The following is a 53,747-nucleotide window of genomic DNA, read 5'->3' as shown; positions in this document are numbered from 1 at the left end:
CCCGAGGTCCCGGTAGACCAGTCGGCGCTCGATGCGGACCGGGTCGCCCGCGTCCGTCTCGGTCTCGAACGTGAGGCGGTACTCGTAGACGAACCCACGGTGGTCCACGATAGCCTCGAAGCTCGCGTTCTCGACGGTCCCGTTCGGGCCCTGGGCGAGGAGTTGCGGGCTCTCGACGCTCCCGGACTGGACCCGGTAGAGTGGCTCGTCGAGCCCGGGCGGGACGCGGTCGAGTTCGGTGACGCTGGTCACGTTCATCCCGGCGAAGCCCTGGTAGAGGAAACTGGACATCGCATCACGTCCCCGGAAGACACCCAGGTCGGTCGGGGGAATCGGGTCGCCGCCGTCTGCCTGTCGCGGCACGCTGACCGAGGTGCCGTTCTCTGTCGTCTGGCGGACGAACGCCCGGGTGCCGTCGCCGAAGAGGACGAAGTCGGTCCGGCGAGGGACCGTCGTGCCCGACGTTTCGGCGGCGACGAGGTACCGCGAATCGTTCGCCGCGTACGCCCCGTCCACGTGACGATAGAGGAGGACCGTCCCGTTCTCGTGTGTGGCCCTCACCAGGTAGTCGGCCCGGTAGCTCGTGTTCTGGAGGACTCGCCCCTGCGCGGAGAGCATGTCACGGACGTCGCCGAGGTCGTTCTCGGTCGGGTCGGGGTCGAACTGCGGGGGCCGCGTGGTGGTCGGTCCGTCGGTGACTGTCGGGCGGTCCGTCCCGTCGACGGCGAACGGTTCACGGGTCTCCGTGACGGGACCAAGGCTGCCACAGCCGGCGAGGACGAGGGCGATTGCGAGGACGAGGACGTGGCGGGCGCGCATCGCTCGAAGTTGTCAGGGTCCGCGCATCAAGGTTGTGCTGCCGGGGGCGTTCGTGGTCGAGTTGGTGCCGGCAGTGTACTCGTCCACCCACTCGGGCCGCGGGACGATGGCATCCCCGACGTCCCGGTAGACCAGCCGTCGTTCGACCGTGATCCACATCCCGTCGGCCCTCCGCATCTCGAAGGTCAACCGGTACTCGACGACGAAGCCCTGCGCCGTCACGAGCGCCTCGAAACTCGCGTTCCTCGCCGTCGCGTTCGCCCCGTCCGAGAGGAGCTGTGGGTCCCCGACCGTGGTGGACTCGACCCGGTAGAGCGGCCCCTCGACGCCGGCCGGTTCCCGGTCGAGTTCGGTGACGCTGGTCACGTTCATCCCCGCGAAGGCCTGGAACAGGTCGCCCGAGACCGCGCCTCGGCCACGGAAGACCCCGAGGTCGGTCGGACGGCGCGGTTCGCCCGTGGTGTCGAGCCCGGGAACCGAGACCGAGGTCCCGTTCTCGGTGGTCCGACGCACGAACGCCCTGTCCCCGTCCGCGAAGACGTCCCACTCGCCCGACTCCGGCAGGGCCGCCCCGTTCTCGCTCCGGTGGACGAGGTAGTGCGACCGGTTCTCGGCGTAGGCCCCGCGGATCGTCCGGGCCAAGAGGACGGTGCCGTTCTCGCTCGTCGCCCGGTACGCGTAGCCGACACGGTAGCTCGTGTCGACCAGGGTCTTCCGGTGCGCACCGAGCATGGCCCGCACGCCCCGTACCTCGTCGTCCGCCGGGTCGATGGCGAACTGCGGGCCGTGGTTCGTCGTACCGTCGTCCACTTCGGTCGGTTGTGTTGTCTGCTCGACGGAGAACGGCTGGCGGGTCTCCGTGACGGGGCCAAGGCTGCCACAACCGGCGAGGACGAGTGCGAGAACGAGCGTGATGGCGGGGAGGGCGCGCATCGGTGGGGCGTTCTCGCCCGACGCTTTTCAATCTTGATAGGAGTTCGGTGGGCGCTCGGGCGTCTGCCCCGCGGCCTGCACGGCCCGGGCGACGGTCTCGGGGTCGGTCACGGTCGCTCGCTCGCGCACCTGAGCATACCGTGAGTGCAGGTCGCCCGCGACGGAGGCACGCCACGGCCCGTCCTCGACCACGACGAGGGAATCCGCCTCGGCGACCACGTCGAGGACCGCGCTGTTCCCCGCCGAGAGGTGTGGTTCGGCGAGCACCACCACGTCGGATTCGGCGACGTGCGCCCGCAGCGAGTCGACGCTGGCCTCGTCGAGTGCGGTGTACGGGTCGGAGAGCAACGGGTCGACCCCGAGCAGGCGGGCGGTCTCGACCACCGCGTCGCCCGGCGGGGCCGGGCCGACGGTGACGGCCGCGTCGGCGCTGGCGAGTCGTTCGAGGGTGCGCGCGGCGACCGACCCGTTCCCGAGCACGTGGACCCTGCGGTCGAGGGCGTCGACCGACTGGGCGAGGGGCGTCACGGTGACGCTCTCGGTGACCGGATTCCGGGTGAGGACGGTCTCGGCGTCGAAGCTCTCGCGCAGACGCGGGCGGGTGAGGACGGAATCGGGTTCGCCCGAGGCGACGATATCGCCGCCGGCCAGCAGGGCGAGTTCGTCGCAGTACCGGGCCGCCAGCGAGAGGTCGTGGATGGCCGCGACCGCGGTCTTCCCGTCGGCGACGAGCTCCCGGACGAGTTCCAGCGTCTCTATCTGGTGGTTCACGTCGAGGCTGGCCGTCGGTTCGTCCAGCAGGAGGACGGGCGTCTCCTGGGCCAGCGCCCGGGCGATGGCGACCTTCTGGCGCTCACCCCCACTGAGTTCGTCCACGGGCCGGTCCGCGAGGTCGGCGATGCCGACGCGCTCGATGGCGTCGTCGATGGCCCGGTGGTCCTCGGGTCTGGCGGTCGTGAACCGCGAGCGATGCGGGGTGCGGCCCATGGCGACGAGGTCGCGCACCGGGAACGAGAACGAGACGGTGGTGTCCTGCGGGACGACCGCGACCTGCCGGCTCGCGGCCTTCGCCGAGAGGGCCTGGACGTCCTCGCCACAGACCGTGATGGAGCCGGTCTCGGGGGCCAGCGCCGCGCTCATCGTCCGGAGGAGCGTGGTCTTGCCGGCCCCGTTCGGGCCGACCAGCCCGACGAAGGTGCCCGCGTCGACCGAGAGCGAGACCGAATCGAGGACGGTCGCGTCCCCGTAGGCCACCGTCACGTCCGCGACCGAGATCATAGCGCGTGCACCTCCCGGCGCTTGAGCAGGAACAGGAAGAAGGGTGCGCCCAGTGCGGCCGTGACGATACCCACGGGCAGCACCTCGGCGGTCGAGCGCGCGACCGTGTCGGTCGCGACGAGGAACGACGCGCCGGCCAGCGCGCTCGTCGGGAGCAGGACCCGGTGGTCCGGACCGACGACGAGTCGGAGCATGTGCGGGACCACGAGGCCGACGAAGCCGATGACGCCGGCGACCGCGACCCCGGCGGCGGTGATGATGCTCGCGAGCGTGAGCAAGAGCAGTTTGGTTCGCTCGACCGCGATGCCGAGGTGGTGGGCGTCCTCCTCGCCGAGCAGGAGGACGTTCATGTCGTTCGTGTAGGGGAGCAACAGGAGGAAGCCGGCGAGGCCGATGCCCGCGGCGAAGGTCACGTCGCCCCAGTTCGCGGCACTGAGGTCGCCCATCAGCCAGTACAGGGCCTCGCGCAGGCTCTCGCCGCTGGTGACCAGCAGGAACGAGACGACCGCGCCGAGGAACGTCTGGATGGCGACGCCGGCGAGCAGGAGCGTCGCGACCGGGGTCCGGCCGCGCTCGGTGGCGAGCGCGTAGACGAGGAACGCGGTGAGGATGGCCCCCGTGAAGGCCGCGCCCTCGATGCCGAAGGGGATCGAGAGCGGGAGGACGATGGCGCTGACCGCGCCGACCGCCGCGCCCGAGGAGACGCCGACGATGGAGGGGTCGGCCATCGGATTGCGGAAGAAGCCCTGCATGACCGTCCCCGCGGCCGCGAGCGAGAAGCCGACGGTGGCGGCCAGCGCGATGCGCGGGAGCCGGACGCTCGCGACGATGACGCTCGCGGTCTTCGGCGTCTGGAAGTGGAAGACCGGCGTCGTCTGGAGGGAGAGCCCGCCCGCGAGGGTGACGCCGGTCGGCAGGGCGAGCTGGTTGAGGAGGACCTTCGCGACGGTGAGGTAGTCGATGGAGACGGGCCCGACGGCGGCACAGACCACCGTCGTCAGGGCTAACAGCACCGTGAGCCCGGCGGACCAGGCGACCGTCTTCGTTCGCGTCTCCATGGTGTCGTGTCCGTTTCGCAAATGCACTTGCTTTAGGTAAATACTTATTGCATACGTGGCCAGTTGGGTGTGATGACACGAACCCGAACGCTGCTCGTCGCAGCGCTCCTGGTCGTCGCGTCACTCGGCGTCGTCGCGACGCCGGGGGCCGCGACCCAGGCGAACGAGTCCACCACGGCAGGTTGTTCGTTCCCGTTCACCGCGACCGACGCGACGGGAACCGAAGTCACGGTCGAGGAGGCGCCCGAGCGCGTCGTCACGGCCGGCCCCGCCTCGGCACAGACGATGTGGGAGATCGGCGCCCAGTCGAAGGTCGTCGGGACGACCCAGTACGCGAAGTACCTCGAGGGTGCCGACGCGACCGCGAACATCTCCGGCAGCGGCTACGCCTTCATCTCGGTCGAGAAGGTCATCGCCCAGCAGCCAGACCTCGTGCTCGCGTCGAACATCGTCCCCGACGAGAAGGTCGGGAAGCTACGCGAGGCCGGCATCACGGTCTACAAGTTCGAGTCCGCCAGCTCGCTCGACGACGTCATCGCGAAGACGGAGCTGACCGGGAAGCTAGTCGGCTCGTGTGACGGCGCCAGCGAGACGGTCGACTGGATGCAGACCGAGCGCGAGGTCGTCCAGCAGGCGACCGAGGGCACGGAGCCCAAGAAGGCGCTGTACGTCTTCTACGGCTCGACGCCCGGTCCGAACACCTACATCTCCGACCTCATGACGACGGCCGGCGCGACGAACCTCGCCGCCGAGGCCGACCTCGAGTACTCCCAGGCGGGGTACGCCCGCATCAACCCCGAGGTCGTCGCCAACATGAGCGTCGAGTGGCTGCTGCTCAACAGCGGCCAGCCCGAGCCGCGAATCCCCGACTCGGCGGCCTACCAGAACACCATGGCCGTCCAGCAGAACCAGACCATCGTCATGGACGAGAACCGCGTGAGCCAGCCGGCCCCGCGGAGCTTCCTCGTGATGCGCCAGCTCGCGAAGACCTGGTACCCGGACGCCTACGCAGCGGCGAACGCCAGCGTCCGCGGTGAGGCCGGCACGGGCACCACGGCATCGGCCGGTGGCACCACGACGACTGGAACGGCGGCCACGACGGCCGACCCCGCCACGACCGCGACCACCGACGAGCCGGCTGCTGACGGCTCGCCCGGCTTCACCGCCGTCGGTGCCGTCGCCGCCCTGACCGCACTGGGCGCGCTCGCCCGGCGCGACTGACTCGCTCCTTCTTCCTCTCCCCGCGGATAGTCCGAAAGGCCGATACCGGGTGACCTCGTCCGACCGCACATGGTCGAGAACGTCATCTGGCCCGCGTATTTCGACGCGGAACTCTCCCGGTCCGGTGGCCGGCGGGTCCCCGCGGACCTCGCCGTCGCCGAACCGACCGTCGAAGAGATCGCGAAGGCCGTCCAGCAGGTCGGGTACGACGCCCGCATCGAACGCGACGTGGCGTACCCGCGAGAGGGATACAAAGAGCGCGGGCGCGTCCTCGTGAAGAACCCGACAGACGACTCGAAGAACGACATCGTCCAGGCAGTGGCGGCCTACGTGAACGCCCTCCGCGAATGAAGCGCGTCGGCACCGTCGTCCGGGTCGCCCAGGGCCTCGCCATCGCCCGCACCGACGACGAGGACCACCCGCGCATGGGCGAGACGGTCGTCGACGAGTCGCTGGACGAGGTCGGCCGCGTCGTGGACGTGTTCGGCCCCGTCTCGCGCCCCTACGTCGCCGTCTCCGGCGACGCCGACCCCGCGCTCTTGCTCGGACAGACGCTGTACGCCCGGTAGTCGCGGCGACCCGGAGCGGGCGAGGGAATCGAACGCAAGGCCGAAATAGCACGGGTTAGAACCCCAGAGCATGAACGACCGCTATCGGATTCTCGGGGCCGTCGGCCTCGCCGTCACCATCTTCGTGCTGGTGCAACTCGGCGCGCTCTCGCTCGTCGAGCCGTTCAAGGACGGTGGCCGGCAGGTCGTCGAGAACCCGCAGGACGCGACCAACAGCCTGGTGTACATCGGCGCCATCCTCGTCGCCACCGCCGGGATGCTGGCCGCGTTCAAGTTCGACCTCCAGTGGCTCATCCGTGGGTTCATCATCCTCACGAGCGGGATGCTCTCGTTCTACGTCTTCGAGACGTTCATGCCGACGACGGTCGCCGCGGCCGCCGGTGGCGCGGTCGCCCTCGGCCTGCTCGTCTACCCCGAGTGGTACGTCATCGACACCGCGGGGGTCGTGATGGGCTCTGCGGCGGCCGGCCTGTTCGGCATCAGTTTCGGCCTGTTCCCCGCCATCGTCCTCCTGACCATCCTCGCCGTCTACGACGCCATCTCGGTGTACGGGACCGAGCACATGCTGACGCTCGCGGAGGGCGTCATGGACATGAAGGTGCCCGTCATCCTCGTCATCCCGACCACGCTCTCGTTCTCGTTCCTCGAACTCTCGGCGGCGAGCGACGACGATGCGGAGGACCAGCCGGACGCACGCGACGGTGAGACGGTCGCGGCCGACGGGAACGGGACGGTCGAGGCGGAGCCGGCCGCCGCGGAGGCCGACGACGGGGACGACCCCGAGGGCGCGCTCGACCGGGACGCGCTCTTCATCGGCCTCGGCGACGCCGTGATGCCGACCATCATCGTCGCCAGCGCGGCGTACTTCCACAGCGGCGCGACGGACACCGTAACTCCCCTCGTCACCGACCCGTTCCTGCTGAACCTGCCCGCGCTCACCGCCATGATCGGCACCATCGCCGGCCTGCTCGTCCTCCTCTGGATGGTGCTGAAGGGCAGGGCCCACGCCGGCCTCCCGCTGCTCAACGGCGGTGCCATCGGCGGCTACCTCGTCGGCGCGCTCGCGGCCGGGGTGCCCCTGATGGCGGCGCTCGGGCTCTGAATCGGTTCTGAATCGCCGTCGAGACGCCCCTACTCCTCGACGATGAACTGACTCGCGATCTCCTTGACCTCCGCCATGGACTTCGGCTCGTCGAAGCCGTTCGGGAACGGTGAGGTCCCGTTCACCCAGTTGAACGTCCCGGCGTGGCGCGCCTCGACGCTGTGGATGGACAGCGCGGCCGAGAGGAGCTTGTCGTTCTCGATGGCGGGGGCTGCCCCGGCGTAGGCCGCGACGCCCGTGTTCTCCAGTGCCTTCGCCGTCTTGAGGAATCCCGTCGGGGTGTCGTAGCCGAAGTCGTAGGTCGCGGGCTCGACCGGGTCGCCGCCGAGGTCCTCGATGACGGTCGTGAGCTGGTCGACGTGGGCGGCCTCGTGCTCACCGACGACCGCGACGTACTCCGGAATCTGCTCGCGGGTCTCCATGCAGAGGCGGTCACAGACCGCGTCGGCGGTCATCAGTTCGTCGGCGGCGAACTCCTCGAGCCCCTGCGCGTAGAACGTCGCCTCGAGGTGTTCGAGGGTCAGCGCGTAGTTGAGGATGTCCACGTCGGTCTGCTCGTCCTCCTGCATGGCGGCCTGCCCGGGTGCGGCGCCGGTCGCCTGCGTGCTCGGCTGTGCCGCCGCCGCCCCGGAGAGGCCGATGGCTGCCGCGCCTGCTGCCGCCGCGCCGCCGAGGAAACCTCGCCGGGAGGAGAGCTGGTCCTGGACGGAGTCGGTGAGTCGCTCGATGCTCGTGTCGTCTGCGCTCGGTTGCTCGTCGGACATTGGGGTTCGACCGTGCCTCGCTGGGCACACCGGAAGCGACGGCCGACCACCGAAAGTAAATTTTCCAGAAACGTACCCAAATCTTGCCCAAATAGCGATAGAAATTAACGGTATCGGGAACGTTCGTCTGGTAATTGCGGGTTCCGGTACAATCTCGACTTACCGGCGAGACCGCCTTGCTGGCGTGCTCGCTCCCTATAGTTCGTCCAGCCAGTGGTGGTCCGGTTCGACGGTCGCGATGGCGTCCCGGAGCCAGCGCCGGGGTTCGGGGGCCAGCTGGGGGTGGACCCGGTCGAAGTCGGCCTCGTCGTGGTCGCCGAAGATGGGGAGCTTGTAGCAGAGGACGAGCTCGGGCGCGAGGTACGGGAGGCCCGTCTCGGAGACCCGTATCACCTTCTCGCGCTCGCGGGTCACGCGGTCGTCCCGGCGGAACACCCACGCCTCGCCGTCGTGGTCGTCGAGCAGGCACTCCAGATGGGGCAACTCGAAGGCGTCGTTGTGGGCGTGGAGTTCGTGGTGCGGCAGGGCGAGCCACTCCTCCGCGGGCCAGGGTTCGGTCCGGCCCTCCCCGGGTATCGCCACCTCGAACGCCCAGTCCGACAGGTGCTCGCGGAGTCTCTGCTGGTCCTCGCGGAAGACCGCGACCTCCACGTCGCCGTGGGGGCGTGTCTGCTCGCCGAGGAAGCAATCGAGCGCCCAGCCACCCGCGATGGCCCACGGCTGGTCGAACGTGCGGAACCGGTCCGCGACCGCGTACACGTCGTTCCAGGTGGTCTCGCGGGCCATGCCGTTAGTCAGGTGACCGGTCCGGAATATGAAAGTATCGGCACGACCCACGGTCGGCGTCGCCGTCACTCGCCGGTCAGGGCCTCGCTGGCGGGCGAGATCTCGATCTCCTTGCCGAGGTCGCGGTCGAGCGCCTTCTCGTAGAGCATGTAGGCGGCCGCGGTCGTCTCGATGCCGGTACCACCGGAGTCGAAGACGGTGATGTCCTCCTCGCTCTCGCGTCCCGGTGCCTTCCCGGCGACGACCTCGCCGAGTTCGGCGTGGATGTGGTCCTCGTCGACCACGCCGGCCTCCATCGCGCTGATGAACGAGCCGGCGTCCTGCGGGACGCGGTCGCGCAGGTCGGGGACGTAGGTCGCGCGCTCGATGGTCGTGTGGTCGAGTTCGCGCTTCTCGGGATGGTACTGTCCCATCGCGGTGACGTGGGTGCCGGGTTCGAGCAGGTCACCGTCGAACACCGGCTCCGAGGCGGTCGTCGCCGTGATGACCACGTCGGCGGCCTCGACCGCAGCGGCGGAGGACGCCACGGCCGCCACGGAGGCGTCGTAGCGTTCGTTCATCTCGGCGGCGAAGGACTCGCGGTTCTCCTTCGTCGGCGAGAACACGTCCACCGTCTCGAAGTCTCGCACCGTCATCGTCGCCCGGAGCTGGCCGCGAGCCTGCGCCCCCGAGCCGATGACCGCGAGCTTCGTGGCGTCCTCGCGGGCGAGGGCGTCGACGGCGACCCCACCCGCCGCGCCGGTCTTGAACGGGTTCATACTCGCGCCGTCGATGAGCGCCAGCGGCTCGCCGGAGTCGGCGTCGAACAGCGGCGTCATGAACCACGCGTCGACCGCGCCGAAGCCGGCAGAGTACATGTAGCCGCCCATCGCGCCCGTCTCGGGGAGGACCGCGGAGTAGCTGAACAGCATCCCCGGCGGGTCGTCGTTGCGCAGCGTCGTCCGTGGCTTGGCGGGGGCGCCCTCACCCCGCTGGCGGTACGCGTCGCGAACGGCAGCGACGTACTCGGACGGGTCGGCGAGACCGGCGACGTCGTCACTGGTCAGGAACAGCGCGTTCGTCATACCGTGAAAATCGCGAGCCAGCGACTAAAAGGGCTGTGCTGGGTAGGTTGGTCAGTCTGCGTTCGGGGCAGGGGCGGACGGCGTCTTCGTGGTCTCGGTCGTCGGGGCGACCCGGTCGACGGGGCCGCGGACGAACATGGCGTGGCCGATCAGGAGGGCGGCGGTGAGCGCCGCGATGGGAACCGCAGCCTCGAGCTGCAGGTTGGTGAGCGTGGTCAGCATGCCGGTGCCACCGAGGAGCGAGAGCGGAATCAGCCCCAGAACGATGTCGTAATACCCAGTCATAATGTATTAGAAAATATGGGGATAGATGATATAAAACTTTCGGTCATAGGAGCCAGATACTCAATCTGTGGCTGATTCGTAAATGCTGCGTAGGTTATCCATAACTTATGAGCCTGCTACGAATCAGATAACTCGCCGCTGTCTTGCGGTTTTCGAGAACTTACCTTTGGTGCAGAAAGCTCAATATATGTTTTCTGCTTTCGCTCGGTGCCGGAACCGATGCGTTTTACCGCCGGACTCACCACCACAAACCCGTGAATCGGAACGACCGCGCCATCGTCGCGCTCGTGATGGTCGGGCACGGGATGGTCCACACGTACGAACTCTCCATCCCCATCTTCGTCAGCGTCTGGCTCGCACCGGAGAGCTTCGGGGCGACGGAGGCGACCCTCGGCCTCGTCACCGCGGTCGGGTACGGCCTGTTCGGCGTGGGGGCGCTCCCCGGCGGCGTCCTCGCCGACGTGGTCGGGTCGAAACGGCTCATCGTCGCCTGTCTGGTGGGGATGAGCGGCGCCTTCGCCCTGCTCTCGGTCGCCCCGAGCATCCTGGTGGTGGCACTGGCACTGCTGCTCTGGGGCGCGGCGGCCAGCGTCTACCACCCCTCCGGCCTCTCGCTCATCTCCCGCGGAACCGAAGCCCGTGGCTCCGCCTTCGCCTATCACGGCATGGCCGGGAACCTCGGCATCGCCCTCGGGCCCCTCCTGACGGCGACGCTGTTGCTCGTCCTCGACTGGCGCCAGGTCGCGCTCGCGCTGGCGGTCCCGGCCCTGCTCGCGGCCGCGGTCGCGGTCCGCATCGACGTCGACGAACGTGCCGCGGTCGCCGACGGCGGCGACTCGAAGGCCGACACCGTCTCGTCGTTCTCGGAGTTCCTCGCGGGCAGCCGGGCACTGTTCGCCAGCGGCTTCCTCGTCATCTTCGCCATCGTCATGGCCTCGGGGCTGTACTACCGCGGCGTCCTGACGTTCCTGCCGGAGATCCTGGGTGGCTTCCCCTCCTTCGACCCGATACAGTTCGCCGGGCAGGAACTCCAGCCCGCCAGGTACGTCTACGCCGGCCTGCTGATGGTCGGCATCGCTGGCCAGTACGTCGGCGGCCACCTCACCGACCGGATGCGGCCCGCGAAGGCGCTCCGGGTCGCCTTCCCGGCGCTGGCGGTCGTCGCGCTGGTCTTCCTCCCCGTGGCCGACCTCGGTGTGGTCGCCTTCCTCGCCATCTGCGCCGTCCTCGGCTTCTTCCTGTTCCTCGTCCAGCCGCTGTACCAGGCGGCCGTCGCCGAGCACACGCCCGCGGGCACGCGGGGTCTCTCCTACGGCTACACCTACCTCGGCGTGTTCGGGGTCGGTGCGCTCGGCGGCGTCCTCGCCGGGGCGCTCCTGACCTTCGCAACGACCGGCACGCTGTTCCTCGCACTGGCCGGTATCGGGCTGTTCGGCGGCCTCGCCAGTCTCGTGTTGAGTCGGCGTGACCGAACCGCGAGCTAGAGGATCAGTCGAGCAGTTTGCCGACGACCACCGGGCGCGCGACCGCCATCGCGAGGGTGCCGAGGCCGGTCATCACGAGCATGAACGTCCACGGCGAGTTGCCCGAGAAGTACGGCGACGCCCGGAGCATCAGGCCGATGTTCGCGCCGCCGATCCAGGCACCGGCGGCGAGGCGGGCCGACGCCATCCCACCGGCGAAGGCGCGGTCGCCGTAGGCGCCCACGAGCGTCGCCACGAGGAACCAGCCGACGAGGAACGGGAGCATCGTCTCCGCGACTGCCAGGGGCGTGGCGATGGGGTTGACGTCGTGGCGGAGTTCCCCGGCCGTGATGAGCGCGACGATGACCACGAGGTCCGCCCCCGCGAGCTTCCAGACGGCGGATAGTGGTCTGGCCTCCAGACCGAACAGACGCTGGGCAGTGCTCATGGCCGACCCTGTGGGCCGGAGGACCATCCCTCTCCCGGTTTCCCGCGCCGTCGGCGGTGCCGGGGCAGGCAATACTTTTGTCGTGGCGACGACAGTAGCGAGCATGAACCGGACGTTCGCGGCCGGGACGGCGCTCACGCTGCTGGGACTCATGGGCTACGGTATCGGCCTCGCGGAACCGTACCCCGGTCGGGCGTTCTCCGTGACCGGCGTCATGATCGGGCTCACGCTCGCCGCCGTCGGCAGCGACTTCGGGCGGGGTGACGGCGAGTGACGGTCGAGTCGCACGTGTTCACGAGCGAGGGCGTGAACGACCACGACGACCCCGCCGCGGCCAAGGCGGCGACCGGGACGACGTGGATCCGCGTCTCCGACGCCACCGACGAGGAGATGCGCGAGGTCGCGAGCATCTTCGGCATCCACGAACTCGAACTCGACGACGTCCGCGACGACGTGCGCCCGAAGACCGAGATATTCCCCGACCACGTGTTCACGCTGGTCAAGACCGCGGTCCTGCGGGCCGGCGACACCACCTTCGAGGAGGAGGTCAAGTCCGAGACCGTCGGCGTCTTCATCGGGACCGACTGGCTGGTGACGCTCTCGATGACCTCGCTGCGGGCGGTCGGGAAGGTGTGGAACGCGGTCACCCGCGAGGACCCCCGCATCCTCTCGCGCGGGCCGGACTTCACCGCCTACCGCATCCTCGACAACGTCGTCAACGACTACTTCGGTCTCGTCGACGAGGTCGAAGACGACATCGAGGCCGTCGAGGAGGAGGTCGTCGGCGCGACCGGCATCGACACCCTGGAGGACATCAACAGCCTCCGTCGCGAACTCCTCTCCATCCGGCGGGTCCTGTGGCCGAGCCGGGACGCCGTCGCCTCGCTCGCCCGCGGCGAGGACGACCTCATCGAAGAGCGCCACGAGAAGTACTTCCGGGACGTGTACGACCAGCTCGTCCAGCTGGTCGAACTCATCGAGACCTACCGCGACCTGGTCACGGGGGCGCGGGACATCTACCTCAACTCCATCTCGATGAACATGAACGAGGTGATGAAGACGCTGACCGTCGTCGCCACCATCATCCTGCCCCTGACCTTCGTCGTCGGCATCTACGGGATGAACTTCTCGGTCATGCCCGAACTCGCGTGGGACTACGCCTACCACGCCGTGATGCTCGGGATGGTCGGCATCGCGGCCATCATGATACTGTACTTCCGGCAGGAGGCCTGGCTCTGAGAGCGCGTGGCCGGGGACCGGTGCCGGTCAGCCGAGCCACCAGCGCAACCCGTTCACCCGCAACTGCTGGCGCTCGGGCAGCTCGCGGACCGCCTCGTGGTCGGGGAACAGCCGGGCCGCGATGTCGTTCTCCTCGTACACCGTCTGGCGGTCGGGCCACGCCGGTTCGAACTCCTCGACGAAGGGCACGACGAGGCGGACGAACCGCTCGGCGAGGTTGAGGTACGCCGACCGGTGGGGACGACTCGGCGCGCGATGGCGGAACAGGTCGCCGTCGATGCGTTTCAGTGCGCGTCTGCAGGTCTTGCGGTTCCGGTACGCCGGCGGGGTCCGGCGGTGCCACTCCAGCAGTTCCGCGTCCATCGCCACGAACGGCTCGACGAAGTTGTCGGCGAGGTGGGTCCGGAACGGGAGGACCGGCTGGTTCCGTAGCATCAGGAGGTCGGTCGCGTTGTGCAGCGAGTCGACCCGGTCCCGGCAGGCGTCGAGTTCGGCCGAGAGGCTCTGGGCGAGGAACTCGCGGGGCGAGTCGACGTGTGGGTCGACCGGGAGGTCGTGGTCCTCGAACAGCCCCGCGACGGCCTCGCCCATCCCGGCGCTCGCCTCCGGCATGAACCCGAGCGTGTCCAGCAGCGAGTCGACCGGCGCGGGGTCGTCCACGAGCCGGTTCGAGGGGAGCGTCGCGCCGAAGGCGTCGGTGTCGTCCCACTCGAGGAAGAACCCCTTGAACAGCGTGTCGAACAGCAGCCCGTGGTACATCACGTCCACGTCGAACTCGTGGGCGTACCCGGCCTGGTGGATGTGCAGGCCCTCCTTGATGCTCTGGGCGTAGAGCGGCTTCTCCTCGGTCGGGTAGAGGTACCGGGCGCCCGGTTCGAGGACCTCGTGGTCGGCGCCGTACTGGTCGGCGAGCTTCTGGGCGACGCGGACCTCGCGGGAGTCCTCACTGCCGACGGTGTAGCTGCGCTCGATGTCTGGCACCTGCGAGAGCAGGACCCGCGAGTCGTCGCCGGCCGAGAGCAGGATGCCCTTCCGGCCGGGGTAGTGGCTCCGGCGGCGGATGGCGCGCTCCAGCCGCCTCGCCAGTTCCTCGGCGTAGTCGAACGAACCGGGGTCGTAGACGAACCGCGAGAGGGGCCGCGTCCCGGCGGCGGTCAGGGTCGCGTCGGCCGGCACCCGGCGGATGGGTTCGAACAGGGTCTTCTCGCCGATGACGGTGCCGAGGTGGAGCAGTTCGAGGACGGCGTCCCGGTCCGGTCCCGGGTCGTCCAGCACCCCCTCGACACCGGTGATGTCGGTGCCGAAGATGCGGGTGCCACCGACCACGGCGTGGAAGCACTCCCAGGTGCGCAGGGGGTCGGTCGCGACGACCGCCTCGCCGTCGACCGCGACGAACGCGAGGTAGGAGCCGTTCAGCGCGTCGAAGGCGGCCCGGCCCTCCTCGCGGTAGCGCCGGAACAGCCACGCCGCCGGGTTGGTCGTGTCGGGGGTGCCGACGACCTCGCCGAACAGCGCACAGCCGCCGCGGTCGCAGCTGTAGGTCGTGGTCCGCCCGGGGACGGTCAACTCGTGCGACCGGATACCGACGGTCCCGGCGTCGCTCTCGACGAGCACGTCGAAATCGCCGGGCTGGCGGTACCGGGCGAACGTCTCGCGGTCGCCGAAGACGCCGAACAGCTCCTGGTTCATCGTCGCGTCGGCGTCGGTGTCGGTCGCGTCCGTCGCCGGGTCGGCGGTCGTCATCGTCACTGGTCACCTCCGCCGGGACCTGCCGGGTCCGGCACGAGGCGACCGCTGTCATCCGCCGCGACCGCCGCCACGTCCTCGTCGGCGTCGACGACCAGGGCCGTCGCCGGGGTCTCGAGGACGGTGAGGAGCGAGTAGAGCGCCTGGTGGAACGAGGCGCCGTCGCGGTGGGCCTCGTGGGTCTCGACCGCGGCGTCGTAGTCGAACCCGGGGAGCGCATCGAGCAGGTCCTCGTTCGCCCGGATGGTGTCGATGGCGAAGGGGTCCACCCGGAGGAGTTCGCGCCGGTTCGGCCACGGCTTGTGGTCGAGGTGCTCGGCGGGCGTCGGCGCCTCGTCGATGTGCTTCCGGTAGAACCCGGTGAGGTTCGCGCCGAGGAACTCCGCAGGGAACGACCGCTTCATCGAGACGCCGGTCCGGGCGTGCGGAATCGCGGCGAGTTCCGGCGAGAGACGGTCGAGCGCGGCGTTGACCACGTTCCGCCGGAGGAAGTACCGCCGGGGAATCCGGCTGTGCAGGTCGACGACGCGGTTGTCGAGGAACGGCAGCCGGTAGGGCCGTATCTGCTGCAGGCTGCGCGGGAAGATGGCCTCGGTGTCGGCCCCGAAGGGGTGGTAGTCGCTGTACATCACGAAGTCGGTGAACGAGGCGTACTCGACGCCGTGACTGACGACGGTCCCGTCGGGCCGGCGGTCGATGTTGTCCCGGAGGACCTCGCGGAGCGACCGGTCGGCCGAGAAGTACGGCACCGGCTGGGCCTCCGCGAGTTGCTCGTCGAGGTAGTCGTCGACCGTCTCCATCGGGGTCTGGACCGGCAGGTCGACCGTCCCGATGTCGCCGAGCGACAGGGTCCGGGTGGCGAGCGGGCTGCCGTCGAACAGCAGGTCCGCGAACAGGCCGGGCACGAGCACGTCGACCGCGTCGCGCATCTCCGCCTCGAACTCGGTGAAGTACGCCTGGTCGAACCAGCCACTGTACGGCGACAGGGGCTTGAAGCTCTCGAGGGTGCGCGTCTCGTGGTCGTCGTGACGTTCGAGCAGGCGGAACTCGTCGCCCGCGGCGTGGGCGACCTGCCGGGCGACCTTCGCCTCGCGGCTCAGCCAGTCCGCGTTGTGGAACGAGACGACCTGCTGGTCGATGGCCGCCTGCACGAACCGGGAGTCGCCCCCGCCGCTCAGGAGCGTCCCGTAGGTGCGGTCTGGCGTCGTCCACTCCTCGAAGATACCCTCGAACAGGGCGGCGAGCCGGTCGACGAACCACGAGAACGGTCGGTCCTCGGGCCGGTACGTCGGCCGCCAGTACGTCTCCGACGACACCGACCCGTCGGCGAGGTCGACCGTGGTGACCGCGGCCGGGGGGAACTCCCGGACCCCCTCGAGCGGGTTCTCGACGCCGAAGACCCGCCGGAGCGCGAGGTACTCGTGGAGGTAGTCCTCCTCGAAGGCGGCGGGCACGTCGGGGTGGGTGACCAGCGCCTGCGGGTTCGAGGCGACGGCGACCCCGTCCTCGACGGTCGTGTGGTAGACCGGGCGCGTGCTCCAGCGGTCGGTGACGAACGAGACGGTCTCCGCCTCGCGGTCGTAGAGCACGATGGCGAAGTGACCGTTCAACCCGGCGGCGAAGTCCAGCCCGTGACGCTCGTACAGGTCGGCGCAGTAGGCGGCGCTGTCACCCGGCTCCCCGGGGCGCGGCTCGTAGTCGTCGGGCGGGCCGTGTCCGAACACCTCGCCCCAGACCCAGAGCAGACCGCCGCCGTCGTCGACGACCGCCGGCTGGTCGCCGGCCAGCAGGGGATGCGAGCGAAGCGTGAGGTCGACCAGGTCGTCCTCGTGGCGGAAGGTCGCCTCTGCGTCCCGGTAGGCGGGCCAGGCGGCCATCGCCTCCGGCAGCCGGCCGCCGCCCACGACGCCAGCGAGTCCGACCATCGGTTCAGAGGTACCCGAGCTGTTTGAGGTGGTCCTCGACCTCGTCGTCGAAGTCCGTGTCCTGCGTCGTCTCCGAGACCGAGCGCTTGTACTCGGCCAGTTCGACGTCGAACCACTCGCGGTCGGCCTCGGGGATGTCCACGTCCTCCGCGACGAGGCCCTGCCAGGAGGGCCGGTCCGGGTCGAGCCGGTACCGGAACGACTCGCCCAGCGAGTTCCACTGGCGCTTGGTCCCGTCCTCGTAGACGACCCGCATCATGCGGTTCCACCAGGCGTACTCCTCGTCGTCGAACTCCCGGCCCCAGGTGGCGTTGTCGCCGCCGAGCAGCCCGACGGTCTCGGCCGGAATGCGGTCGTGGAAGTAGTCCTCGTCCAGGGGGCGCTCGTGGGCGAGGTCGACGAGCAGGTCGCCGAGGTGGAGGTGCGAGAACAGACGGTCCTCGACGGCGGGGTAGCCCTCGGGCGGGTTGATGATCTCGAGTGGCGTGTGCATCACGCCCTCGCTCATGCTCCCGGTGTGGTGGAACAGGTCGTCGTCGGCCTCGTAGCCGAGGTTGTGGCCGTGGTCGGCGGTGACGACGACCGTGGTCTCGCGGTCGGTCGCGGCCTGGAGCCGGTCGACGAGGTCGCTGACGGTCCGGTCGAGGTAGTCGACCGCGGCGGCGTACACCTCGCGGTAGTTCTCGGTGTACTCCTCTGTCGCGAGCCCGTCCTTGTTCAGTTCCCACTTGTCGATCTCGGTCGAACTCCACGAGTTCGGCACCGAGTGGAGGCTCCGGTCGTGCTGGAGCAGGTTGCGAAGCGGCGTGTGGGCGTCCATGTAGTTCGCGAAGACGAACGTCGGCTCGGTGCCGTCCTCGACGGTCTCCGCCATCGTGTCGCTGATGACGCCCGCGCCGTCGTCGACGGGTTCGGGGATGGGGACGTCCATGCGCTTGAGCTTCGGCCCGGCGAGCGCCCAGACGCCGTTCGCGAGGCTCTTCGCCGGCCGGTCGTGTTCGAGACACTCCTTGAGGAAGCCGACGTATCGCTTCGCGGCGCTCGGTTCGTCCGTGCGCTTCATGTACTCCTGGACGGTCTTGCCCTCGGTGAACAGCGACTCGGCGGTGTGCGAGCCGATGGAGAAGTCGTAGAACTCGTCGAACAGCGCGTCGAACCCGAAGTGCGGGTTGATGTAGGAGTTCGCACTGAGGCCGACGGTCCGGTGGTCGGGGAGGTCCCCGAGGAACGTGTCGGCGATGGCGAACTGCGAGAAGTCGAAGGTGGAGTCGAAGTGCTCGGCGTGGACCCCGTGTTCGTGGGGCAACTCGCCGGTGAACATGCTCGTGTGGCTCGGCGTGCTCCACGAACTCGCCGCGCGACACTGCTCGAAGGAGCTGCCGGCGCGGTTGCGCAGCCGCGGTGCGTACTCGTCGAAGGTGTCCTTCCGGACCGTATCGAGGACGACGAGGACGACGTTCCGCGTCACTGCCGTCCCCTCCCCGGTCGCGGCTGCCCGGCGGTCGCTGCTGTCGGACGGGCGACGGTCGCGTCGGTGGCGTGGCGACGACGTGGCGCCCGCCCTGTCGGAGCGCACGCCCGTCGCTCGTCGGTCGTTCGATTCGCGGAGGCCCAGTTCATGCTACCGTCACGAACGACAGCTAGCACATTACTTATGGAGGGGTTAAGCCCCTCCAACCGGGAGACGTGGCGGTCTTCGGGAGCGGCTAAATCCACGACGGGAACCGGTCATGTCCGTGGACTGTCACCGGGAGGAGGGCGAGTGGAGCCGGCTATTCGGCGTTCTCGCGCTTGAGCGAGAGCACGGTGCGCTCGAACTCGCAGACGAGTGTCTCGTCGTCGTCCGGGTCCTCGGGGAGCGCGAACACCTCGACGTGCATGGTGACGATGCCGCGGTCGCCGTCGCTGGTCTCGCGCTTGTCCGTGACGGTGGACTGCACCCGGATGGTGTCGCCGTGGAACACCGGGTTCGGGTGCGAGACCTCGTCGTAGGAGAGGTTCGCGACGATGGTGCCGTCGGTCGTCTCGGGGATGGAGATGCCGACCGCCAGCGCCATCGTGTAGATGCCGTTGACCAGTCGCTCGCCGAACTGGGTGTCGGCGGCGAACGCCTCGTCCAGGTGCAGCGGCTGCTGGTTCATCGTCATGTCACAGAAGCGCTGGTTGTCGCTCTCGGAGATGGTCCGGCGGCGCTCGTGTTCGATGGTCTCGCCGACCTCGAACTCCTCGTAGTAGAGCCCTGGCATGCGCGAGTCGTCTCGGGCCGTGGTCTTAGTCGGTTCCCTTCCACCTGTCCCAACACTGTTAGGTGTGCCGTACACACGCCGGGGGCTGCATTGTAGTGATAATATGTTCGAAACCGTGACGATACGTCACGTCCTCGTCCTGTTCGCAATCCTCGCAATGGTGGTCGCCGCGGGTATCGCCGTCGCCGCGAGCGACGGCAACGACGCGACGGCCGGCGGCGGAGACGGCACGCAGTCCGTCGGCAGCCCGACCGACAGCGGAGATTCAGGCGGTGGGTCGGGCACCGGTCCCGGCGTGGCTGGGACCCTGGCGATCGCCGGGGCGGCGTCCCTCGGGCTGTTCACACTTAACCGGAGTCTCTGACAGGGGACGCGCCAGCCAGAACCGCCCTGTTCCGTTTTTTCGCGGCCAGCTACCGCCGTAACTTCTGCACGAACCCAAACCGTTTTATTTATCAATACGTCCACGGAAGGTCTGGCAAATGCCCCGGCAGCCCGCCAGTGCGTGGGAACAGCGTCTGCCGGTCGCGTTTCGTCCGTCGTCGTGTCACTGTGACCCACAGCCACGGCTCGCACGCCCACGGTGGCAGATGACGGCGAGAACCTAGAACCATGGCAACAGCAACAGCCACAGAGGAAGACGAGGAAGCACAGCACGAAGAGAGCGCCCTGGAGACCGCCCGCCGCCAGCTGGCCCGGGCGGCCGAGTACCTCGACGTCGACGAGGGTACCATCGAGCGCCTGAACCACCCCGACCGCGTCCAGCGCGTCTCCATCCCGCTCCAGCGCGACGACGGTTCGACCGAGGTCTTCACCGGCTACCGCGCCCAGCACGACAGCGTCCGCGGCCCGTTCAAGGGCGGCCTGCGCTTCCACCCCGGCGTCACCGAGGAGGAGTGCATCGGCCTGTCGATGTGGATGACCTGGAAGTGCGCCGTCATGGACCTGCCCTTCGGCGGCGGCAAGGGCGGCATCGTCGTCGACCCCAAAGAGCTCTCCGAGGGCGAGAAGGAACGGCTCACCCGCCGGTTCGCCGAGGAACTGCGCGACCTCATCGGCCCGAAGCACGACATCCCCGCACCCGACATGGGCACCGGCCCGCAGGAGATGGCGTGGTTCATGGACGCCTACTCGATGCAGGAGGGCGAGACCATCCCCGGCGTCGTCACCGGGAAGCCGCCGGTCATCGGCGGCTCCTACGGCCGCGAGGAGTCCCCCGGCCGCTCGGTCGGTATCATCGCCGAGCAGGCCATCGAGTACTACGACTGGGACATCGCGGACACCACGGTCGCGGTGCAGGGCTTCGGTTCCGTGGGTGCGTACGCCGCCCGCTACCTCGACGAGAAGGGCGCGAAGGTCGTCGCCGTCTCCGACGTGGACGGCGCCATCTTCGACCCCGACGGGCTGGACACGCAGGACGTCGAGGACCACGACGCCCGCCCCGGCATGGTCTCGGGCTACGACGCGCCCGAGTCCCTCTCGAACGAGGAACTCCTCGAACTCGACGTGGACGTGCTCATCCCGGCTGCCATCGGGAACGTCCTGACCGCCGACAACGCCCACGACGTACAGGCCGACCTCATCGTCGAGGGCGCGAACGGGCCGACGACCACGACCGCGGACGAGATCTTCGCCGAGCGCGGCATCCCGGTCGTCCCGGACATCCTCGCGAACGCGGGTGGCGTGACCGTCTCGTACTTCGAGTGGCTGCAGGACATCAACCGTCGCCAGTGGTCGCTCGAACGCGTCAACGAGGAGCTCCACCAGGAGATGCTGAAGGCCTGGACCGCGGTCAAGGCCGAGGTCGAGGCCCGCGACGTGACCTGGCGTGAGGCGACCTACATCGTCGCCCTCTCGCGGGTCGCCGAGGCCCACGAGGCCCGCGGGCTCTGGCCCTAGTTCGGTTCGCCGGCCGATTCGTCTTCGGTCTCGTTCTGCGTGCTGTAGAACCCGGCCCCGAACGCCGTCCCCAGCGCGATACCGGTCCCGAGCCACAGCCCCATGTCGCCCGTCGCGGCGCCGATGCCGGCGCCGAGTGCAGTCCCCATGGCGATTCCCAGCCCCATCGCCACGCCGATGTTCTCGGTCATAGTCGAGAGAGGTGAGTAGAAGTTATAGCTGTTCGTGACGCTCAGTGGTCGGACACCCGGTGTGGCGGAACCATGAGTGCCTCCATCGTCTCGAACTGTACCTCCCCGTTTTGGTCGAGATGGGTGATGTGGTACTCGTTCGGGACGGTGTCGGAGAACTCTACCAGAAGACGATAGGCGTGCACAGCCGGGCCCGTCGTGACGAGTTCGGCATCCGTTCGCTCGATGCGGAGCGTCACGTGGAGGTGTCGGTCCGCTCCCGCCCGTTCGACTCGGACGTCCTCGGCGACGAGGTCGTGGCGAGAGTCGCCGTTCCGAACGTGGCCGAGGACGACCACCTGGCGGGGGCCCGCGAAGAGATCCACGGTCGCGGAGTCGGCTGTCGGTGCCGGGTGGATGTGCTTCGGGAGCCGGTCGAACTCGGTTCGAACGACGCCCTCGCTGTCGGTCATGCCCTATCCGACGCCGCCGAGACACTAAGACGAACCGCCGACCGAACTCAGTCCGACGCCTTCGGGTCGGCCTGCCCGGCCGATATCTGTTCGGCCGTGTTCGGCTCGGTCACCCGGGCCTCGGGCAGGTCGTAGCCACGGCTGGTGTCGAACTGCTGGAGCCTGGCGAGCAGCTGCCGGGACTGGGTCGTCAGCCGGCCGGCGCTGTCGGAGACGTGCCCGAGCGCGTTCGCGTTGGCCGCGGCGCGGAAGGAGGCAGCCTCGGACTCCTCGGTCGCGCCGGTCGCGGACTCGGTGACGCGCTCGACCAGCGTGACGACCTCCTGGGTGGAGTCGGCCTGCTGCTCGGTCGCGGTGGTTATCTCCTGGACGCCCTCGTTGGTGCGCTGGGCGTAGTCGGCCACGTCGTCCAGCGCCTCGATGGCGCGCTCGACGTCGGCCACGTCCTCGGAGACGACGGCCTGTGTCTGTTCGATCTGCTCGACCGAGCGGCCGGTCTCCGCGGCGATGCGGTCGAGGCGTTCCTCGGCGTTCGCCGCGGCCTCCTGGGTCGTCTCGGAGAGGTCCTTGATCTCGCTCGCGACCGCGCCGAAGCCCTCAGAGTCCCCGTTTCTGGACGCCTCGATGTTGGCGTTGAGTGCGAGGACGTTGGTGCGCTGGGCCACCTCGGCGATGGTGTCGACGAGGTCGTCGACCGCGGCCACCTCCGATTCGAGCGACGCCATCGCGGCGACGGTCTCCTCGGTCTCGGCCTCGATGTTACGCATGCTCTCGGTGGCGGCGGCCGCCGCGGCCCGACCCTCGTTCCCGGTCTCGGCGGTCCGTTCGGCCGTCTCGGCGACCTCGTTCGCCGTCGCGGTTATCTCCTCGATGGTCGTCGAGAGGCTGTTCATCTCCGCCGCCACCGACTGGAGGCTGGCGCTCTGTGCCTCGGTGGCGCCGGCGATGTCCGAGAGGGAGTCGCTGACGTGCTCGCCGCCGGTCTGCACCGTGTCGGTGCTGGCGCTGACCTCGCGGCTGTACGTCGCCACCTCGCCGGCGAACTTCTTGAGCGAGATTACGGCGGTCTCGAACTCGGCCATCAGGGCGTTGAACTCGGTCGCGAGGTCGCCCAGGCCCTCGTTCTCGACGGTCTCGTCGAGACGTCGGGTGAGGTCGCCGTCGCTCATCGCGGCCATCGTGTCGCCGTACGTTCTGGCCGTGCGTTCGACCGCCTCGCGCTCGCGGGTCGCCTCGGCGGCGTCCGCCCGGGCCTGCTCGAGGTCGGTCGCGAGGCCGTCGAGTTCCCGGTAGAACTCGGTCATGGACTCGGCCTCGTCCGCGGGCTCGCCGGGAATCTCGCCGGCCCGGACGCGCCGGAGCGCCTCGGTCAACTCGTCGATGTGGACCTCGTCGTCGTCGAACACGCCGCCGAAGATGCCGCCCATCTCAGTCACCCCGGGCGAGGCGGTCGTCGCCCTCGCCGGTGACGCCCGGGTCGGTACTCGCGTCGTGGACGTGGGCCGTCACCTGCTGTTCGTCGCGGCTGATGACGAACCGGCAGGCGTCGTCGCCCTCCAGCATGCAGGTCTGCTCCTCGAAGGCCAGCTGGTCGCCGAAGTACCGGGAGACGCCCATGATGGCGCCGCGGGCCACGTCACAGAGGTGCCGGTCGGAGTCGTAGGTGATGCGGACCAGCTCCTCGTCGTCGTCGAGCCACTCCGACCGGACGCGGGGCGTCGTGACCTCGACCATGTCGCGGGTCCGCAGCGAGGTGTGGTACTGCTCGATGTTGGCGATGAGTGCCAGTGCGCCCCAGTCGTCGTCGATGTGGATGTCGTACATCGAGACGAGCGGCTGGACGACGTAGGTCCCGTAGTCACAGAGCACCTGTCGGGCGCCCTTGCCCGTGACCTCGCCGGCGGCGGTCGCCAGCTCGTAGACGTCCTCGTCCGGATACACCGTCACCGGGACGTACACCTTCTCCTCGACGTCGGCGCGGGCCTGGACCTCCTCCCACGCCTCGCGGCCGTACTCCGAGATGACGTAGTCCTGGAGCGCTTTGAGGATGACGCCGTGCATCTCAGCGCCCTCTCCTGCCCGGTCCCGCCCGGTTCTCGTCTCTCCGTGGTCCACCCAGACTGCTGCTGTCTCCCATCATTCCTGTCCCGGCCTCCGCAACCCCCTACAAAGGTCTTTCTCCCCAAATACAGAAGTGGATAGCTTGGTGGCCTAGCTGGTTAGGCATGCGTCGCACCGCGTGTCCTGTCGACGCTTCGAACAGTATCGGAACCGGCAACGTCGCCCGGTTCGTCCGGCCAGACGAGGGGGAGTCGTGCTGGTGCGCGAACCGGATCGGGTCCCACGACTGCCAGCTCTGGTGGCCCGACTGCGGTCACCCCCGAACCGCTACCTTTGAACTACCGTCGGTGCGCAGGACCGATATGGTCAGACGCAGCGTCATGTTCTCGCCGGGCGACCGCCCGGAGCTGATGCGCAAAGCACCCGGCACCGGCGCCGACACCGTCGTCTTCGACCTCGAGGACGCGGTCGCCCCGGGGCGCAAGGCGGAGGCACGCGAGCACGTCCGCGAGCTACTCACCGACGCCGAGTTCGACCCCGACTGCGAGGTCTGCGTCCGGGTGAACCCGCCGGCGTCGGGCATGGCCGACGACGTGGAGGCCCTCGCTGGCGACCTCCGACTCGACGCCCTCATGCTCCCGAAGGTCGCCGGGGCGGCAGACGTGGACCAACTCGACGAGGCGTTCCCGGGCGAGACGCCACCCGTGCTCGCCCTCGTGGAGTCCGCGGCCGGCGTGCTCGCGGCAGGCGACATCGGGAGCGCCGACGCGACCGATGCGCTGGTCTTCGGCGCCGAGGACCTCTCGGCCGACATCGGCGCGACCCGGACCGACGAGGGCACCGAGGTCCTCTACGCCCGGGAGAAGGTGGTCGTCGCGGCGGCCGCCCACGGGCTCGACGCCATCGACACGGTCTACACCGACTTCTCGGACTCCGAGGGGCTCGCCGACGAGACCGACTTCGCCATCCAGCTCGGCTACGACGGGAAGATGGCCATCCACCCCTCGCAGGTCCCGGTCATCAACGACGCCTTCACGCCCGCCGCCGACCGCATCGAGTGGGCCCAGGCCGTCCTCGACGCCCGGGACGAGGCAGACGCCGAGGGCCGCGGCGTCTTCCAGGTCGACGGGGAGATGATCGACGCGCCCCTCATCGCACAGGCCGAGCGAGTCCTCGCGCGGGCGCGGGCTGCCGGCAGAATATAAGGACCTTAGTTTGGATTTAATTGTACTCTATGATTATAATTCCGCCACGCTTAACCCGTGTCCCCGAGTCGGTCTGAACGATGACAGACGAGGCCAATCCCTTCGAGAGTCTCCAGGAGCAGATCGACGACGCCGCCGCCTACCTCGACGTCGGCGACGACGTCCTCGAACGCCTCAAACATCCCGAACGAGTGCTCGAGACGAACCTCACCGTCGACATGGACGACGGGTCCATCGGCCGGTTCAAGGCCTTCCGCTCGCAGTTCAACGGGGACCGCGGTCCCTACAAGGGCGGCATCCGCTACCACCCGGGCGTCACCCGCGACGAGGTCAAGGCGCTCTCGGGCTGGATGGTCTACAAGTGCGCCACCGTCGGCATCCCGTACGGTGGCGGCAAGGGAGGCATCGTCATCGACCCCTCGGAGTACTCCGAGGGCGAACTCGAACGCGTCACCCGCGCGTTCGCGACGGAGCTGCGCCCGCTCATCGGCGAGGACAAGGACATCCCCGCGCCGGACGTGAACACGGGCCAGCGCGAGATGAACTGGATCAAACACACCTACGAGACGCTGGAGGACAAGACCGAACCCGGCGTCGTCACGGGCAAGGCCATCGAGTCCGGCGGGAGCGAGGGCCGCGTCGAGGCGACCGGTCGCTCCACCATGCTCGCCGCCCGCGAGGTCTTCGACTACCTCGACCGCGACATCGGGCAGGCGAAGGTCGCCGTCCAGGGCTACGGGAACGCCGGCTGGATCGCGGCGAAGCTCATCGACGAACTCGGCGCGGACATCGTCGCCGTCTCCGACTCCTCCGGCGCCATCCACAACCCCGACGGCTTCGACCCCGTCGCGGTCAAGGACTTCAAGCGCGAGACCGGCTCCGTCTCGGGCTACGAGGACGCCACCGGGGAGTTCTCGAACGACGACCTGCTGACGATGGACGTCGACCTGCTCGTCCCGGCCGCCCTCGAGAACGCCATCGACGAGGACCTCGCGAAGGAGGTCGAGGCCGACATCATCGTCGAGGCCGCGAACGGCCCCCTCACGCCCGACGCCGACGACGTGCTCACCGAGCGTGACGTCTACGTCGTCCCGGACATCCTCGCGAACGCGGGCGGTGTCACCGTCTCGTACTTCGAGTGGGTCCAGAACCGCCAGCGGTTCTCGTGGTCCGAAGAGCGCGTCAACGACGAACTGGAGACCATCATCGTCGACGCCTTCGACCGCATGACCGAGGCCTACGAGTCCTTCGACACCCCGAACCTCCGGACGGCGTGTTACGTCAACGCCATCCGGCGCGTCGTCGACGCGTACACGGATTCGGGTAACTGGCCATAGGATCGCTGCACTGCACCGTCGACCCCGTCACTTCTTCCCGTCGTTCGACCCCGCCAGGTCACGGAGCGTCGACTCCAGCTCGTCGACGAGTTCGTGACCCTTCTCGGCGGCGGTCTGCGTCGCGCCGCCCTCGCCCTCGTAGGAGTCGAGTTTCGTGCGGATCTTCTCGACCGCCCTGTCGATCGCCTGGTCGCTGATGTCGCTGTCCTCCTGCGTGGAACTGGACTGGTCGCGCGACATAGCTACGTGAGACGTGGCACGCGAGATAGGTGTGTCTCCGGCCCAACTGCGTAGGTCCGGAGGATTGACCTTGCTTCGGTACCAACCCGCACGAAACCATGCGTGGCTCGGACCCGGGGCTCTACCGGCGACTGGTCGACCTCCTCAAGGAGCACAACCGGCTGTTCCTCGTGGCACTGTTCGCCTACGGGCTCATCGTCTTCCCGTACCTGAACGTCAACGGCTACCGGACCCTCGGCTCGGTCATCGGTATCCTCTTCCTCGCGCTGATGTTCGTCGCGACCCGGGCGAACTTCGAGCGCGCGATGGACAAACTGAAAGACGACGACGACGAGCGCCGCGGCTTCTGATATCGAGAACGAGTTCTCCTGCGCTTACAGCCCGAGTTCGCGCCCGATGACGAGGTGCTGGATCTCGCTGGTCCCCTCGCCGATCTCCATGAGCTTGGCGTCGCGGTAGAACCGCTGCGGGGCGAAGTCCTCGGTGTAGCCGTAGCCGCCGAGCACCTGCACGGCGTCCTCGGCGACCTCGCGGCAGGCCTCGGAGGCGTCGAGCTTCGCGAGCGCGGAGGACTTGGTGACGCGTTCGCCCTGGTCGTACTGCCAGGCGGACTTGTGGGTGAGCAGGCGGGCGCGTTCGACCTTGCGCTCCATCTCGACGACCTTGTCGCGGATGGCGTCGAACTTCGAGATGGGCTGGCCGAACTGCTCGCGCTCTTTCGAGTACTCTCTGGCGGCCTCGTAGGCGCCCTGTGCGAGGCCGGTCGAGATGGCGGCGATGGAGATGCGGCCGCCGTCGAGGGTCTTCATGGTCTGCTTCCAGCCCTCGCCCTCCTCGCCGAGCAGGCGGTCCTCGGGGACGCGCACGTCGTCGAACTTGATCTCGCAGGTGGGCGAGGCGTTCAGGCCCATCTTGTCCCAGATGGTCGTGACCTCGAACCCGTCGTCCGCCTCGGGGTCGACGATGAACGTCGAGATGCCGTCGTAGCCCGCGCCGGGGTCGGTGACGGCCTTCACGAGGACGCTGCCGGCCTCGGAGGCGTTCGTGATGAACTGCTTGGTCCCGTTGATGACCCACTCGTCGCCCTCCTTGACCGCGGTCGTGTCCATGTCGGAGGCGTCCGAGCCGCTGCCGGGTTCGGTGAGCGCCCACGCGCCCATGTACTCGCCGGAGGCCAGCGGGGTGAGCCAGCGCTCTTTCTGCTCCTCGGTGCCGAACAGTTCGAGGGGCTTCGAGGCGAGGGAGGTGTGGGCGACGTAGGAGAGGGCGACCGAGCCGGAGACGCGGCCCAGTTCCTCGGCGACGACGGCGTACATCAGTGTGTCGCCGCCCAGACCGCCGTACTCCTCGGAGATGGGGACGCCCATCACGTCGAGCTGGCCCAGCTGGTCGAATATCTCCTGGGGGAACCGGTGCTCGTTCTCGATCTCCTGTGCGATGGGTTCGATCTCCTCCTCACAGAAGCGCCGGACCTCCTCCTGGATCATCCGGTGCTCGTCGGGCAGCGTGAAGTCCATACGCAATGCTTGCCCAGAACGAAAATAAAGCCTTCTGTGCGCCGCTCGCTGGGTGCCTCGACTGTCATGCCGGCGAGTGGCAGGCGACGGGGTCGACGCGGCCCCGGCGATGGATAGCTACAGACCCAACAATATAGCTCTGTAGCACACGTATGATTTTAGATTGGAGAAGCAGTAATTTTATAAATCGCTGCTCCGGTTTCATCCCTGTGCAACGACGGACCTTCCTCTCCGGGCTGGCGACCAGCGCCGCGGTCACCACCGGCCTGACCGGCCTGACACGAGCAGCACAGACCATCCCACCACTCGCGTTCGACTCCACGAGTAGTATCCTCGCGGCCGACGGGACGCCACTGTCGGACGACTCGCTGGTGGCGGTCTGGGCCGAGGACACCGCGACGAACGACGACGCGGACGACGACGGCGACGCGGTCGAGTACTCGGGACGCATCCCCCTCGTGGCGATCGACGACTCGAACGCGGGCGCCGTCGCCGGCTTCGGGACGATGCTGGTCCCCGACGACACCGACTTCACGACCGGGAACGACGAGTTCGTCCTCAACGTGTGGGACGCGCTCGTCGGCGGCGGGACCGTCCGCTGGGACGAGTCCCACGGCCAGTTCTACGACCTCGGCTCCTTCCAGACGTTCGAGTCCTACGCCGAGGCGAACGGCTACGACGTGCAGGCGACGGGCGACCTCGTCGCCGACCTCGACGGCGCCGACGCGCTCGTCGTCACCACGCCCGCCGACGCGTTCTCCGACGCGGAGCAGACGGCACTCGCCGACTTCGTCGCGGATGGCGGGACGCTCATGCTCCACGACCAGTCCGACTTCTCGAACTACGACCAGACGGACAACCTGAACGCCATCGCCGACGCGCTGGGGCTCGCGTTCCGCTTCAACGACGACCAGGTGTTCGATTCGACCAACAACGCGGGCGTCGACTACGTCCCGACGACCACGGCGTTCAACGACGCCTTCGACCTCTTCGCGGACCGCACCGGCATCGGCGACAGCGGGCCGGACCTCGAGGTCGGCCGGACCTACGAGGTCCAGGTCGAGACCGTCACCGACGGCGACACGGTCGACGTGCGCTTCCCCGGCGGCACCGTCGAGTCCATCCGCGTGCTCGGGGTCGACACGCCCGAGAAGGCGTTCAACGCGGAGTTCGAGCGCCCCGAGGAGTGGGAAGGGCTCGGTGACGGCTCCGAGACCACGCCGCTCCCCGCGCTCCAGTTCGGCTCGACCAGCGCTCTGGTCGACGCCGACGGCAGCAGACTGACCGACGACGACCTCGTGGCGGTCTGGGCCGAGGACTCCGCACGGGTCACCGACGCCGACGGGAACGGCGACGCCACGCCCTACGGCGACGACCCCATCCCACTCGCGGCCGTCGACGGCCGGGTCGCCGGCTTCGGCTCCATGCTCGTCAGCGACGGGACCCCGTACGAGTACGGCAACGAGGAGTTCCTGCTCACCGTCTGGGACGACCTCGTCGGCGGCGGGACCGTCCTCTGGGACGAGTCCCACGGCCAGTACTACGGCCTCTCGCAGTTCGACGGCTTCGGCTCGTACGCCGAGGACAACGGCTACGACGTGCGCGCGACCGACGACCTCGTCGCCGACCTCGACGCGGCCGACGCCGTCGTCGTCACGACGCCGGGGTACGCCTTCGACCAGGCCGAGATCGACGCGCTCGCCGAGTTCGTCAGTGAGGGCGGTGCAGTCTTCCTCCACGACCAGTCCGACTACGGCGGCTACGACGCGACGGCGGCGATGAACGACCTCGCGGCCGGCCTCGACCTCGGATTCGGCTTCGACGACTCGCAGGTGATGGACGACGAGTCCAACTCCGGCGCGCCGTTCCGCCCGACCACCACGCGATTCGACGACTCGCTCCCGTACTTCGTGGACCGCCCCGGCCTCGGCGAGGAGACGACCTACCCCTACCTCGCGTACTGGGCCGACGAGGCGACCGACTTCGCCCGCGCCGAACTCGCCGGCGAGACGGTCGACCTCTGGTTCGACCCGAACGAGGGCGTCAGGGACCCCTTCGGCCGCCTGCTCGGCTACATCGGCTACGACGCCGACGACTCGGGCTCGCGCGACGCGCTGTTCAACCGGCGACTCATCGCGGACGGCTACGCCCGGGTCTACGGCTCCGGGCTCTCCCGCCACGAGTCCTTCTGGGCCGCCGAGGCCGACGCCCGTGCCGCCGACCGCGGCCTCTGGGCCGAGAGCGACCCCGAGAACTCGCCCGCCATCCGGAACCGCCGTGTCGAGTCGGTCTTCGTGCCGAACGCGGCGCGCGTGACCGTCTCCCGCGGGACGCTCGGCCGCGGCCGCGTCGCCGCCTTCGCCGGGTCTTCGGCCTCGACCCCCGGTGCGCCGCTGGCGGCCGTCGACCGCGGCAAGCGCGTCGCGATGGTCGGCGGGCTGCTCGTCGACGAGTCCTACGAGGCCGACGAGGACTTCGCGGTCTCGACGGCGACCTACGAGAACTTCGTCTTCCTGACGAACCTGCTCGACTCGCTCGCCGCGACGGACGGCGACGTGCTCATCGACGGCGGCCACGGCCAGTTCGCCGCCGACTACGCGCTCTCGAGCGAGGACGCGGCGTACTACCAGCGCTTCCTTGAGGGCGTCGGCATCGGCCTCGAGCAGGTCAACGACCTGACCGCGGACCGGCTCGGGGACGCCCGGGCGCTGCTGGTCACCACGCCGACGGCGGCCCTCTCGGAGGCGGAACTCGACTCGCTGGCACGGTTCCGCGCCCGCGGCGGTGCGGTCGTCCTGCTCGGCGACGCGGCCGCCCCGGCCGACGCTCGCGAGAACCTCAACGCGGTCGCCGCGGCGCTCGGGTCGAAACTCCGGCTCTCCGGCGACGCGGTCACCGACCCCGAGGCGAACGTGAACGAGGACCCGACCATCCCGGTCACGGGGACGTTCAACCCGGCCGTCGACGTGACCAGGCCGGTCGAGCCCGAGCCGTGGGGCGAGGACGAGGACGAGCCCGGGAACAGTCCGAAGGGGCCGACGGGCGACAAGGCCGGGAAGGGCAAGAAGCGCGGTCGCGGCGACTAGCCGGAACCCCCCAGCGGCCCGGCCGAACTGTTTTTACCGCACATCACGTCTCCTAGCGACGTGTCGTTGCGGAACTGGGTCCGCGGGAGCGTTCCGTGGAACGACCTGGAGCAGGTCGGCAGAGAGCTTGCCCGCCGCTCGCCCGACGAGACCGTCCGCATCGAGTTCCTCGAGGCCGACAACTGGCTGTCGACCCCGCTCGTGGTCGACGACCGCTGGTTCGTGAAGGTCATCACGCCCCAGAATGCGCTGGTCCACGCGCTGTTCACCACGGGGCGCAACCTCGGCGTGTTCTCCTCGGGGACCGAGGGTTTCTTCGACCGGTTCGACGGGCCGCTCCAGATGGCCGAACACGAGCTGGAGGCGACCCGGAAGATGCGCGACATCGGCCTGAACGCGCCAGAACCCGTCGAGGCCTTCGGCGTGGGCGACCTCGGCGTGCTGGTTCTCGAGTACCTGCCCGACTTCCGGACGCTCGACGACGTGGAGCCGGCCGCGGCCGGGACGCTCGCCCGGTCGCTCTTCGCTGTCCTCCACGAACTTCACGCCCACGGGCTGGCCCACGGCGACCTGCGCGCGGAGAACGTCCTCGTCGTCGACGAGGAGGTGTACTTCATCGACGCGACCAGCGTCCGCGACGAGGGGCTTGCGGGCGCACGCGCATACGACCTCGCCTGTGCGCTGGCCGTCCTCGCGCCGATGCTCCAGGCGCGCGAGGCGGTCCGCATCGCCGCGTCGGTCTACCCGACCGCGGACCTGCTCGCCGCCCGGGAGTTCCTCGACTTCGTCAAGCTCAGGCCCGACCACGACTTCGACGCCGCCCTCGTGAAGGGTGAGATCGAGAAGATCGCGAACTGATACTGTCAGGTGTGGTTTCGGATACGGAACCCCCCGACTGCCGTGCCGACGTTCCCGTATGGCTCGGTTCTGACAGTCCGAGAACCGACACGACAGGTGGTCACATAGCAGCCTTTTTGACCCGCCCCAGCGAAAAATTTGCCTGAAATGAGCCAGCAGGCCACCGAAACCTACCAGCACTACATCGGCGGTGAGTGGACGGACGGTAGCAGCGACGAGACGTTCGAGAGCCGGAATCCGGCGACGGGCGAGACCCTCGGCGAATTCGCCCGCGGGACACCGGAGGACGTACAGACCGCGCTTCAGGCGGCGGACGACGCGTTCGAGGAGTGGCGCTCCCTCTCCCACATCGACCGCGCGGAGTACCTCTGGGACATCTACCACGAGCTCCGTGACCGGACCGAGGAGCTCGCGGAGGTCGTCACCAAGGAGTGCGGCAAGGAGATCTCCGAGGGCCGTGCCGACGTCATCGAGGCGTACCACATGGTCGAGTGGGCCGCTGGCGACGCCCGCCACCCGAAGGGCGACGTGGTCCCGTCCGAGATCCCGAGCAAGGACGCCTACATGCGGCGCAAACCGCGCGGCGTCGTCGGCTGTATCACCCCGTGGAACTTCCCGGTCGCCATCCCGTTCTGGCACATGGCCGTCGCGCTCGTCGAGGGCAACACGGTCGTCTTCAAGCCCGCCGAGCAGACGCCGTGGTGTGCCCAGATCATCGCGGAGATGTTCGAGGACGCCGGCATCCCGGACGGCGTGTTCAACATGGTGCAGGGCTTCGGCGACGCCGGTGCCCAGATCGTCGAGGACGAGCGCACCGACACCGTCCTGTTCACGGGCAGCGCCGAGGTCGGCCACGAGGTCGCCCAGAAGGTCGCAGAGCAGCCCGGCAAGCTCGCCGCGTGTGAGATGGGTGGCAAGAACGGCATCGTCATCACCGAGGAGGCTGACCTCGACGTCGCCGTCCACTCGGCCGTGATGTCGAGCTTCAAGACGACCGGCCAGCGCTGTGTCTCCTCCGAGCGTCTCATCGTCCACGAGGACGTCTACGACGAGTTCAAGGAGCGCTACGTCGACATCGCGAAGGACATCTCCGTCGGCGACCCGCTCTCCGAGGACACGTTCATGGGCCCGGCCATCGAGGCCGAGCACGTCGAGAAGATCAGTCGCCACAACGAGATGGCCGAGAAGGAGGGCGCGAACGTCCTCGTCGACCGGTTCGAGCTCGAGGACGACGAGATCCCCGAGGGCCACGAGGACGGCAACTGGGTCGGCCCGTTCGTCTACGAGGTCGAGTACGACCCGGACCTCCGCTGCATCAACGAGGAGTGCTTCGGCCCGCACGTCGCGCTGATGAAGTACTCGGGTGACATCGAGGAGGCCGTCGAGATCCACAACGACACGCCGTACGGCCTCGCCGGTGCCGTCATCTCCGAGGACTACCGCCAGATCAACTACTACCGCGACAACGCCGAGGTCGGCCTCGCCTACGGGAACCTGCCGTGTATCGGTGCCGAGGTCCAGCTGCCCTTCGGTGGCGTCAAGAAGTCCGGTAACGGCTACCCCTCGGCTCGCGAGGTCATCGAGGCCGTCACCGAGCGCACCGCCTGGACGCTCAACAACTCGAAGGACATCGAGATGGCCCAGGGGCTGTCCGCGGACATCAAGACGTCCTCCGACGACGACTGAGCAGGACAGCGCCACGCGCCTGTCCGAACCGCGATAGCACGGGAACGGGGCGATTGTCCACGTTCTCGCCGACGATTACCCGTTCTTTTCGGTGATGTGCCCGAAACGACTGCGAGTCACAACCGAATCTCTGAATCGGTGGCGGGGCGTAAACTGCCGGTCTGCCAAGGTTTATTACCGTGTCTGTGATACACATTGGCATGCTTAGACGCGTCCGGTCGCGATTGTCACGGGTCCTCCGCCGCGACCCCGAACGAGTCGACGCCAGCATGGACGACCGCGAGAAGGCACTCGATTCCGTCCAGCGACGTGCCATCGAGACCGAACGCGAGCTCTATCGGCGGCGACACTGAGCGGTCCTCGGGAGGAACATCGAGCAGCGACCGTCGGCCCAGAGCCACGGGTCGAACCTGTTACTGTGGAAGATGAGGACGAGAGGCGAGATGTCCGTCCCGCGATAGGCCCCTAGGTAGCCCCGCGGAACAGACGGTGGGCGCGGGCGTAGGTGCGACGGGCGTTTGCCGGAATCGACGTGAAAAGCGTCTGACCGGCATCAGCCTCTTCGCCGCCCTCACGTATAAAGGCCGTGGCTTCGGCACGACTCACCGGCGGTCGTCGAGTGCCGGGAAGTCGTCGCGGACGCGGGCGATCTCGTCGGGGTCGGCCTCGGCGTAGACCACGTCCGGCCGGTCGTCGGTCGTCGCGACCGGGGTGCCCCACGGGTCGAACAGCGTCGAGCGGCCGACGAGGGTCGCGTCCTCGAAGTCCGCGCTCCCGTTGATGGTGGCGACGTAGGAGAGGTTCTCGATGGCCCGGGCGCGCGGGAGCGTCTGCCAGTGCTCGACGCGGGGGTACGGCCACGCAGAGGGGACGAGCACGAGGTCGGCACCCCTGTCCAGGAGTTCACGGTACTGCTCGGGGAACCGGAGGTCGTAGCAGGTGGTCACGCCGACGGTGAACCCACCGAGGTCGGTTACCGGCAGGCGCTCGCCGGCGGTCAGCAGGCCTGTCTCGGCCGACTCGTAGCCGAAGAGGTGGTGCTTGCGGTAGACGAGCTGGCGCTCGCCCTCGGCGTCGAACAGGACCGCCGTGTTCGCCAGCCCGTCCTCCGCGGGCGTGTAGGCGTCCGTCTGCTCGCGCGTCTCGCCGAGGTCCTCGACGATACTGCCCGCGAGCACCGCAACGTCGTTGTCCAGTGCCGCGTCCGAGAGCCGTGAGAGCGTCTCGCCGTCGAGCCCCTCGGCGTTCCGGGCGTAGAGGTCGAACGCGAAGTAGCCGACGTTGAAGAGCTCGGGGAGCGCGACGAGGTCGACGCCACGGGCCGCGGCGCGCTCGATGGCGGCCTCGGCGCGGTCGACGTTCCCCGCCACGTCGGCAGCCTCGACGCGGATCTGGGCGAGTGCGAGCTTCATGCTGGCAGTTCGAGGTACTCCCGCATGGCCGCTTCGAGGTTGTCCAGTTCGTCGTCCAGGTGCTTCTTGAAGTAGCGCTCGACGCCCGGCAACTTGCCGTCCACGACGAACCTGTTCGAGAGGGTACACCCGTCCTCGGTCGGGGTAATCTCGTGCTCACCGGTCACGCGCATCACCTTCGAGCGCCCGACGAACTTCACGAACTCCGGCTCGCGTCGCTCGACGTCGCGGGTGTGGACCGCCGCTGTCCTGTCGAGCAGGGGGATGGGGAGCTTGACGAACCAGGTCGCCTCCTGCCCGTCGGCGTCGTCGAGTCGGAAGTCGTCGACGACGCTGATGGGCCGTGCCCGGAGTTCCGGGTCGGCGATGAACTCCCAGACGCGGTCGGGGTGTACGGGAAACTCGAACGTCCGCTCTACCCGGACTGTCATATGCTGACTGGTGGCTATACCGATAAAAACGTCGTGGAATCGGCCTATCCGAGGGTTACCTTCCAGGTCGTCGAGCGCGAGCGGCCCCACTTCTCGATCTCGACGTCGTCGGTCTTCTCGGCGAGGCGTGGGAGTCGCGTGCCGACCTGTTTGGAGGAGAGGCCGATCGCGTCCGCGATGTTCTTGGCGCGGAAGTACTGCTCGCCCCTGGAGACGCTGTCCCGCAGGTAGGCGAGAATCCGCTGCTCCTCTTCGGAGTAGTCGCTCATCGTCTATCTAGATATACGGTATTGACACACATAACGATTATCGCTCGGACAGTAGGCGAGGTCAGACCTCGTACCACTGCATGAGGAAGACCGCCAGCATCGCGGCGATGACGGCGGCGGCGAAGGCGAAGGCGCCGAGTTCCTGGGCGCCGGACTCGCCGGTCTGGAGGTAGGTGATGCCGAACGTGACGAGGCCCGCGGCACTGAGTGCGGTCACGGCGCCGAAGACGGCGCCGAAGCCGATGCCCCGGTCCGAGGAGTCGGTCGAAGTCGCGGTCATGTCCGTCGCTTTCGGGGGGAGGGCCTTAGTTCTCACTGTCCCGGCCGGCCCTACACACGTATGGCGATGAGGTTTAAGACAGTAGGACATTCTCGATATCGACATGGAAGATGGTGATGCGGCCAGCGGGGCATCGAGTTCGGACGGCGGTGGTGGGTCCGGTGTGACAGGGCTGCTGTTCGGAAGCAAACTGCGGATCGCGGGGGTCGCCGTGGTCTCCCTCGTCCTGCTGGTGGGGCTCCTCGTCGCCGTCTTGGGCGTCGGCGTGCCCTCCGTGACGGGCGTCGAGAACGAGTTCGGTGGCGTGAACGAGTCGACGACCGTCATCGTCTCCGACCTCGGCGTGCACAACCCCAACCCGGTCGGGAGTGGCTTCCTCGACGTGAGTGCCGCCTACGAGATATCGATGAACGGCATCTCGATGGCGACCGGTGACAAGGCGGACATCGAGACGCCGCCGGGGAACTCCTCGCTCGAGTTGCGGACGAACCTCGACAACGAGAAGATCCCGTCGTGGTGGACCAGCCACATCAGGAACGACGAGCGGACTCAGGTCGACATCGCCGCGAGCCTGGAGTCGGGCGTGGTCGGTCGCTCGTTCCCCGTCTCCCAGCAGCAATCCATCCAGACCGACATGCTGTCGTCGTTCAACTCGACGGAGACTCGCGAGATAGACGCGAACCGGCCGCTGGTGTCCGACCCCGTCCTCTACGTCAACGAGACGGCGGGGCAGTGGGGCAACGTGACCGACGAGACGACGCCCATCGTGCTCGACTTCTACGTGTACAACCCCAAGTCCTACCCGATACCCGTCTCCGAGATCGACTACGACATCTACATGAACAACATCACGGTCGGGAACGGGACGAACACGCAGGAGTACGTCCTCCAGCCGGGCGAGGTCACGAAGGTCCGGACCGTGACCCACATCGAGAACGACCGGCTCGACGAGTGGTGGGTGAGCCACATCGAGAACGACCAGGTGACGAACCTGCGCATCGAGTTCGACGCGACCTTCGAGGTCAGTGGCTCCGACATCTCCGTCCCGATGGACCAGTTCACGCACCGCGAGACCATCGAGACGGACCTCTTCGGGAACAAGGCGGGGAGCACGACCGGGAACGAGACCGAGGACGCTGCGGGTGCAGACGACAGCTCGGACGGTGACGACGCTGGCACGTCGGAGGGAACTGCGACGACAGACGGCGATGGGGACGCCACCACGACCAGCCCCGAGACCACCACGTCGGGTGACGGAACCACGACCACGACGACCACGTCGGGCGATTCCGGGACCACCACCGACGGTGGCGACACCACGACCACGACCGACGATGGCGGACTACTGGCGATAGGTGTCACCGACGACAGCCTTAATGTGGATGCTGTCTCACGTATGCATACATGAACCGGAGTACCCAGTCTCCTGGTCGAGTTCTCCGACGGTGAAGAGATCACAGTAACCTCAGACTGTGAGTCGATCGTCGTTTCTATCGGTGGTACAGAACAGACGCTGTCCAGACGCGAAGCCGTGGCGCTGCAGTCCCAGATCGGCGACGCGCTGGTGGAACGCCGCGAGTTCTTCAGGACCGCGTGCGTCCATCGCGAGGACGGCTCGTACGAGGTGACCCGGCGTGGCGCCGACTCCTCGGGCAACGCGAAGGTGTTCGAGAGCTTCACGGCGGTCAAGCGGCTGTACGACCGCCTGCCCGACGAGTTCGGGGCGGAGGCGGTCGGACGCACCGGCATCACCGGCTCGCGCCGGCACATGATGGTGCGTCACTTCGCGGAACACCCGGCCTTCGACTGCGAGATAACCAGCCGCAGTCCGCTGACGGTCCAGAAGACCACGGCCGTGGCCGACGTCGAGGCGGAGGTGTCTGCCTCGGCCGACTGAGCGGGCACCACCGTTCCTGTTTCGGTCGAGTACGACCAGTCCCGGGAGCCATGCGTGGGCCGACCGGTCCCTTCGACGCCAGTGCGATAGCGCGAGCGCCAGCCAGCCGCCGGCAGCAGCCCGCCCATGCCTCACCGCCGCCAGCCCCGCCCAGCACCCCGACAGACCTGTCAGGGCGGTAGCTTTATTCCCGATGCCACAGACCGGAGTCGTATGAACCGGAGTACCCACTCTCCTGGTCGAGTTTTCCGACGGTAATGAGATTTCAGTGACTGCCGAGCGCGGTTCGGTCGTCGTCGAGCTGGGTGACCAGCGACGCGAGCTGACCCGAGAGGAGGCCATCGCCCTGCAGGAACGCATCGGCGACGCCATCGTCGACCGCACCGAGTACTTCCGGACCGCCGGCGCCCACCGGGCCGACGGCGCCTACGAGGTGACGCGTCGCGCGGCCGATTCGGCGGGGAACACGAAGGTCTTCGACAGTTTCGCCGCCCTCGAACGACTCTACGAGCGGTTGCCAGACGAGTTCGGGGCGGAGGCGGTCGGGCGGACCGGCATCACCGGCTCCCGCCGCCACCTGCTCGTGCGACACCTCGCGGAGCATCCCGCCTTCGACTGCGAGATAACCTGTCGGCGACCGTTGACCGCGACGAAGGCAGGGGACGAGCCGGAAGCGGAGGAGCACACGGAGCCGACCGCAGCGACGAGCGAGTTCGAGGAGGTGTCCGCCGACTGACCGGCGGGCGACACGCCCGGCTCTGCGCAGGTATCGGCGCGAAAGAAGGATCCGCGGGAGTCGTCGCCGCCGACGACTCAGTTGATGGTCGTGTGTTCGGACTCCTCGTTGAGCGCGAGGTTCGCCGCGATCTCCGCGTTCCGCATCGCGTACTGCGCGGTCTGCTGGAGGCTGACGAGCACCTCGCGGACCTGCAGGAGGTCGTCGTTGTCCATCTCGGGGAGGTCGTTCAGGATCTCCCGTTCGCGGTCGCCGATCTCGTGGAACAGTTTGCGGACCTCGATGGTCTTGCGGTAGTCCCGCTCCACGGCGGACTCGACGGCCATCTGGGTTATCTCGTCGACCTGCTCGGTGAACTCGCGGATGCGCCGCATCGTCCCCGACTCCACGTCGAGGGTGTGGCCCTCGGCCTCGAGGACGATCTCCGCGATGTCCTCGGCGTTGTCGGCGGTGAGTTCGAGGTTCTTCGCGATGGAGCGGTACCCGATGAGGGGGAACCCGGAGTCGAGCCCGACCGCGCGGGCGAGGTTCGGGTTCTGGTAGGCCGTGAAGATGAGTCGCAGCATCAGGACGAAGATCTTGTTCGCCTGGCGCTCCCGGTTGAGGGCGCGCTGGGCGAGGTCTGGGTTGCCGTGGGCGAGCGCCTTGATGGCCTCGCCGCGCATGGTGCTCCCGGTCGATTCCAGCCGGCCCAGCAGGTTGTCGAGCGTGAAGTCCTCGGGGTCGACCGAACAGCGGATGGAGATGCTCTCGGGGGTCTCCTCGATGACGCCGAGGCCCATGAGCTGGGTCTCGGCGCGGTAGACCGCGTTGATGTGGTCCGACGGCAGGGTCCCGTCCGCGTGTTCGACGCGGATGACGCGCCGGCCGAGCACGTACTGCGCCACGATGGCGCGCTCGACCGCGTCCGCGTCCAGGTTGTCCGCGTGGATGATGGCTTCCGACTCCTCGGTGTTCGCCGACTCCGGCATGACGGTGAGGGTCCCCTTCCCACCCATGCGGAGGGAGACCTCGTCGCCCTTCTCGACGCCGTGTTCCTTGGCCCACTCGGCGGGCAGCGTCATCGCGAGCGTGGACGGCCCGAGCCGTTGCACCTTCCGTGTTTCCATGAGGGTCCATAACCCGAGGATGACCTTATATCTGACTACCCAGTCATTATATCTCGCACCATGAGATAATACTTGGTTGTCTTATCATTTCTCGTGACGGTGCCACACCGACACGCGAGCAGAACAGACCCGGGACTCCGGCGAGACGGCTCTAGACGACCTTCAGCAGGCGATGCTCGTACCGACCGACCCGGACCTTCTGCCAGCCCTGCAACGATTCGTCGACCTCGTCGTCGTCGGTGTCGACGCGGAGCACGCCCACGTCGTCGAGCTTCTCGCGCGAGGCGACCACGGTCACGGTCGAGCGCCGGATGACCGCGGGCGAGATCTGGTGGTTGCCCCGGCCGAAGATGAACCCCTGGCCGCCGATGGGGGAGACGACGACCTCGTTCCGGTCGCCGAGCGCGGCGAGTATCTCGGACTCGGTCGCGTCGCGAACCACGACCTCGCCGTCGCGCCACACGTCCACCCCGAGGGGCGAGGGCTCGAAGCCGAGTTCGCGCTTGATGGCGCCGACCGTGCTGCCCGGCCCCAGCACGTAGGTCACGTCGGGGTCGACCTCGGCGGCGAAGCCGGCTGCCAGCGACTCGACGGTGCCGCCGCCGACCTGCTTCGAGGATTGGACCGCGTCGGCGACGGGGACCCGGACCACGGCCTTCAACTCGGTGTGGACCTCGCCGCCGCGGTAGGCGTCCTCGTCGATGTCGTTGACCTCGCGCTCGGCGACGCGGTCGAACGACGCGGCGATGCGCCCGGCGTCCCGCGGCGTGACTCCGAAGACCGAGGAGTAGATCTTCACGCCGGCCGGGACGCCGAGCATCGGCACGTCGCTGTCGGCGTCGGTGATCGTCTCGGCCACGTCGACGGCGGTCCCGTCGCCGCCCACGAACAGTACGAGGTCGACGCCGTGGTCGAGGAATGCGGCCACGGCGGTCCTGGTGTCCTCGGCGGTCGTCTCCGCGTCGGCGCCCTCGCCCGCGGGCGTGTACACGACCTCGGCGTCGAGGCCGGCCTCGGCGCACTCGGCTTCGCCCAGTTCGCCCGCCGCGGTCAGGACGGTCAGGTCGCTGGCGGCGTCACGGAGCGCAGCGAGCGCCTCGACCGCCCGGCCCGGTGCGCGCTGCTCGGCGCCGCGTGCGCGTGCCTCCTCGACCTTCCCGTCGGTGCCCTTCAGGCCGACCCGGCCACCCATGCCGGCGATTGGGTTGACGACGACCCCGATTCGCATACTCGCGCTTACGCCCTGCGGTGGAAAAAGGACCCGCTTCCCGGCGTCCTCGTCGGCCGCCAGTTCCCCGACATTCAACCGATGGGCGGTTGTCGCGTCGGCGTGGTCGGCACCTCGCCGGCGACCCGTCCTGCCCGTCGCCCCCACGCTGGATGTGAACGCTTAAGCCACCGCAGTCGGTACGCCCCCGATATGAACGTCCTACTGGCGGAACACGTCCCCTTCGAAGGCACCGGTTGGGTGGTACTGGTCGCGAGCCTGCTCATCACGGCGGGCTGGCTCTATCACATCTACACGAACTGACCCGACGACACCGCTATTCTCCTCGGTCACGTACCGACCGCATGGCAACAGAGCTACGCGTGGGGGAGCGCTCGGAGCACGTCGCGACGAAGATACGGGTCCGGCGAGCCATCGAGGACGTGTTCGTCGGCGGTGATATCGACGCGATAGACGACCTGTTCGCGCCCGACGTCGTCCTCCACCTCGACTGCTGGGGGACCGGCGTGACCGGCCGGCGCGCCCTGCAACGCCACGTCGAACGACAGCACGAGATTTTCGCCGACTGTGCCGCGACCATCGACTCGCTCGTGGTCGACGGCGACGAGGCCATCGCGTACTGTACCGTCCGGGGCCGTCACGCCGGGATGCTGCCGGTCCCCGGTCGCGGACCCTACGCGCCGACCGGCCGCCTCTTCCAGGTGCCGACCGTGTTCCGGTTCCGGCTGGCGAAGGGGAAGATCGCCGAGGTCTGGCGGCTGGAGGACGCCCTCGGCGTCGGTGACCAGCTCGGGCTCGGGGACCGCAGCCCGCGGGACCTGTTCCGGGCACTCGGGAAGAACATCCGCGAGGGGTTCCTCCGCAGCGGCGACTGACGCTCAGTCGGACGCTTCTTCGGGTGGGTCGACGCGCTCGCGGAGCCAGTCCGCCGCGTCTGCGACGACCGACGCGTCCGGCCCGGAGAGCTTCACCCGGACGTGCTCGCCCGGGTAGCTCCCGACCTGCACGTCGTCGAAGCGCTCGCGCAGTTCGGCGAACCGGTCGACGAGTTTCGACTCGGGCTCGCCCGCGTGGACGAACTCGACGTGCTGGACCTCGCCGTCGAACTCGTCGGCCACCTTCGCGAACATCGCCTTCATCTCGGTCGGGACGCCCGGGAAGACGTAGACGCTCTCGAGGACGCAGCCGGGGGCGACGCCCGCCTCGTTGTGCAGCACCCGCACCCCCACCGGGAGGTGGGTCGTCCCGGCGACGAGGTCGCCCGCGGCGTAGCCGCCGTGCTCGGTCAGCCACCGGGCCGCCTCCTCGTTCTGCTCGACGTCCCGGCCGAAGGCGGCCGCGACGCCCTCCATCGTCAGGTCGTCGTGGGTCGGCCCGAGGCCGCCGGTCACGAGGACGGCGTCGTACTTCGCGCGGCTCTCGTTGACGACCTGGGCGATGTCGCCGACGTCGTCCGGGATGGTGAAGACGCGCTGGACGTCGACCCCGCGGTCGGTCAACTCGCGACAGAGCCACGTCGCGTTGGTGTTCTCGGTGTCGCCACTGAGGAGTTCGTCTCCGACGGTCACGACGGCTGCCTGCATGGCTCGTCGTTCGATGCGGACGGTGAAAACGGCATCCCTCGCGGCCGGCCTGTCGGGTTCCGGCCTGCTGTCTGCGGGACTGGGCTAGCCCATGCCGGGGGGTGGCCCGTCGCCGTCGTCGCTCACGTCGACGTTCATGCCGAGTTCCTCGCGCAACTCGGCGAGGGACTTGATGCGGTACCAGTAGTACGCCAGCCCGCCGATGGCGACCAGCCCGAGGATGCCGACGGCGCCGGTGAAGAGGTAGAAGTCACGCTCCAGGTAGTACTTCACCGTGATGTTGCCGCTGACCTCCTCCCACTCGAGGTGGAGTCGGCCGTCCTGGATGGAGCGGTCGTCGGCCGAGGGCACGACCTGCCCGAACAGGAAGAACGAGGTCCGCATCCCCTTCGGGAGCGCGACCTCGTAGGAGCCCTCCATGTAGTTGATGAGTCGGAAGTTCTTCGGCTCGGCGGGCGCGGTGAACGCGAGGGTCCCGTTGGTCGTCCCGCCCTCGCTCTTGGGCAGCACGACGTGGGTCTTGTAGTTGGTCTTGTACACCTCGAGCTCGGAGCCCTTCACCGTCGTCCCGTTGGGGTAGCGGTACCGGACCGCCGAGATGTCGACCGGGTTCTCGTTGGAGAGCCCGCGGGTCCACACCTCGAAGTCCTTCTTCGAGACGTTGTCGAGGTGGTAGACGGCGTGGTACTGCCCGCCGGTCACGTTGACGTACACGTCGGTCGTCTCGTCGGTCTCGACCGGTTCGGGTGTCTCGCCCGAGTCGTCCCAGCTGGGCACCTCGTCCCAGGCGTAGGTGGCGTTGCTGTCGAGCTGTTCGTCGGAGATGCCGCCGCCGAAGATACTGGTACAGCCGGCGCTCGCGACGAGGAGCACCAGCAGGCCAGCGCCGAGCAGCAGTCGTCGGTTCATGGTCCTACGGGACGACGGCCTTGAGTTCGGCGGGCAGGTAGCTCCCGATGCTGGCGAGGAGGCCGGGCGCGTCGGTCTCCTCGCGGCAGATGATGGACTGCTCGAGCAGCCCGAGGCGTTCGACCGTCACGATGTCCTGGGCGTGGCCGGCGCGGTTGACCGTCGCGCGGACCTCGCCGCGGGTGGCGCTGTTGACGTTGACGCGGCCGGTGCCGCGGGTCCAGTCGAACAGCCGGTCGCGCTCGTCGTCGGAGAGCCGGGAGGGCTCGTCGCCGCCGTAGACGAACTCCATGGGGAGGTGCTGGACCAGGCCGAGGCGGTCGCGGACCTGTTCGGGCGTGCCGGGGCCGAGGCCGAGCTGGTCGCTCGGGATGCGGACCGCCTGGCCGGCGTCGAGGACGAACCCGTCGTCGTCCCAGCGCGTGAGGGTGCCGACGTAGGTCTCGCCCGCCTCCAGGTCGGGGACGATCTCGCCCCACTCCTCGCGGAGGACGTTCCGGGCGGCGACCGCGTCGTCGCCGGAGAGGGTCACGGAGGGGAACTCGTCGTTGCGAAGGCCGATGTCGTAGGTCACGTCGAGGTCGCCGACCGCGTTGTCCACGAGCGACCGGAGGCCGTCCATGGCACGTTCGCGGGCGTCGCCCTCGACGTACACTTTGGTCGCGAGTACGACCATTATGCGTTGGTTTCCACGTTCAGTTCGTCGCGCAGGGCGTCGATGCGGTCCTCCATCGCCTGCACGAGGCGCTGGTTGTCCATCGACTCCAGGGGCGACCCACACTCGGGGCACTCGAAGCCGAAGTCCATCGCCTCGCCGAACTCGAACCGGATGGAACAGACCTCACAGAGGTAGAACTCGTGGTCGCGTTCGTAGCCGTTCCGTTCCTCCAGGGCGTCGAGCAGTCGATACATCTCCTCTTCCAGATTCTCCGGGATGTTCTCGTACTGGAACGTCCAGAGGTACGTGAGCCAGCCGGAGTCCTCGTCGCGGACCCGGCGGTACGTCGCCAGGTCGTTCTCGTAGAGGATGAACAGCGCCCGGCGGACGTCGTTGAGTTCGAGGTCGAGTTCCTCGGCGAGTTCCTCGTCGGTGACCTCGCCGTCCGGGGGTGCAGCGGCGACCGGCATACCCTTCGGGCCGACCAGTTCGTGGAGATATTTTTGGATGACGGGGTCTTCCAGCAGTCCCTCAAAAGCCATTATGGTGAAGTGGGGGCCGTAAACGGGTTAAATCTTGTTACTCGTCGGGAGGCTTGCCGTCTTCTCGGTCCGCCGGCACGACCTTCTTCCCGGTCGACTGCGGGACGACGCGGCTCTCGGCGCCGGGCCACTCGCGGTCGAGTTCGCGCCCCTCGAACAGCCGGTCGAGGAAGACCGCGAGGCCGGCGACCTCGGAGTGGGGCTGGTTGGTCACGGCGACGTTCCAGTCCGCTTCCTCGTAGATGTCGAATGGGACCTTCTCGGAGCCGACGACCACGAGCAGTGGCTCGTCGGCCCCGTCGCGGGCGGCGCGGATCTCGGCCTCGACGTCCTGGACGCGCTCGCCGTACATCGTGAGGTGGGCGACGCTGCCGTCCCAGTTCCGGACCACGGCCTTCGTGGACTCGACGAGGTCGACGTCGAAGGGGCCGCCGAACCGGCCGGTGATGTCCGCGACGGTCTGGCGCGACTGGTCGGCGTTGTCCGGGTAGATGACCCGGTCGGCACCGAGGGCGCGCGCCGTCAGCCCGACGTGCGTCGTCATCCGGTCGTCACGGCCCGGGCGGTGTGCCAGCCGGACCACGGCGACCTCGGGTTCGCCTTGCATGGCTGTCGGTACTGGGAGCACCCGTTAGGGGGTTTCGCTTCGTCGCAGCCACGGACACCCGACACCAGTTTCTTCATGTCAGCCGACGAACCACGACCGATGCCACACGTCCCCAACCTCCTCGAACGCCTCTACATCCTCCGGGCGAACCGTGCGCCCGGTGCCATCTACGACCTGCTCGGCGGGGGTACCGTGAAGTCGGTCGCGCTCGCGGCCGAGTTCGGCGTGTTCGACGCGCTCGCCGAGGGACCGGCCACCGCGGGCGCCCTCGCCGGTCGCCTCGACGCCGACGAGGACTCACTGGCCATGCTCTGTCGGTTCCTCGCCCGCGCCGGGTATCTCACCCGCGACGGCGACACCTACGCGCTCTCGGACCTGAGCGACCGCTGGATGGTCGGCGACCCCGGCCTGGTCGACTGGTTCACCTTCTGGGACAGCGTGGTCTACCCGTTCTGGGACGCCAACGCCGCCACGGTCCTCCGGACCGGCGAACCCGACCAGTCGGTGTACGAGTGGCTCGACGACCACCCCGACCGCTGGCCGACCGCCCAGCGCGGCTTCGAGGCGGTCGCGAAGCTCGCACTCGACCCCACCCTCGACAACGTCGACGTGACGGGGCGGTCCCACCTGGTCGACCTCGGCGGGGGACACGGCCGGTACAGCATCGGCGCGTGCCAGGCGAACCCGGACCTCGAGGCGACGGTCGTGGACTCCCCAGTCGCCCTCGACGTGGCCCGGGAGAACGCGGCCGCGGCCGGGCTCTCGGACAGGCTCCACACTATCGGCGGCGACCTCCTGGCCGACGACATCGGGTCGGGCTACGACCTCGGATTCGCGTTCAACGTCGTCCACGGGTTCACGCCCGACGAGAACCGGCGGCTCTTCGAGCGCGCCGCCGACGCGATGGACCCCGGCGGCACCCTCGTCGTCATGGACCAGTTCGAGGGGGCCGGTCCCATCGCGACGGCCCGGGCGATGAACGACTTCATCGGGTTCACGTACCGGGTCCTCCTCGGCGGGCGCGTCTACCGGTTCGAGCAGGTCGAGGCGTGGTTGCGCGACGCCGGCTTCGCCGACGTTGAACGAATCGACCTCCGGCGCGCACCCGGCGTGACGCTCGTCACGGGAACGCTGCCGGGGTAGGCCGGGACCAGAACGCACTTACTCGGCGGTGGCGACCGTTGCCACATGCAGCTCTCCGACAAGCGGGTCCTCGTCACCGGCGGCGCGGGACTCGTCGGCTCGCACCTCGCGGCACGCCTCGCCGAGGACAACGACGTCCTCGTCGCAGACGACCTCTCGAAGGGCACCCGGGAGCGAGTCCCCGACACGGTCGCGTTCGAGCAGGCCGACATGTGCGACCCGGACGACGTGGCCCGGGTCCTCACCGAGGACACCGACATCGTGTTCCACTTCGCGGCCTACACCGACACGAACTACGACGACGACCGCACCCTGTTCGAGGAGAACGGCGAGATGACCTACAACGTCCTCGAACGCATGGACGAGGTCGGCTGTGACAGGCTCGCCTTCACCTCCTCCTCGACGGTCTACGGCGAGGCCCCGATGCCGACCCCCGAGGACTTCGCCCCGCTCGAACCCATCTCCATCTACGGCTCCTCGAAGCTCGCCGACGAGGGCATCATCTCGACGTACGCCCACTCCTACGGCATCCAGGCGTGGGTGTACCGCTTCGCCAACATCGTCGGCCCGAACCAGCGCGGGAACGTCGTCCCGGACTTCATCGAGAAGCTTCTGGAAGACCCCGAGACGCTGACGATCCTCGGCAACGGCCTGCAGGAGAAGTCCTACCTGCACGTCGAGGAGTGCATCGACGCGATGTGCCACGTGGTCGAGAACGCCGAGAAGGACTACAACGTCTACAACCTCGGCACCCGGACCACCACCTCGGTCAACACCATCGCCGACATCGTCGCCGACGAGATGGGCGTCGACCCCGAGTACGAGTACACCGGCGGCGACCGCGGCTGGACCGGCGACGTGCCGAAGATGCGCCTCTCCATCGAGAAGCTCTCCGCGCTCGGCTGGGAACCGACCCAGTCCAGCGACGAGGCGGTCCGGCAGGCGACCAGGCAGCTCCTCTCGGAACTGCGCGCCGAGTACGAGTAACGCACGCCCCAGTCTTCTTGGTCGCTCGTCGAGTCGGCCGGCGTATGCCCGGCCCCGTGTTCACACGCGGCGACCGCATCGAACTCCGCACCGTCGAGGACGAGGACCTGCCCCACCTCCAGCGACTGCGCAACGACCCCGAGCTTCGCGTCTTCGCCGGCGGCCCGCCGGAACCCTTCGACGAGCCCGACACCGAGGGCTTCCTGGAGTGGCTCCGCGAGGACGACACGATGGCCCTGCTCGCCTGTATCGACGGCGAGTACGTCGGTATGGTCACGCTGAAGCGCATCCAGCGCCCCCACGACACCGCCGACGCCGGCGTCCACATCGCCCCCGACGAGCAGGGCAAGGGGTACGCGACCGAGGCGTGTTCGCTCGTGCTCGACTACGCGTTCGACCAGCTCGGCCTGCACAAGGTCGGCGCGTACTCCTTCGACTTCAACGAGCCGTCGCAGGCGCTGCTGGAGAAACTCGGGTTCACCCACGAGGGCCGCCGTCGCGAGGAGCGATTCGCCAACGGCGAGCACCACGACGTGCACTACTACGGGCTGCTTGCGCGCGAGTGGCGCGCACGGCGGGACGGTTGAGGCTCAGTTGTTCGACGAGTCGAGGTTGAGCGCGGCTGCGACGTCGAGCAGGCCGGCACCGGACTCGTTGTCGGACAGGCCGATGTCCTCCGCCGAGTTCTTCAGCGTCGACCGGGCGTTCGTGTTCGAACTCCCGTTCGCCATCAGTTGCGCGCCGGCGCCGGAGACGTGTGGGCAGGCCATCGAGGTGCCCGAGAACGTGTCGTAGCCGCCCGGTATCGTGGAGTAGATGTCCGAGCCGGGTGCGGCGAGTTCGACCTCGGGGCCGGTCGAGGAGAACGACGAGAGCCCGTCCGAGGCGGTCGTCGACGACACCGCGATGACCTCGGAGTACGCGGCCGGGTAGCCGACGCAGTCCGAGCAGGGGCCGGAGTTCCCGGCCGCGGCGACCAGCAACACGCCCTTGCCGTAGGCGTACTCGCAGGCGTCCTTGACCGTCTGGGAGCCCGAGGACGCGCCGAGGCTCAGGCTGCCGACGTCCCAGCCCTGGTCTGCCGTGTACTCGATGCCGGCTGCCACGTCCGAGAAGCTCCCGGAGCCGTTCTTGTCGAGGACCTTGACCGCGTGGAGCGTGGCCTCGGTGGAGACGCCGACGACACCCTGGGAGTTGTCGTCCGCGTCGGCGATGCCGGCGCAGTGCGTGCCGTGGTCGTTGTCGTCGTCCCAGCTCGTGTTACAGCCCCCGCCGCGACAGCTCACGAACGCCTTGCCCGCCCCGAGGTTGGCCTCCAGGTCCGGGTGGTCGGAGTCGATTCCGGTGTCGATGATGGCGACGTCGGCCCCGTTGCCCGTCTCGCCGTTGGCGTGGGCGACCTCGGCGTCGACGCGGTCGACGCCCCACGGGAGCGTCTGGCTCGTGTCGCCGCCACCGCCGCCGTCCTTGCAGTCCGGCCACGGGCTACAGCTCCCCGGCGGCGCCCGCGTCCCGGGCCGCGTCGGGATGGCGTGCATGAGGCCGTTGCGCTCGACGTACCGGACGTTCGGGTTCTTGCGCAGGCCCTTCACCGCGTTCGGGGATACCTCGATGGTCATCGCGTCGAAGGTGAAGCGCCGGACGACCGACGACGCGGCGCGCTCGGCCGCGCGTCGTCCGCCTGGGCCGTCGAAGCCGACGTTCACCTCGACGGTGTCGCCCGCCGCCTGCGAGACACCCGCGAGTGCCGCCGCCGTGAGTGTGCCCCCTGTGGTCTTGAGCAATCGCCGCCTCGAGACGTGCTTGCCATCTCGTGCCATGACAACAATTACCACTCACCGTTGGTGATTAAATCTTCGGATTTCTGAGGCTGTAGACGCCGCTGAGCGGTTAGCACACCGACACGTCGGTGAAGCGGGGGACCAGAAGCAGTTAGTTATCCGAGGAGTCGAGGCCGAGCGAGGCGGCCACGTCGAGCAGGCCGGCCCCGGACTCGTTGCTGGCGAGGCCGATGTTCTCCGCCGTCGAGGTCAGCTGGTCGCGGGCCTCGGAGTTGGTGTAACCGTTCGCCATCAGCTGACCGGCGGCGCCAGCGACGTGCGGGCAGGCCATCGAGGTGCCCGAGTAGGTGTCGTAGCTGCCGTTGGACGCGATGGAGGAGTAGATGTCCGTCCCGGGTGCGGCGATCTCGACCTCGGGGCCGGTCGAGGAGAAGTCCGACAGGGTGTCGTCGGAGGCCGTCGAGGAGACGGCGACGACCTCGGGGTAGGCCGCCGGGTAGCCCACACAGTCAGAACAGGGGCCGTCGTTCCCGGCTGCGGCGACGAGGAACACGCCCTTGTTCACGGCGTACTGGCAGGCGTCCCGCAGCGTCGAGGAGCCGGAGGAGCCGCCGAGGCTCATGCTCCCGACGTCCCAGCCCTGGTCGGCGACGTACTCGACGCCGGCCGCGATGTCGGAGAACGAGCCGGAACCACACTTGTCGAGGACCTTGACGGCGTGCAGTGTCGCCTCGGTGGAGACGCCGACGACGCCCTCGGTGTTGTTGACGGCGTCGGCGATGCCGGCACAGTGTGTCCCGTGGTCGTTGTCGTCGTCCCAGGACTCGTAACACGTGTTGTCTGCCGGCTTCGCGCCGAAGCGGCAGCCGCCCTTGGTACTGCAGGCGACGTAGGACTTGCCCGCGCCGAGGTTGGCCTGCAGGTCGGGGTGGTCCGAGTCGATGCCCGTGTCGAGGATGGCGATGTCGGCGCCCGCGCCCGTCTCGCCGTTGGCGTGGGCGACCTCACCGTCGGTGCGGTCGACGCCCCACGGGAGCGTCTGCCCGAGGGCGTGCATCGTCCCGTTCTTCTCGACGTAGCGGATGTTCGGGTTCCGCTCCAGCGCCTCCGCGGACTTCTTCGAGAGCCGGATGGTGGCCGCGTCGAAGTTGAACTCCCTGACCACGTCGTCGGCCGCGCTGAATGCGGCACTGCGACCGCTCGGGCCGTCGAAGCCGACGTTGACCTCTACCTTGTCTGTCGGCTCGGCCGCACCGAGACCCACGAGTCCGGCACTCGCGAGTGCCCCGGTGGTCGCTTGCAGCATGGTACGCCGTGACGGTTGGCTGTCTTTATCAGACATGCAAGCCAACGGTAATCAGCGTTGGTTATTTAACTCTTTCGTCTGTTTCGGCCGGATACCAAAGAACCGGGGTCCAGACGCCTCTCTGGTGCATTTGAACGGTTGGCTGGTACTGTTGCACACGGAGGTTGCAGAGACGAACGGCCTCCTTCCCGCGCGACCGTGCCGACTCTCGGCGGGACGGTGACCACGTCCGGCGGCGGGAACGACGGGAGGGGAAGCGTCTGTGGGGGCGGTTCAGGTGTCGTCGCTCGAATCGAGCCCGAGCGACGCGGCCACGTCCAGCAGGCCGTTCCCGGACTCGTTCTCGGCGAGGCCGATGTCCTCGGCGGTCGAGCCGAGGGTACTGCGGGCCTCCGACGCGCTCTGGCCGCTGGCCATCAGGTGGCCGCCCGCGCCGGCGACGTGTGGGCAGGCCATCGAGGTGCCCGAGAAGGTGGCGGTCCCGCCGGGGACCGTCGAGGTGATGTCGGAGCCGGGCGCGGCGATCTCGACCTCGGGGCCCTGGCTGGAGAAACTGGAGAGTTCGTCGTTCTGGTTCGTCGAGGAGACCGCGATGACCGTGTCGTAGGCCGCAGGATAGCCGACGCAGTCGGTACAGGACCCGTCGTTGCCGGCGGCCGCGACGAGCAACACGCCCGCGTCGGCCGCGTACTGGCAGGCGTCCTTGACGGTCTGGGAACTCGACCCGCCGAGGCTCATGCTGGCGACGTCCCAGCCCTGGTCGGCGACGTACTCGATGCCGGCCGCGATGTCGGAGTACGACCCGGAGCCGGCACAGTCGAGGACCTTGACGGCGTGGAGTGTCGCCTCGGTGGTGACGCCGACCACGTCCTCGGTGTTGTCGTCCGCCCCGGCGATGCCGGCACAGTGGGTCCCGTGGTCGTTGTCGTCGTCCCACGGTTCGTAGCAGTCGTTGCTGTTCCCGGAGAAGAAACAGGCGAAGCCGCCGTCACCGCAGCCGGTGACCGCGTAGCCCTCCCCGAGGTTGGCCTGCAGGTCGGGGTGGTCCGAGTCGATGCCGGTGTCGATGATGGCGATGTCTGCACCGCTTCCGGTTTCGCCGTTCGCGTGTGCCACGTCCGCGTCGACCCGGTCGACGCCCCAGGGTTCGGTCTGGGCGATGGCGTGCATCTCGCCGTTCTCCTCGACGTACCGGACGTCGGGGTTCTTCCGGAGCCCGTCCAGTGCCTGCTTGGCGACCCGGATGGTCATGGCGTCGAACGCGAACTCGCGGACGACCTCGTCGGCCTGCTGGCGGACGTCGGCCCGGCCGCGGCGACCGCTCACGCCGACGTTGACCTCCACCGTGTCGGTCGGGGCTGCACTCGCGAGTCCTGTCAGCCCCGCCCCGGCGAGGGCACCGGAGGTCGTCTTCAGTAGCTGGCGTCGCGTGTGGTTGGTGTTGTCTGGCACCATACTAGCTCTGGTAATGGCCATTGGTAATTAAACTAGGGATTGACCACCGCCGGCCCACTGAACGCGGCGAGAAGGAGGGGACGCAGCCTCAGACGCTGAACTGGGCCGACGCCTCGCAGTCGGCGTTCGAGGCCGAGAGGAACGCCTCGGCGACGTAGGACCCGGGGGCCGGGTCCTCCCAGGCGCACTCGTAGGTGACGTGGTCGCCGGGGGCGACCGTCTCCTGTTGCAGCATCTGCATGAACATGCGGCCCTCGCTCCAGGTCCAGACCTCGGTGTCCTCGTCCTCGAGGACGATCACGTCGTGGGTCTGCCCGTCGGAGAACTGGAGCTCGACGGGGTCGGTGCCGGTGTTCTCGACGGTGAACGTGAAGGTGACGCCGTCGTCTGTCGCCGTCGCGTCGAGTGTGCCCGTGAGTGACATACGCCGGGGTACTGGTGGTGGTACTATAGGCCTTTTCCGTACAGTCGGCACATCTAAACCCGCCGTCGGCATACCCGGAACCCAACGATGGAGATGGAGTTCGAGCCGGACCGGCCGCGCGGGATGCTGTCGCCGGCGGACCGCGAGTACCTGCTCGGGATGACCGAGATGGCTCACGAGCAGTCGAAACGCAACGCCGAGGCCCGCATCCGGAAGCGGGTGACCAACAGCATCGTCGACTTCTACCTGCTCATCCGGACCCTGGAACGCAAGGACCGCCGCCAGATATTCGAGAAGGGGCTCGACGACCCCGCCTTCGAGTACGGCCTCACGGGGATGCTGGCGTTCACCTACATGGGCCTCAAGGAGTCCGGGATGGACTTCGAACACGTCCTCGGCCCGGCGATCACCCGTGCCGAAGAGGCCTACGCCGCCGAGGGCCTCGGCGCGACCGTCGACGTGGACGTGGACCTCGACGTGACGGTCGAGCGCCGGGAGGAACTGGACTCGGTCGCGGCCCGCCTGGAGGCCGGCGAGGCCGTCGCCCCGGACGAGTTCATGTCCGTGATGGCCGGCGACGACGCGGTCCTCGACCGCCTCGACGCGGTGACCCTCGACATGTCGAAGGGGACCCTCGGGATGGACGACGAGGAGTACGTCCAGCGCGTCGGGGCCTTCCTCGGGAGCGACCCCGAGTGGCTGGACGACGACCTCGTCAGGATTCGGGTCGCACAGTAGCGTCGGTCGTCTCCGGTCGGTCCTGCGCAGCGTCCTCCGGTACCAGCCGTCCCCAGAGCACCAGCAGGCTCGGGAACACCAGCACCGCGCCGACGAACGCGAACACGATGGCGAGGCCGATGACGATGCCGAAGCGCTGGAGCGACGGCACGATGGCGAGCGCGAGCACGGAGAACCCGGACGCGGTGGTCACCGCACTCCCGAGCAGCGCGCCGCCGGTCCCGCCGACGGTCGCCGAGACCGCCCGGTCGACGCTGCCGGTCCGGTCGAGTTCGTCGGTGAAACGCTCGGACATGTGGATGCTGTAGTCGACGCCGAGGCCGATACCGAGGCTGGTGATGAGTGCGGTCTGGGCGTTGAAGGGGATCTTCAGCAGCCACATCGCCCCGAGCACCCACGAGAGCGAGAGCACGACCGGGACGAGCGTGACCGCCCCGAGCGAGCCGTACCCGGCGAACAGCCGGTAGCCGACCACGAGGACCGCGAGGACCGCCAGTACCGTGACGACCAGCGTGACGACGACCGTCTCCAGCAGGCCGTCCTGGATGATGGCGGTGAGGACGGGCTGGCCGGTCGCGGTGGCGGTCAGGCCGTTGCCCTGTGCCGGTTCGACCGCGGCCTGCATCTCGTCGCGGACCTGCGGGACCGGTGAGCCGCCCTGGATGGCGACCTGCATGCGCAACGCGACGTACTCGCCGTCCTCGCGGGCCACGACCCGACGAGCGTCGTCGGGAGCGACCGCGTAGAGCCGGTCGTACACCGCCTCGAGGTTCT

The 53,747-nt window shown here is 68.5% G+C and carries 59 protein-coding genes (2 of these 59 running past the window's edge); 24 read left to right on the top strand and 35 right to left on the bottom strand.

Annotated elements, in window-relative coordinates:
- The 4 genes in view from NOV86_RS00865 to btuC are tightly spaced (at most 27 nt apart) and all read right to left on the bottom strand, a layout consistent with a single transcriptional unit that may run on beyond the window.
- A protein-coding gene (locus NOV86_RS00865; RefSeq protein ID WP_267639333.1) for a DUF7537 family lipoprotein crosses the window boundary here: on the bottom strand, positions 1-819 show its 5' portion. Its footprint begins 90 nt before the window's first position; 819 of the gene's 909 nt are visible here — the first part of the coding sequence; it begins with the start codon at positions 817-819; its stop codon lies beyond the left edge, outside the window.
- Between the two features lie 12 nt (positions 820-831).
- On the bottom strand, positions 832-1,752 hold the full coding sequence (locus tag NOV86_RS00860) for a hypothetical protein (protein ID WP_267639332.1): 921 nt from the start codon (positions 1,750-1,752) through the stop codon (positions 832-834).
- Positions 1,753-1,779: 27 nt separating this feature from the next.
- Entirely contained in the window at positions 1,780-3,030 is a 1,251-nt protein-coding gene (locus NOV86_RS00855; RefSeq protein ID WP_267639331.1) for an ATP-binding cassette domain-containing protein, read from the bottom strand.
- Positions 3,027-4,088, bottom strand: a complete 1,062-nt coding sequence (btuC, locus tag NOV86_RS00850; RefSeq protein ID WP_267639330.1) for a vitamin B12 ABC transporter permease BtuC — start codon at positions 4,086-4,088, stop codon at positions 3,027-3,029. Before btuC ends, NOV86_RS00855 begins: the two co-directional genes overlap by 4 nt.
- A gap of 72 nt (positions 4,089-4,160) precedes the next feature.
- On the opposite strand from btuC, the gene NOV86_RS00845 reads away from it, so the two are divergent.
- From NOV86_RS00845 to NOV86_RS00830, 4 genes are all read left to right on the top strand, one after another.
- Positions 4,161-5,309: a PGF-CTERM-anchored ABC transporter substrate-binding protein gene (locus NOV86_RS00845; protein WP_267639329.1), complete on the top strand. Its 1,149-nt coding sequence runs from the start codon at positions 4,161-4,163 to the stop codon at positions 5,307-5,309.
- A 69-nt stretch (positions 5,310-5,378) separates the two neighbouring features.
- Positions 5,379-5,660 (top strand): signal recognition particle subunit SRP19, encoded by a 282-nt coding sequence (gene srp19, locus NOV86_RS00840; RefSeq protein ID WP_267639328.1) that lies wholly within the window; start codon positions 5,379-5,381, stop codon positions 5,658-5,660.
- On the top strand, positions 5,657-5,878 hold the full coding sequence (locus tag NOV86_RS00835) for an H/ACA ribonucleoprotein complex subunit GAR1 (RefSeq protein WP_267639327.1): 222 nt from the start codon (positions 5,657-5,659) through the stop codon (positions 5,876-5,878). Before srp19 ends, NOV86_RS00835 begins: the two co-directional genes overlap by 4 nt.
- 70 nt (positions 5,879-5,948) lie before the next feature.
- On the top strand, positions 5,949-6,980 hold the full coding sequence (locus NOV86_RS00830; RefSeq protein WP_267639326.1) for a presenilin family intramembrane aspartyl protease PSH: 1,032 nt from the start codon (positions 5,949-5,951) through the stop codon (positions 6,978-6,980).
- A gap of 29 nt (positions 6,981-7,009) precedes the next feature.
- Here the strand turns inward: NOV86_RS00830 and NOV86_RS00825 are convergent, their stop codons facing one another.
- The 4 genes from NOV86_RS00825 to NOV86_RS00810 all read right to left on the bottom strand — a co-directional run bounded on the left by NOV86_RS00825 (position 7,010) and on the right by NOV86_RS00810 (position 9,879).
- A complete protein-coding gene (locus tag NOV86_RS00825) occupies positions 7,010-7,744 on the bottom strand; it encodes a ferritin-like domain-containing protein (RefSeq protein ID WP_267639325.1) in 735 nt (244 codons plus the stop codon).
- A gap of 195 nt (positions 7,745-7,939) precedes the next feature.
- A complete protein-coding gene (locus tag NOV86_RS00820) occupies positions 7,940-8,530 on the bottom strand; it encodes a nucleotidyltransferase domain-containing protein (RefSeq protein WP_267639324.1) in 591 nt (196 codons plus the stop codon).
- Positions 8,531-8,595: 65 nt separating this feature from the next.
- Positions 8,596-9,594 carry an ornithine cyclodeaminase family protein gene (locus tag NOV86_RS00815; protein WP_267639323.1) on the bottom strand — a complete coding sequence of 333 codons (999 nt, stop codon included), beginning with the start codon at positions 9,592-9,594 and terminating at the stop codon, positions 8,596-8,598.
- Between the two features lie 51 nt (positions 9,595-9,645).
- A complete protein-coding gene (locus NOV86_RS00810) occupies positions 9,646-9,879 on the bottom strand; it encodes a DUF8015 family protein (protein WP_267639322.1) in 234 nt (77 codons plus the stop codon).
- A gap of 254 nt (positions 9,880-10,133) precedes the next feature.
- Between NOV86_RS00810 and NOV86_RS00805 the strand changes: the two genes are divergently transcribed.
- Positions 10,134-11,363, top strand: a complete 1,230-nt coding sequence (locus NOV86_RS00805; protein WP_267639321.1) for an MFS transporter — start codon at positions 10,134-10,136, stop codon at positions 11,361-11,363.
- A 4-nt stretch (positions 11,364-11,367) separates the two neighbouring features.
- Here the strand turns inward: NOV86_RS00805 and NOV86_RS00800 are convergent, their stop codons facing one another.
- Positions 11,368-11,790 carry a DUF3054 domain-containing protein gene (locus NOV86_RS00800; protein WP_267639320.1) on the bottom strand — a complete coding sequence of 141 codons (423 nt, stop codon included), beginning with the start codon at positions 11,788-11,790 and terminating at the stop codon, positions 11,368-11,370.
- 103 nt (positions 11,791-11,893) lie between these two features.
- Between NOV86_RS00800 and NOV86_RS00795 the strand changes: the two genes are divergently transcribed.
- Both NOV86_RS00795 and corA read left to right on the top strand, forming a co-directional pair.
- Positions 11,894-12,064: a hypothetical protein gene (locus tag NOV86_RS00795; RefSeq protein ID WP_267639319.1), complete on the top strand. Its 171-nt coding sequence runs from the start codon at positions 11,894-11,896 to the stop codon at positions 12,062-12,064.
- Positions 12,061-13,029, top strand: coding sequence for a magnesium/cobalt transporter CorA (gene corA, locus NOV86_RS00790; RefSeq protein ID WP_267639318.1), 969 nt, complete (start codon positions 12,061-12,063; stop codon positions 13,027-13,029). Before NOV86_RS00795 ends, corA begins: the two co-directional genes overlap by 4 nt.
- A gap of 27 nt (positions 13,030-13,056) precedes the next feature.
- Here corA and NOV86_RS00785 read toward each other — a convergent pair whose 3' ends face one another.
- The 4 genes from NOV86_RS00785 to NOV86_RS00770 form a co-directional block, all read right to left on the bottom strand.
- A complete protein-coding gene (locus NOV86_RS00785) occupies positions 13,057-14,772 on the bottom strand; it encodes an asparagine synthetase B family protein (protein ID WP_267641693.1) in 1,716 nt (571 codons plus the stop codon).
- Positions 14,773-14,774: 2 nt separating this feature from the next.
- Positions 14,775-16,700 carry an asparagine synthase-related protein gene (locus tag NOV86_RS00780; RefSeq protein WP_267639317.1) on the bottom strand — a complete coding sequence of 642 codons (1,926 nt, stop codon included), beginning with the start codon at positions 16,698-16,700 and terminating at the stop codon, positions 14,775-14,777.
- A 4-nt stretch (positions 16,701-16,704) separates the two neighbouring features.
- Positions 16,705-18,168 carry a sulfatase-like hydrolase/transferase gene (locus NOV86_RS00775; RefSeq protein ID WP_267639316.1) on the bottom strand — a complete coding sequence of 488 codons (1,464 nt, stop codon included), beginning with the start codon at positions 18,166-18,168 and terminating at the stop codon, positions 16,705-16,707.
- A gap of 304 nt (positions 18,169-18,472) precedes the next feature.
- Positions 18,473-19,021 carry a MaoC family dehydratase gene (locus tag NOV86_RS00770; RefSeq protein ID WP_368408715.1) on the bottom strand — a complete coding sequence of 183 codons (549 nt, stop codon included), beginning with the start codon at positions 19,019-19,021 and terminating at the stop codon, positions 18,473-18,475.
- Positions 19,022-19,049: 28 nt separating this feature from the next.
- Here NOV86_RS00770 and NOV86_RS00765 point away from each other — a divergent pair, with 28 nt between their 5' ends.
- Both NOV86_RS00765 and gdhB read left to right on the top strand, forming a co-directional pair.
- Positions 19,050-19,310 carry a hypothetical protein gene (locus tag NOV86_RS00765; RefSeq protein WP_267639314.1) on the top strand — a complete coding sequence of 87 codons (261 nt, stop codon included), beginning with the start codon at positions 19,050-19,052 and terminating at the stop codon, positions 19,308-19,310.
- A 248-nt stretch (positions 19,311-19,558) separates the two neighbouring features.
- A complete protein-coding gene (gdhB, locus tag NOV86_RS00760) occupies positions 19,559-20,845 on the top strand; it encodes a glutamate dehydrogenase GdhB (protein WP_267639313.1) in 1,287 nt (428 codons plus the stop codon).
- Here the strand turns inward: gdhB and NOV86_RS00755 are convergent.
- The 4 genes from NOV86_RS00755 to NOV86_RS00740 are packed head-to-tail and all read right to left on the bottom strand — an operon-like array spanning position 20,842 to position 23,549.
- Positions 20,842-21,036, bottom strand: coding sequence for a glycine zipper domain-containing protein (locus NOV86_RS00755; protein WP_267639312.1), 195 nt, complete (start codon positions 21,034-21,036; stop codon positions 20,842-20,844). The genes gdhB and NOV86_RS00755 overlap by 4 nt on opposite strands.
- Positions 21,037-21,077: 41 nt before the next feature.
- A complete protein-coding gene (locus NOV86_RS00750; protein WP_267639311.1) occupies positions 21,078-21,488 on the bottom strand; it encodes a hypothetical protein in 411 nt (136 codons plus the stop codon).
- Positions 21,489-21,535: 47 nt separating this feature from the next.
- Complete coding sequence (locus NOV86_RS00745; protein WP_267639310.1) at positions 21,536-22,915, bottom strand: methyl-accepting chemotaxis protein; 1,380 nt, start codon at positions 22,913-22,915, stop codon at positions 21,536-21,538.
- A gap of 1 nt (position 22,916) precedes the next feature.
- The gene (locus tag NOV86_RS00740) at positions 22,917-23,549 is read right to left on the bottom strand and encodes a heme NO-binding domain-containing protein (RefSeq protein WP_267639309.1); all 633 of its coding nucleotides are present in this window, start codon (positions 23,547-23,549) and stop codon (positions 22,917-22,919) included.
- Between the two features lie 362 nt (positions 23,550-23,911).
- On the opposite strand from NOV86_RS00740, the gene NOV86_RS00735 reads away from it, so the two are divergent.
- The gene (locus tag NOV86_RS00735; RefSeq protein WP_267639308.1) at positions 23,912-24,754 is read left to right on the top strand and encodes an HpcH/HpaI aldolase/citrate lyase family protein; all 843 of its coding nucleotides are present in this window, start codon (positions 23,912-23,914) and stop codon (positions 24,752-24,754) included.
- An 80-nt stretch (positions 24,755-24,834) separates the two neighbouring features.
- The gene (locus NOV86_RS00730) at positions 24,835-26,091 is read left to right on the top strand and encodes a Glu/Leu/Phe/Val family dehydrogenase (RefSeq protein ID WP_267639307.1); all 1,257 of its coding nucleotides are present in this window, start codon (positions 24,835-24,837) and stop codon (positions 26,089-26,091) included.
- A 27-nt stretch (positions 26,092-26,118) separates the two neighbouring features.
- On the opposite strand, the gene NOV86_RS00725 is transcribed toward NOV86_RS00730, so the two are convergent.
- Positions 26,119-26,331, bottom strand: a complete 213-nt coding sequence (locus NOV86_RS00725) for a hypothetical protein (RefSeq protein WP_267639306.1) — start codon at positions 26,329-26,331, stop codon at positions 26,119-26,121.
- Positions 26,332-26,429: 98 nt separating this feature from the next.
- Between NOV86_RS00725 and NOV86_RS00720 the strand changes: the two genes are divergently transcribed.
- Entirely contained in the window at positions 26,430-26,681 is a 252-nt protein-coding gene (locus tag NOV86_RS00720) for a hypothetical protein (RefSeq protein WP_267639305.1), read from the top strand.
- Positions 26,682-26,705: 24 nt separating this feature from the next.
- On the opposite strand, the gene NOV86_RS00715 is transcribed toward NOV86_RS00720, so the two are convergent.
- Positions 26,706-27,848 carry an acyl-CoA dehydrogenase family protein gene (locus tag NOV86_RS00715; protein WP_267639304.1) on the bottom strand — a complete coding sequence of 381 codons (1,143 nt, stop codon included), beginning with the start codon at positions 27,846-27,848 and terminating at the stop codon, positions 26,706-26,708.
- Positions 27,849-28,057: 209 nt separating this feature from the next.
- Between NOV86_RS00715 and NOV86_RS23175 the strand changes: the two genes are divergently transcribed.
- The 4 genes from NOV86_RS23175 to NOV86_RS00695 all read left to right on the top strand — a co-directional run bounded on the left by NOV86_RS23175 (position 28,058) and on the right by NOV86_RS00695 (position 33,831).
- A complete protein-coding gene (locus NOV86_RS23175) occupies positions 28,058-30,934 on the top strand; it encodes a DUF4350 domain-containing protein (protein WP_267639303.1) in 2,877 nt (958 codons plus the stop codon).
- Positions 30,935-30,994: 60 nt separating this feature from the next.
- Positions 30,995-31,792: an RIO1 family regulatory kinase/ATPase domain-containing protein gene (locus NOV86_RS00705; protein ID WP_267639302.1), complete on the top strand. Its 798-nt coding sequence runs from the start codon at positions 30,995-30,997 to the stop codon at positions 31,790-31,792.
- A gap of 147 nt (positions 31,793-31,939) precedes the next feature.
- Positions 31,940-33,478, top strand: a complete 1,539-nt coding sequence (locus tag NOV86_RS00700) for an aldehyde dehydrogenase family protein (protein WP_267639301.1) — start codon at positions 31,940-31,942, stop codon at positions 33,476-33,478.
- Positions 33,479-33,678: 200 nt separating this feature from the next.
- Entirely contained in the window at positions 33,679-33,831 is a 153-nt protein-coding gene (locus NOV86_RS00695; protein ID WP_267639300.1) for a hypothetical protein, read from the top strand.
- A 249-nt stretch (positions 33,832-34,080) separates the two neighbouring features.
- On the opposite strand, the gene NOV86_RS00690 is transcribed toward NOV86_RS00695, so the two are convergent.
- The 4 genes from NOV86_RS00690 to NOV86_RS00675 form a co-directional block, all read right to left on the bottom strand.
- A complete protein-coding gene (locus NOV86_RS00690; protein ID WP_267639299.1) occupies positions 34,081-34,890 on the bottom strand; it encodes a nitrilase-related carbon-nitrogen hydrolase in 810 nt (269 codons plus the stop codon).
- Complete coding sequence (locus tag NOV86_RS00685; RefSeq protein ID WP_267639298.1) at positions 34,887-35,321, bottom strand: SRPBCC family protein; 435 nt, start codon at positions 35,319-35,321, stop codon at positions 34,887-34,889. Before NOV86_RS00685 ends, NOV86_RS00690 begins: the two co-directional genes overlap by 4 nt.
- Before the next feature lie 44 nt (positions 35,322-35,365).
- Entirely contained in the window at positions 35,366-35,590 is a 225-nt protein-coding gene (locus NOV86_RS00680; RefSeq protein ID WP_267639297.1) for a DUF7123 family protein, read from the bottom strand.
- Between the two features lie 61 nt (positions 35,591-35,651).
- Positions 35,652-35,870: a DUF7525 family protein gene (locus NOV86_RS00675; RefSeq protein WP_267639296.1), complete on the bottom strand. Its 219-nt coding sequence runs from the start codon at positions 35,868-35,870 to the stop codon at positions 35,652-35,654.
- Between the two features lie 103 nt (positions 35,871-35,973).
- Here NOV86_RS00675 and NOV86_RS00670 point away from each other — a divergent pair, with 103 nt between their 5' ends.
- The 3 genes from NOV86_RS00670 (at position 35,974) to NOV86_RS00660 (ending at position 38,503) form a co-directional block, all read left to right on the top strand.
- Positions 35,974-37,278 (top strand): LEA/WHy family protein, encoded by a 1,305-nt coding sequence (locus NOV86_RS00670; RefSeq protein ID WP_267639295.1) that lies wholly within the window; start codon positions 35,974-35,976, stop codon positions 37,276-37,278.
- A 45-nt stretch (positions 37,279-37,323) separates the two neighbouring features.
- Entirely contained in the window at positions 37,324-37,767 is a 444-nt protein-coding gene (locus tag NOV86_RS00665; protein ID WP_368408748.1) for a DUF7528 family protein, read from the top strand.
- A 262-nt stretch (positions 37,768-38,029) separates the two neighbouring features.
- Positions 38,030-38,503 (top strand): DUF7528 family protein, encoded by a 474-nt coding sequence (locus NOV86_RS00660; RefSeq protein ID WP_368408747.1) that lies wholly within the window; start codon positions 38,030-38,032, stop codon positions 38,501-38,503.
- A gap of 77 nt (positions 38,504-38,580) precedes the next feature.
- Here the strand turns inward: NOV86_RS00660 and NOV86_RS00655 are convergent, their stop codons facing one another.
- Together NOV86_RS00655 and NOV86_RS00650 are read right to left on the bottom strand one after the other, a co-directional pair.
- Positions 38,581-39,612, bottom strand: coding sequence for a phosphate signaling complex PhoU family protein (locus NOV86_RS00655; protein WP_267639292.1), 1,032 nt, complete (start codon positions 39,610-39,612; stop codon positions 38,581-38,583).
- Between the two features lie 151 nt (positions 39,613-39,763).
- Positions 39,764-40,840, bottom strand: coding sequence for an ATP-NAD kinase family protein (locus tag NOV86_RS00650; protein ID WP_267639291.1), 1,077 nt, complete (start codon positions 40,838-40,840; stop codon positions 39,764-39,766).
- 344 nt (positions 40,841-41,184) lie between these two features.
- On the opposite strand from NOV86_RS00650, the gene NOV86_RS00645 reads away from it, so the two are divergent.
- Entirely contained in the window at positions 41,185-41,715 is a 531-nt protein-coding gene (locus NOV86_RS00645) for an ester cyclase (RefSeq protein WP_267639290.1), read from the top strand.
- A 3-nt stretch (positions 41,716-41,718) separates the two neighbouring features.
- Here NOV86_RS00645 and NOV86_RS00640 read toward each other — a convergent pair whose 3' ends face one another.
- The 5 genes from NOV86_RS00640 to NOV86_RS00620 all read right to left on the bottom strand — a co-directional run bounded on the left by NOV86_RS00640 (position 41,719) and on the right by NOV86_RS00620 (position 45,139).
- Positions 41,719-42,423 (bottom strand): competence/damage-inducible protein A, encoded by a 705-nt coding sequence (locus tag NOV86_RS00640; RefSeq protein ID WP_267639289.1) that lies wholly within the window; start codon positions 42,421-42,423, stop codon positions 41,719-41,721.
- Positions 42,424-42,507: 84 nt separating this feature from the next.
- Positions 42,508-43,332: a DUF5803 family protein gene (locus tag NOV86_RS00635; RefSeq protein ID WP_267639288.1), complete on the bottom strand. Its 825-nt coding sequence runs from the start codon at positions 43,330-43,332 to the stop codon at positions 42,508-42,510.
- 4 nt (positions 43,333-43,336) lie between these two features.
- Complete coding sequence (locus NOV86_RS00630) at positions 43,337-44,008, bottom strand: DUF2110 family protein (RefSeq protein WP_267639287.1); 672 nt, start codon at positions 44,006-44,008, stop codon at positions 43,337-43,339.
- Entirely contained in the window at positions 44,008-44,532 is a 525-nt protein-coding gene (locus NOV86_RS00625; protein ID WP_267639286.1) for a transcription factor, read from the bottom strand. Before NOV86_RS00625 ends, NOV86_RS00630 begins: the two co-directional genes overlap by 1 nt.
- 37 nt (positions 44,533-44,569) lie before the next feature.
- Entirely contained in the window at positions 44,570-45,139 is a 570-nt protein-coding gene (locus NOV86_RS00620) for a tRNA (cytidine(56)-2'-O)-methyltransferase (protein ID WP_267639285.1), read from the bottom strand.
- A 99-nt stretch (positions 45,140-45,238) separates the two neighbouring features.
- Between NOV86_RS00620 and NOV86_RS00615 the strand changes: the two genes are divergently transcribed.
- From NOV86_RS00615 to NOV86_RS00605, 3 genes are read left to right on the top strand one after another with little or no spacing between them, the layout of a single operon-like run.
- Positions 45,239-46,282: a methyltransferase gene (locus NOV86_RS00615; RefSeq protein WP_267639284.1), complete on the top strand. Its 1,044-nt coding sequence runs from the start codon at positions 45,239-45,241 to the stop codon at positions 46,280-46,282.
- Positions 46,283-46,327: 45 nt separating this feature from the next.
- Positions 46,328-47,269, top strand: a complete 942-nt coding sequence (locus NOV86_RS00610) for an NAD-dependent epimerase/dehydratase family protein (protein ID WP_267639283.1) — start codon at positions 46,328-46,330, stop codon at positions 47,267-47,269.
- A gap of 44 nt (positions 47,270-47,313) precedes the next feature.
- Positions 47,314-47,856: a GNAT family N-acetyltransferase gene (locus NOV86_RS00605; protein WP_267639282.1), complete on the top strand. Its 543-nt coding sequence runs from the start codon at positions 47,314-47,316 to the stop codon at positions 47,854-47,856.
- 3 nt (positions 47,857-47,859) lie between these two features.
- On the opposite strand, the gene NOV86_RS00600 is transcribed toward NOV86_RS00605, so the two are convergent.
- The 4 genes from NOV86_RS00600 to NOV86_RS00585 all read right to left on the bottom strand — a co-directional run bounded on the left by NOV86_RS00600 (position 47,860) and on the right by NOV86_RS00585 (position 52,235).
- The gene (locus NOV86_RS00600; RefSeq protein ID WP_267639281.1) at positions 47,860-49,089 is read right to left on the bottom strand and encodes a S8 family peptidase; all 1,230 of its coding nucleotides are present in this window, start codon (positions 49,087-49,089) and stop codon (positions 47,860-47,862) included.
- 112 nt (positions 49,090-49,201) lie between these two features.
- Positions 49,202-50,392 (bottom strand): S8 family peptidase, encoded by a 1,191-nt coding sequence (locus NOV86_RS00595; protein ID WP_267639280.1) that lies wholly within the window; start codon positions 50,390-50,392, stop codon positions 49,202-49,204.
- 237 nt (positions 50,393-50,629) lie between these two features.
- Complete coding sequence (locus tag NOV86_RS00590) at positions 50,630-51,811, bottom strand: S8 family peptidase (protein WP_267639279.1); 1,182 nt, start codon at positions 51,809-51,811, stop codon at positions 50,630-50,632.
- An 88-nt stretch (positions 51,812-51,899) separates the two neighbouring features.
- The gene (locus NOV86_RS00585; protein ID WP_267639278.1) at positions 51,900-52,235 is read right to left on the bottom strand and encodes a BsuPI-related putative proteinase inhibitor; all 336 of its coding nucleotides are present in this window, start codon (positions 52,233-52,235) and stop codon (positions 51,900-51,902) included.
- A gap of 87 nt (positions 52,236-52,322) precedes the next feature.
- Here NOV86_RS00585 and NOV86_RS00580 point away from each other — a divergent pair, with 87 nt between their 5' ends.
- A complete protein-coding gene (locus NOV86_RS00580; RefSeq protein ID WP_267639277.1) occupies positions 52,323-52,973 on the top strand; it encodes a DUF8102 family protein in 651 nt (216 codons plus the stop codon).
- Here NOV86_RS00580 and NOV86_RS00575 read toward each other — a convergent pair.
- A protein-coding gene (locus NOV86_RS00575; protein WP_267639276.1) for an efflux RND transporter permease subunit crosses the window boundary here: on the bottom strand, positions 52,951-53,747 show its 3' end. Its footprint extends 1,819 nt past the window's final position; only the last 797 of its 2,616 coding nucleotides appear in the window; its start codon lies off the right edge, out of view; the stop codon is at positions 52,951-52,953. The genes NOV86_RS00580 and NOV86_RS00575 overlap by 23 nt on opposite strands.

This window comes from Haloarchaeobius amylolyticus, assembly GCF_026616195.1.
Classification (GTDB): Archaea; Halobacteriota; Halobacteria; order Halobacteriales; family Natrialbaceae; genus Haloarchaeobius; species Haloarchaeobius amylolyticus.
This window is presented reverse-complemented; position numbering and strand designations above follow the sequence as displayed.

What these genes read in the sequence shown, in the direction of transcription:
- NOV86_RS00860 (WP_267639332.1), bottom strand. Translation starts at nt 1,752, where the DNA reads ATGCGCGCCCTCCCCGCCATCACGCTCGTTCTCGCACTCGTCCTCGCC.
- NOV86_RS00855 (WP_267639331.1), bottom strand. Translation starts at nt 3,030, where the DNA reads ATGATCTCGGTCGCGGACGTGACGGTGGCCTACGGGGACGCGACCGTC.
- btuC (WP_267639330.1), bottom strand. Translation starts at nt 4,088, where the DNA reads ATGGAGACGCGAACGAAGACGGTCGCCTGGTCCGCCGGGCTCACGGTG.
- NOV86_RS00845 (WP_267639329.1), top strand. Translation starts at nt 4,161, where the DNA reads ATGACACGAACCCGAACGCTGCTCGTCGCAGCGCTCCTGGTCGTCGCG.
- srp19 (WP_267639328.1), top strand. Translation starts at nt 5,379, where the DNA reads ATGGTCGAGAACGTCATCTGGCCCGCGTATTTCGACGCGGAACTCTCC.
- NOV86_RS00835 (WP_267639327.1), top strand. Translation starts at nt 5,657, where the DNA reads ATGAAGCGCGTCGGCACCGTCGTCCGGGTCGCCCAGGGCCTCGCCATC.
- NOV86_RS00830 (WP_267639326.1), top strand. Translation starts at nt 5,949, where the DNA reads ATGAACGACCGCTATCGGATTCTCGGGGCCGTCGGCCTCGCCGTCACC.
- NOV86_RS00825 (WP_267639325.1), bottom strand. Translation starts at nt 7,744, where the DNA reads ATGTCCGACGAGCAACCGAGCGCAGACGACACGAGCATCGAGCGACTC.
- NOV86_RS00820 (WP_267639324.1), bottom strand. Translation starts at nt 8,530, where the DNA reads ATGGCCCGCGAGACCACCTGGAACGACGTGTACGCGGTCGCGGACCGG.
- NOV86_RS00815 (WP_267639323.1), bottom strand. Translation starts at nt 9,594, where the DNA reads ATGACGAACGCGCTGTTCCTGACCAGTGACGACGTCGCCGGTCTCGCC.
- NOV86_RS00810 (WP_267639322.1), bottom strand. Translation starts at nt 9,879, where the DNA reads ATGACTGGGTATTACGACATCGTTCTGGGGCTGATTCCGCTCTCGCTC.
- NOV86_RS00800 (WP_267639320.1), bottom strand. Translation starts at nt 11,790, where the DNA reads ATGAGCACTGCCCAGCGTCTGTTCGGTCTGGAGGCCAGACCACTATCC.
- NOV86_RS00795 (WP_267639319.1), top strand. Translation starts at nt 11,894, where the DNA reads ATGAACCGGACGTTCGCGGCCGGGACGGCGCTCACGCTGCTGGGACTC.
- NOV86_RS00785 (WP_267641693.1), bottom strand. Translation starts at nt 14,772, where the DNA reads ATGACGACCGCCGACCCGGCGACGGACGCGACCGACACCGACGCCGAC.
- NOV86_RS00780 (WP_267639317.1), bottom strand. Translation starts at nt 16,700, where the DNA reads ATGGTCGGACTCGCTGGCGTCGTGGGCGGCGGCCGGCTGCCGGAGGCG.
- NOV86_RS00765 (WP_267639314.1), top strand. Translation starts at nt 19,050, where the DNA reads ATGTTCGAAACCGTGACGATACGTCACGTCCTCGTCCTGTTCGCAATC.
- gdhB (WP_267639313.1), top strand. Translation starts at nt 19,559, where the DNA reads ATGGCAACAGCAACAGCCACAGAGGAAGACGAGGAAGCACAGCACGAA.
- NOV86_RS00755 (WP_267639312.1), bottom strand. Translation starts at nt 21,036, where the DNA reads ATGACCGAGAACATCGGCGTGGCGATGGGGCTGGGAATCGCCATGGGG.
- NOV86_RS00750 (WP_267639311.1), bottom strand. Translation starts at nt 21,488, where the DNA reads ATGACCGACAGCGAGGGCGTCGTTCGAACCGAGTTCGACCGGCTCCCG.
- NOV86_RS00745 (WP_267639310.1), bottom strand. Translation starts at nt 22,915, where the DNA reads ATGGGCGGCATCTTCGGCGGCGTGTTCGACGACGACGAGGTCCACATC.
- NOV86_RS00740 (WP_267639309.1), bottom strand. Translation starts at nt 23,549, where the DNA reads ATGCACGGCGTCATCCTCAAAGCGCTCCAGGACTACGTCATCTCGGAG.
- NOV86_RS00735 (WP_267639308.1), top strand. Translation starts at nt 23,912, where the DNA reads ATGGTCAGACGCAGCGTCATGTTCTCGCCGGGCGACCGCCCGGAGCTG.
- NOV86_RS00730 (WP_267639307.1), top strand. Translation starts at nt 24,835, where the DNA reads ATGACAGACGAGGCCAATCCCTTCGAGAGTCTCCAGGAGCAGATCGAC.
- NOV86_RS00725 (WP_267639306.1), bottom strand. Translation starts at nt 26,331, where the DNA reads ATGTCGCGCGACCAGTCCAGTTCCACGCAGGAGGACAGCGACATCAGC.
- NOV86_RS00720 (WP_267639305.1), top strand. Translation starts at nt 26,430, where the DNA reads ATGCGTGGCTCGGACCCGGGGCTCTACCGGCGACTGGTCGACCTCCTC.
- NOV86_RS00715 (WP_267639304.1), bottom strand. Translation starts at nt 27,848, where the DNA reads ATGGACTTCACGCTGCCCGACGAGCACCGGATGATCCAGGAGGAGGTC.
- NOV86_RS00700 (WP_267639301.1), top strand. Translation starts at nt 31,940, where the DNA reads ATGAGCCAGCAGGCCACCGAAACCTACCAGCACTACATCGGCGGTGAG.
- NOV86_RS00695 (WP_267639300.1), top strand. Translation starts at nt 33,679, where the DNA reads ATGCTTAGACGCGTCCGGTCGCGATTGTCACGGGTCCTCCGCCGCGAC.
- NOV86_RS00690 (WP_267639299.1), bottom strand. Translation starts at nt 34,890, where the DNA reads ATGAAGCTCGCACTCGCCCAGATCCGCGTCGAGGCTGCCGACGTGGCG.
- NOV86_RS00685 (WP_267639298.1), bottom strand. Translation starts at nt 35,321, where the DNA reads ATGACAGTCCGGGTAGAGCGGACGTTCGAGTTTCCCGTACACCCCGAC.
- NOV86_RS00680 (WP_267639297.1), bottom strand. Translation starts at nt 35,590, where the DNA reads ATGAGCGACTACTCCGAAGAGGAGCAGCGGATTCTCGCCTACCTGCGG.
- NOV86_RS00675 (WP_267639296.1), bottom strand. Translation starts at nt 35,870, where the DNA reads ATGACCGCGACTTCGACCGACTCCTCGGACCGGGGCATCGGCTTCGGC.
- NOV86_RS00670 (WP_267639295.1), top strand. Translation starts at nt 35,974, where the DNA reads ATGGAAGATGGTGATGCGGCCAGCGGGGCATCGAGTTCGGACGGCGGT.
- NOV86_RS00655 (WP_267639292.1), bottom strand. Translation starts at nt 39,612, where the DNA reads ATGGAAACACGGAAGGTGCAACGGCTCGGGCCGTCCACGCTCGCGATG.
- NOV86_RS00650 (WP_267639291.1), bottom strand. Translation starts at nt 40,840, where the DNA reads ATGCGAATCGGGGTCGTCGTCAACCCAATCGCCGGCATGGGTGGCCGG.
- NOV86_RS00645 (WP_267639290.1), top strand. Translation starts at nt 41,185, where the DNA reads ATGGCAACAGAGCTACGCGTGGGGGAGCGCTCGGAGCACGTCGCGACG.
- NOV86_RS00640 (WP_267639289.1), bottom strand. Translation starts at nt 42,423, where the DNA reads ATGCAGGCAGCCGTCGTGACCGTCGGAGACGAACTCCTCAGTGGCGAC.
- NOV86_RS00635 (WP_267639288.1), bottom strand. Translation starts at nt 43,332, where the DNA reads ATGAACCGACGACTGCTGCTCGGCGCTGGCCTGCTGGTGCTCCTCGTC.
- NOV86_RS00630 (WP_267639287.1), bottom strand. Translation starts at nt 44,008, where the DNA reads ATGGTCGTACTCGCGACCAAAGTGTACGTCGAGGGCGACGCCCGCGAA.
- NOV86_RS00625 (WP_267639286.1), bottom strand. Translation starts at nt 44,532, where the DNA reads ATGGCTTTTGAGGGACTGCTGGAAGACCCCGTCATCCAAAAATATCTC.
- NOV86_RS00620 (WP_267639285.1), bottom strand. Translation starts at nt 45,139, where the DNA reads ATGCAAGGCGAACCCGAGGTCGCCGTGGTCCGGCTGGCACACCGCCCG.
- NOV86_RS00615 (WP_267639284.1), top strand. Translation starts at nt 45,239, where the DNA reads ATGCCACACGTCCCCAACCTCCTCGAACGCCTCTACATCCTCCGGGCG.
- NOV86_RS00610 (WP_267639283.1), top strand. Translation starts at nt 46,328, where the DNA reads ATGCAGCTCTCCGACAAGCGGGTCCTCGTCACCGGCGGCGCGGGACTC.
- NOV86_RS00605 (WP_267639282.1), top strand. Translation starts at nt 47,314, where the DNA reads ATGCCCGGCCCCGTGTTCACACGCGGCGACCGCATCGAACTCCGCACC.
- NOV86_RS00600 (WP_267639281.1), bottom strand. Translation starts at nt 49,089, where the DNA reads ATGGCACGAGATGGCAAGCACGTCTCGAGGCGGCGATTGCTCAAGACC.
- NOV86_RS00595 (WP_267639280.1), bottom strand. Translation starts at nt 50,392, where the DNA reads ATGTCTGATAAAGACAGCCAACCGTCACGGCGTACCATGCTGCAAGCG.
- NOV86_RS00590 (WP_267639279.1), bottom strand. Translation starts at nt 51,811, where the DNA reads ATGGTGCCAGACAACACCAACCACACGCGACGCCAGCTACTGAAGACG.
- NOV86_RS00585 (WP_267639278.1), bottom strand. Translation starts at nt 52,235, where the DNA reads ATGTCACTCACGGGCACACTCGACGCGACGGCGACAGACGACGGCGTC.
- NOV86_RS00580 (WP_267639277.1), top strand. Translation starts at nt 52,323, where the DNA reads ATGGAGATGGAGTTCGAGCCGGACCGGCCGCGCGGGATGCTGTCGCCG.